The following is a 56,184-nucleotide window of genomic DNA, read 5'->3' as shown; positions in this document are numbered from 1 at the left end:
GACTCCACGCTGGACAGCATCCGGGTGCCCATCTGCACGCCTTCGGCGCCCAGCGCGAAGGCCGCAGCCATCGAGGCACCGTCGACGATTCCGCCAGCGGCGATCACTGGCACATTCACCCTGGAGCAGACCAGCGGCAGCAGCACCATCGAGGCCACGTCGCGCTGATTCTTGAACCCGCCGCCCTCGGCCCCCTCGACGATCAGCCCGTCGACCCCGGCCTCGAGCGCCTTCAGCGCGCCCTTGAGCGTGGGCACCACATGGAACACCGTCAGGCCGGCCGCCTTCAGCTCGGCGCAGTAACGCGAAGGATCGCCCGCCGACGTCGTCACGAAACGCACCCCCTGGTCGACGACGAAGCGGACGATGCCGGGGTCGCGGACATAGGCGAGAGCGATGTTCACGCCGAAGGGCTTGTCGGTGAGCTCCCGCATCCGGGCGATCTCGCCCCGGATGACGTCGAGCTCCCCGGATCCGGTCTCGATGATGCCCATGCCGCCCGCGTTGGAAACGGCGCTGGCCAACTGCGCGCGGGCGATCCAGCCCATCGGGGCCTGCACGATCGGATGCTCGACGCCGAGCAGATCGGTGACGCGATTGCTGATGCTCATGCCAGTGTATTCGCCTGTGGAGATGGAAGAGGGAGATGAAGCGGGGATTGAGCGGGGACGGACCTGCTCAGCGCTCCGCGAGGAAATAAGCGGTAGTGATCGGCGTGCCGGGGCGCTGGAACGCGCGCACCGCGTCCTCGATGTCGCGATCGACCAGCGTGGTTCGCATCAGCTGGCGCTGGTACTCGACCCAGGATTCAACGATGAAACGCTCGGTGAAGCGATGCTCGTCGGCCAGGTCCCGGTAGAGCCGCCAGAAGGTCGCCCCGGTGCGCCGGCGCACGTCGCCGAGCCTCGTGGCCGCCTCGATGAAGGCCTCGCGCGAAGCCGGTTCGATCGCATAGCGCAGCTCGACCGCCACCGGCCCGGCCTCCATCGCCGGATGCGTGAACGCCGCCGGCTGCTCCGCCGGACCGGAGTGCGTGACCTCGCGCTCCTCGCCATACCTGAGCACATAGCGGCGACTGGCAAAGCGCGTCAGCAGCAGCGCCGCCGCAGACACCAGCAGCGTCGTCTGCAGGCCCTGCCAGGCCGCAAGCGCCCCCCACAGCAGCGCACCGAAGGCCATGCCGGCCTGGGTGACGAGGATGTAGAGCGCGATCATCCTGGAACTCACCCAGGATGGAACCGTGGTGACCAGGCCCGCATGGATCTTCGACATCGTCGCGGTCCACGCCGCGCCGCCCGCCATCAGCACCGGATAGACGATCCAGGCACTGCGAACCGTGGCGACCACCACCAGGGTGAGCGCGAACACGACCGACGCGACCGCGAGCACCCGCTCGATCGTGTAGCGCGCCCGGATCAGCGGCATCAGCACGCCGACCGCGATCGCGCCGATTCCCAGGCAGGCGATCAGCGTGCCGAAGCCGGCGGCGGACGCGCCAAGACGCTGCTGCGCGACCGCAGGCAGCAGCGCCCAGAGCGCGCTGCCGCACGCCGAAAAGAGCAGCGTGCGCACCAGGAAGGCCTTGACCGGCGCCGAGTGAACGAAGAAGCGCAGCCCGGCGCGCATCCCGCCGAGCAGCCGCTCCGGAGGCAAGGGGCTGGTCCGGGGAATCATGCGCCAGCGCCAGACCACTGCGGTGACGTAGAGCAGCACCACGGTATTGAGCGCGAACACCCCCGAAGAGCCACTGAGCACGATGACGAAGCCGGCGATCGCAGGGCCGATCGAACGGGCGATGTTGAACGCGATCCCGATCAGCGTAATCGCCTGAGTCACGTCCTCGCGCGGGACCGACTCGGCCAACGCCGACTGCCAGGCAGGCGCGTTCAGGGCGAGGCCGGTACCGAGCATGAAGGTCAGAAAGAGCAGGCCCCCTTCGCCCATCCACTGCCCGGACGCGAGCACCGCCATCAGGCCGGACGCGAACAGCATCAGCACCTGGGTGACCAGCAGCAGCCGGCGGCGGTCGACCAGATCGGCCAGCACCCCGGCGGGGAGCGACCAGAAAAAACCCGGCAGGCTGACGGCGGTCTGCATCATCGCCACCCAGAAGGGCGATGGCGTCAGCGAGGTCATGTACCAGGCGCCGCCCACGCTCTGCATCCAGACCACGAGATAGGTCGCGAGCGCGGCCAGCCAGGCGGTACGGAAGGTGCGGTTGCGCAGCGGGCGCCAGGGCGACAGCGTCGGCTCGCTCGCCGCGCCGCTCACGGACCGGCTCCCGCGGGCGCAACGGCAGCAGGGTGCGCACTGGCCGGTCCGGGCGGCGGCGGCCGGGAGCGGCAGTGAGCGCCGCGGATCGCCGGCCGCGCTGCGCTGCGCTCGCCCACCCTGCTGCAACAGCCTTCGTACCGGTGATCCATGGCTCGCCTTTGTCGGGCATTCATTGAACAGGGCCGCGCCCGGCAGCGCAACCGGCGCCCGGAGCGGGGATGCCGAATTCGCCGCGCACCGCACCGCGGCCCTGGGATTGTCGCCGGCGCCGGACACCACCAACCGTACGTCGCACCGAAGCCCCCGATTCGCCGCGCCCTCGGCACGCGGCGCCATGGATCGCGTCGAATGGCGCGATCGGTCAGCCAATTTGCACGCCATATGCCAAGCAATCAGACGCAGCCGCACCATCCCCGCAGCCGCTCGCGCCGACGCCAGTCCGGCGTCACTGCGATCGAGTACGCGCTGCTTGCGGGCCTCGTCGCGCTCGGCGTCGCCGCGGGCGCATCGTCGCTCGGCGACGGATTGTCGGCGGGCTTCGGGAAGATTTCGTCCGCGCTCCAGGCTTTGCCTGGCGGACCTGGAGACGGCGGCTCAGGCTCAGGCGGCGCCGGGAACGGGAACGGGAACGGGAACGGGAACGGGAACGGGAACGGGAACGGGAACGGCAACGGCAACGGCAACGGCAACGGCAACGGCAACGGCAACGGCAACGGCAACGGCAAAGGGAACTCGGGCAACCCGGGGAAGGGCAACAACGGCAATGCCTACGGCCGCTGAAACTCCCCGGGACGACCCGCAGGGCTGAAGCTCGCGGCGCCCACGCGGCGGCATACTGCGGCATCGACTACCGCAGGACGGCCGCCTTGACTTTCGACCAAACCCTTCTCGCCGCCATCCTGGCGGCCACGGTGGCGATGTTCCTGCGCGGCAACTGGCGCCACGACATGGTGGCGATGGCCAGCCTGCTCGCCTGCGTCGTCGCCGGCTTCGTCCCTCCGTCGCAGGCCTTTGCGGGTTTCGGCCACCCCGCGGTGATCACGGTCGCCTGCGTCCTGGTCCTCAGCCAGGCGCTCCAGACCACCGGGGCAATCGACAGCCTGGTGCAGAGAGTGCTTCCGTCATCGTCCGGCCCTACCGCCACCATCGCAGCGCTCACCGGACTGGCCGCGCTGCTGTCGGGCTTCATGAACAACGTCGGGGCGCTGGCGCTGCTGATGCCGGTGGCGCTCCAGGTGGCAAGCCGCCAGCAGCTGCCCCCCGCCCGCGTGCTGATGCCGCTGGCCTTCGGTTCGATCCTCGGGGGAATGACCACGCTGATCGGCACGCCACCGAACCTGATCGTCTCTGGCTTCCGCCAGCAGCAGGGAGGCGAAGGTTTCGACATGTTCGACTTCACGCCAGTCGGCCTCGTGGTCGCGGTGAGCGGCGTCCTCTTCATCGCGGTCATCGGCTGGCGACTCGTCCCGGCGAGGGAGCGCGCCAGCAAGGAAGGGTTCGAGACCGAGGCTTACATGACCGAAGCCCGCGTGAGCGAATCGAGCAAGGTGGCCGGCCTGCGCCTGCGCGAGGTGGAGGCCTTGCTCGGGGATATCGATGCGCAGGTGATCGGCATCGTCCGCAACGACCTGCGGGTGACTGCGCCAAACCCCGGCCGCATCGTCCGCGCCTCGGACATCCTGGTCATCGAAGCGGAAGCCGAGGCGCTCGCCGGGGCCCTTTCCAAGCTCGGCCTCAAGCTCGAGGAGGCGGTCCGCCCGCCGCCGCCCGCAGACGCCGCAGACGCGGCAGACGCGGCCGACGCGGGCGCGGATGGCGGGTCGGCAGACGGGGGCAAGGCCTCCGAAAGCGGTTCCGTGCAGGAAGCGGGCGAGGAAAAGCGGCGCGGCAAGCCCTCCTCCAGCGACGAGATCGCACTGGTCGAGATCGCGATCCTGCCCCGCTCGGAACTCGTCGGCCGCTCCGCGAGCGACCTGCTCCTGCGCACCCGTTACAGCATCAACCTGCTGGCGGTCTCCCGCCAGGGGCGGCGCTCGATGGCGCGGCTGCGTGCACTGGTGTTCGCCGCCGGCGATGTGCTGCTGATGCAGGGACCGCCCGAGGCGATCGCCGAGTTCGCCGGACAGAACGGCTGCGTGCCGCTGGCAGAGCGTGCGCTGAACATCCCGAACCGCCGCAAGGCGATCTCCGCGGCGGTCATCCTGGCCGCAGCGGTTGCGGTGGCCGCGCTTGGCATCCTGCCGGCCGCGGTCGCCTTCGCAGCGGGCGTGCTGGCCTCGATGGCGATGCGCACGGTCTCGCTGCGCGCGGTCTACGACAGCGTGGACTGGCCTGTGGTGGTGCTGCTGGCGGCATTGATCCCGGTGGCCTCGGCAATCGAGTCCACCGGTACCGCGGACCTCATCGCCCGGCTGCTGCTGGATTCGATCGCCCAGGGACATGCGGTGGTCGCGCTCGCGCTGGTGCTCGTGGTCACGATGACCCTGTCGGACGTGATGAACAACGCCGCAACCGCAGCAGTGATGTGCCCGATCGCGCTCGGCACCGCGAGGCAGCTCGGCGTCGACGGCGACGCCTTCCTGATGGCGGTGGCGATCGGCGCATCCTGCGCCTTCCTCACGCCGATCGGGCACCAGAACAACACGCTGATCCTGGGCCCCGGCGGCCTGCGATTCGGCGACTACTGGCGCCTGGGCCTGCCGCTGGAAGTGCTGGTCGTCGCCATCAGCCTGCCGCTGCTTCTGGTCGTCTGGCCGCTCTGATCAGGCGCCGCGCTCGCCATGGCGCTCCGATGCTCCGAGACGCGCCTTGTGGCGGTACATCCGCGCGTCGGCCTTCGCGAGGAGCTCGGCCGGGGTGGCCCCGTCGCAGGGGTAGACGGCAATTCCGATGCTCGCGCCAATCGTCACGCGAACGCCGTCGATCCAGACGGGCATCTCCAGCCGCTCGCGAATCTTGCGCGTGACCCGGCCCACCGAACGCCCGTCGTCCACGCGCGGCAGCATCACGACGAACTCGTCGCCGCCGTAGCGCGCCACCGTGTCCGACTGGCGCACGGTGGCCGACAGCCTGCGCGCAACCTCGACCAGCAGCCGGTCGCCGGCCGCATGGCCCAGGCCATCGTTGACTTCCTTGAACCGGTCGAGATCGAGAAGAAGCACCGCGACCCGAAGAGAATCGCGCGATGCCAGCGCGACTGCGCGGTTCAGGCGGTCCGTCATCAGCGCGCGGTTCGGCAGGCCGGTGAGATCGTCGTGGTAGGCGAGTTCCTCGACCTGCGCGACGGCCGCCCCGAGCCGGGCCAGCTCCGCCCGCAGCCGTGCGTTGTCGCGGGCCAGCGCGCGGATGCGCTGGCGCGCTGCCTGGATGTCCGGTGACGCGGCCTCCGCGACAGGGGGCTCGACGGCGACACGCCGCAGACCTGCAGGGCGCACTACGCGCAGCACCCTGGCCCGTCGCCTCACGGCGGAATCGGCAACGCGGGAGCTTGCAGGCCTTTCCATGGGAGCCTCCGTCTCGAGGGCGGACTGCCGCGCAGACAAACGGCAACCGCCGATAACGAACGTACGCAGGACCGTCACTGCCGGCCGACCTGCGGGCCGCTCCGGCGGACAAGCGCACGGGAAATCGTGCGAAATGTCACGTTACACCTGTCTGGCGATCCTTGCACGCGGCGCCGGAAGTCCGCCGGCTCCGCAGCCGCAGGCGCGTCCCGGAGGCGCCCCGCCGCAGGCGGCTGGCGCTCCGGGCAAGGCGGCGTAGGCTGTAAAATGGAGGGTTAGTCCGGACCCGCCCGGCTCCGGCGCTCCCCTGGGCCCAGCCAACATGCAAGAGACCAACGAAGCGACCGTCGCGAAATACGACGCGGGCATCCTCGAGCCCGCCGCCCAGCAGCACTGGGCCGCGATCGACGCCTACCGCGCCCGCGAGCACGACCCGCGCTTCCCCAAGGGCAAGTACTACGCCTGCTCGATGCTGCCCTACCCCTCGGGCAAGCTGCACATGGGCCACGTGCGCAACTACACGATCAACGACGTTATGTACCGCCATCTGCGGATGAACGGCTACAACGTGCTGATGCCCATGGGCTGGGACGCCTTCGGACTGCCCGCCGAGAACGCCGCGATGAAGAACGGCGTGGCGCCGGCGAAGTGGACCTACGAGAACATCGCCTACATGAAGAAGCAGATGCAGGCGATGGGGCTGGCGATCGACTGGTCGCGCGAGATCGCTGCCTGCGACCCGAAGTACTACAAGTGGAACCAGTGGCTGTTCCTGAAGATGCTCGAGACGGGCATCGCGTACCGCAAGACGCAGATGGTCAACTGGGATCCGGTCGACCAGACGGTGCTGGCCAACGAGCAGGTGATCGACGGGCGCGGCTGGCGCACCGGCGCGCTGGTGGAGAAGCGCGAGATCCCCGGCTACTACCTGAAGATCACCGACTACGCCGAGGAGCTGGTCGAGCAGGTCGAGAACCACCTGGACGGCTGGCCGGAGCGCGTGCGCACGATGCAGTCCAACTGGATCGGCCGCTCCACCGGCGTGCGCTTCGCCTTCCCGCACGAGGTGCACGACGCGGGCGGAACGCTGGTCGGCGAGGGCCGCCTCCACGTGTTCACCACGCGCGCCGACACCATCATGGGCGTGACCTTCGTCGCGGTGGCGCCCGAGCACCCGCTGGCCACCGTGGCCGCCGCGCGCGACCCGCAGGTCGCAGCCTTCGTCGACGAGGCCAGGCGCGGCTCGGTGATGGAGGCCGACATCGCCACGATGGAGAAGAACGGGGTGCGCACCGGGCTCAGCGTGACGCATCCGCTGACCGGCGCGCAGGTCGAGGTCTGGGTCGGCAACTACGTGCTGATGAGCTACGGCGACGGCGCGGTGATGGGCGTGCCGGCGCACGACGAGCGCGACTTCGCCTTCGCGAAGAAATACGGCCTGCCGATCCGCCAGGTCATCGACGTCGACGGCCAGGCCTTCTCCACCGAGGCCTGGCAGCCCTGGTACGAGGAGAAGGGCCGCGGCGCCTGCGTGAACTCCGGCCGCTACGACGGCCTGGGCTTCGAGGCGGCGATCGACGCGATCGCCGCCGACCTCGCCGCGCAGGACCTGGGCGGAAAGAAGACCCAATGGCGCCTGCGCGACTGGGGCATCTCGCGCCAGCGCTACTGGGGCACGCCGATCCCCATGATCCACTGCGGCGACTGCGGCCCGGTGCCGGTGCCTTACGACCAGCTGCCGGTGAAACTGCCGGAAGACCTGATCCCGGACGGCAGCGGCAACCCGCTTGCCAAGGACGAGCGCTTCCTTAAGTGCCAGTGCCCGAAGTGCGGCAAGCCGGCGCGCCGCGAGACCGACACGATGGACACGTTCATCGACTCGGCCTGGTACTACATGCGCTACTGCTCGCCGGACAACGACGAGGCGATGGTCGACGCGCGCAACGACTACTGGATGCCGATGGACCAGTACATCGGCGGCATCGAGCACGCGGTGCTGCACCTGCTGTACGCGCGCTTCTGGACCAAGGTGATGCGCGACGTCCGCGGCGGCTTCCCGGGCGACGACACGCGCGGTCTGGTCAAGTTCGACGAGCCCTTCACCCGCCTGCTGTGCCAGGGCATGGTGCTCAACCACATCTACTCGCGGCGCAACGAGCGCGGCGGTGTCGAGTACTTCTGGCCCGACGAGGTCGAGAACGTGTTCGACGGCGGCGGGCGCATCTGCGGCGCCAAGCTCAAGGCGGACGGATCGCCGGTCGACTACGGCGGCGTGGGCACGATGTCCAAGAGCAAGAACAACGGCGTCGACCCCCAGGAGATCATCGACCGGTACGGCGCGGACACCGCCCGACTGTTCGTGATGTTCGCCAGCCCCCCCGAGCAGACGCTCGAGTGGTCCGGCACCGGCGTCGACGGCGCGCACCGCTTCCTGCGCCGGCTCTGGTCCTTCGGGCAGGCCCAGTCGGCGCGCTTCGCGGCGCCCGCGGCGCCGCTGGACGCCTCACGGCTGGGCGCGGCCCACAAGGCCCTGCGCTTCGAGATCCACACGGTGCTGCGGCAGGCCGACTACGACTACCAGCGCCTGCAGTACAACACCGTGGTCTCGGCCGGCATGAAGATGCTCAACGCACTGGAAGGCGCCCGGCTTCCCGAAGGCCCCGAGGCCACCGAGGTGCTGCGCGAGTGCTTCTCCATCCTGGTGCGCGTGCTGTACCCGGTGGCGCCGCACATCGCGCACGGGCTGTGGACCGAGCTCGGCTACGCCACGATCCACGGCGACATCCTCGACGCTCCGTGGCCCCAGGTCGACGAGGGCGCGCTGGTGCGCGACGAGATCGAGCTGGTGCTGCAGATCAACGGCAAGGTGCGCGGCGCGGTGACGGTGCCCGCCGACGCCGACGCGAAGGCGATCGAGACGGCTGCGGTCGCCACCGAGGCCTTCGCCCGCCTGGCAGAAGGCCGCGCCCCGAAGAAGGTGATCGTGGTGCCCGGCCGGCTGGTCAACGTCGTCGTCTGAGGAGCCGCACCATGCGCCCCGCTCCCATCATCCCTCGACGAAGCGTGCTGGCCGCACTGGCGGCCACGCTGCTTGCAGCGGGCTGCGGCTTCCAGCTGCGTGGCTCCGCCGAGATGCCGTTCCGTACCCTCTACGCGGGCTTCCCGCCGGGCTCCGAAACGGGGCTCGAGTTCGCCCGCATGATGCGCGGCAACGACACGCGGCTGGTGGCTCGCCCGCAGGACGCGCAGGCCCGCCTGGAAGTGCTCAGCGAGGGGCGCGAGAAGGAGATCGTCGGCTTCTCGAGCACCGGCCGGCCGCGCGAGCACCAGTTGCGCCTGCTGTTCAGCTTCAGGCTGGTGGACGCTGGCGAGGAGGAGCTGATCCCGCCGACGCGGCTGGTCCTCCACCGCGACATCACCACCACCGACACCCAATACGTCGCCAAGGAACAGGAAGAGGCGCTGCTCTACCGCGACATGCAGCGCGACCTGGTCCAGCAGCTGCTGCGGCGCCTGTCCGCGGCGCGGCGCTGAGTCCGGATCCGCCGCCGTGGCTCAGGTCCGTCCGGAAGCCCTGTCCGCCACGCTCGCGCGGCGGATCCCTGCGCTCGTCTGGATCCATGGCGACGAGCCGCTGCTCGTCATCGAATCGACCGATCTGGCCCGGCGCGCGATGCGCGAGGCGGGCTTCCAGGAGCGCCAGGTGTTCGACGTCGACCGCAGCTTCCGCGTCGAGGCGCTGGTCGCCGAGACCCGCTCGCTGTCGCTGTTCGCCTCCAGCCGCATCATCGAACTGCGCCTGAGCGGCAAGCCGGGCAAGGAGCTCGGCCAGGCGCTCGCCGAGGCGGCCGCCGACGCCGACGAAGGCACCCGGCTGCTGGTCTCCGGCCCCCGGCTCGACCGCACCGCCACCAGCGCCGCCTGGTTCACCGAGCTGGACCGTGCCGCCTGCGTGGTGCCGATCTTTCCGGTGGAGCGCGCGCAGCTGCCGAAGTGGATCGCCCACCGGCTCGCCGCGGCAAGGCAGCGCGCCGACGAGGCAACGCTGGCCTTCCTGGCCGAGCGCGTCGAGGGCAACCTGCTCGCCGCGCACCAGGAACTGCGCAAGCTCGCGCTGCTGTTCCCGGAAGGCCTGCTGCCGGCCGAGGAAGTGCGCCAGGCCGTGCTCAACGTGGCGCGCTACGACGCGTTCTCGCTCGCCGATGCAATGCTCGCGGGCGACGCGGCGCGCACCCTGCGCAGCGTCGACGGCCTGCGCGCAGAGGGCGAGGCCGCGCCGCTGGCGCTCTGGGCCATCTCCGACCCGATCCGCAACCTCGCCCGGCTCGCCGATGGCAGCGGCCAGGGCCGGCCGCTGACGCAGCGCATGCGCGAGCTGCGCATCTTCGGGCCGCGCGAGCGCCTCTACGAGCGCGCGCTGGGCAGGCTGGACGCCCGCGCGCTGGCAGTCGCGCTGCAGGAGGCTGCCAGGATCGATAGAATCATCAAGGGACTGGTCGCCGACGACGCCTGGGCCGCAATGGCGCGCTTGGCCGCCTCCATCGCCGGCGCGCCTGCGCTCGCGCGCCCGCCCGATCCCCTCCTCAGCTGAACCGAACCCAGGACGGAAACCGCCGTGGACATCCGCACTCCCGACATTGCCGCCTACGTCGCCGACGTGGGCCGGCGCGCGCGCGCCGCCAGCCGCGAGATGGCGCGCGCCGCCACCGACGCCAAGGACCGCGCGCTGCTCGCCACCGCCGCCGCCATCCGCCGTGAGCGCGCCGCGCTCGTCGCAGCCAACGCGAAGGACCTGGACGCCGCACGCGCGGCCGGCGAGGATCCCGCCTTCGTCGACCGCCTCGCGCTGACCGACACGGTGATCGAATCGATGGCCGCCGGCCTCGAGCAGATCGCCTCGCTGCCCGACCCGATCGGCGAGATCACCGACCTGCGCTTCCGGCCCAGCGGCATCCAGGTGGGGCGCATGCGGGTGCCGCTGGGCGTGATCGGGATCATCTACGAGTCGCGCCCCAACGTGACCATCGATGCCGCCGGCCTGTGCATCAAGTCGGGCAACGCCACCATCCTGCGCGGCGGATCCGAGGCCATCCACAGCAACCAGGCGCTGGCGGAGCTGATCCGCGAGGGCCTGGAGAGCGCGGGCCTGCCCGCGGACGCCGTCCAGGTCATCGAGACCACCGACCGGGCAGCGGTCGGCGAGCTGATCTCGCACCCGGAGTATGTCGACGTCATCGTCCCGCGTGGCGGCAAGTCGCTGATCGAGCGGATCGCGCGCGACTCGAAGGTGCCGACCATCAAGCACCTCGACGGCATCTGCCACGTCTACATCGACGATGCCGCCGACCTCGACAAGGCGGTGCGCATCGCGGACAACGCCAAGACGCAGCGCTACTCGCCCTGCAACACCATGGAGACGCTGCTGGTCGCCCAGGGCATCGCTGCGCGCGTGCTGCCGCCGGTGGGCCGCATCTACGTGGACAAGGGCGTCGAGCTGCGCGGCTGCCCGCGCACCCGCGAGATCCTCGCCGGCGCAGGCATCGCGTGCGCCGAAGCCACCGAAGAGGACTGGCGCACCGAGTACCTCGCCCCCATCCTCGCCATCCGCGTGCTTGCCGACCTGGACGAAGCCATCGCGCACATCGCCACCTGGGGCTCGGGCCACACAGACGCAATCGTCACCGAGGACTACTCGAAGGCGATGCGCTTCCTGCGCGAGGTCGACTCCGCGTCGGTGATGGTGAACGCGTCCACCCGCTTCGCCGACGGCTTCGAGTACGGTCTGGGCGCCGAGATCGGCATCTCGACCGACAAGCTGCATGCGCGCGGACCGGTGGGCCTCGACGGGCTCACGTCGCTGAAATACGTGGTCCTGGGCTCCGGCCAGGTCCGCAGCTGAACGGAGCGCCGATGCTCTGGGTCAAGACGCTGCACATCATGTTCGTGACCAGCTGGTTCGCCGGGCTGTTCTACCTGCCGCGCATCTTCGTCAACCTTGCGATGGTGCCGGACGGCTCCACCGCCGAGCGCGACCGGCTGCTGCTGATGGGCCGCAAGCTGTACCGCTTCATGGCGCCGCTGATGGTGCTCACGCTGGTCTTCGGGCTCTGGCTCTGGATGGGCTACGGGATCGGCAGCGGTTCGGGCTGGATGCACGCCAAGCTCGCCATCGTCATCGTGCTGCTCGGCTACCACCACGCCTGCGGCAGGCTGCTGCGCCGCTTCGAGGCCCACGGCAATACCCGTTCGCACCGCTGGTACCGCTGGTTCAACGAGATCCCCACCATCGCGCTGCTGCTCACGCTGATCCTGGTCGTGGTCAAGCCCTTCTGAAAGGTCCCGGATGGAACGCGTCGTCGACTACTACATGACCCCCCTGTCGCCCTGGACCTTCCTCGGTCACGGGCGCCTGCGCGAAATCTGCGCGCTGCACAATGCGACGATCCGCATCAAGCCGATCGACCTGGGCGCGCGGGTGCTGCCCGCAGGCGGCGGCGTGCCGCTGGCGCAGCGCTCGGAGCAGCGCAAGGCCTACCGGCTGGTGGAGCTGCGCCGCTGGAGCGCGCGCCGCGAGGTGCCGCTGAACCTGCATCCGAAGCACTTCCCGGTGCCCGCCGACGAGGCCTGCCGGCTGATCATCGCCGCGATGCTCGAAGCCGGCGAGGACGCAGCGTTCACGCTCGCCGGCGCACTGATGAAGGGAGTGTGGCAGCAGGACCGCGACGTCTCCGACGCGCACACGTTGCGGGCGATCGCGCACGAGGCGGGGCTGGACGCGGATGCGCTGATGGGCCGCATCCCCGACGCCCACCAGGTCTACGAGGCCAACACCATCGAGGCGCTCGAACGGCAGGTGTTCGGCGCGCCCTGGTACGTCTTCCGCGACGAGCCCTTCTGGGGCCAGGACCGGCTCGAAATGCTTGAACTTTCGCTGGCCCGCCCTTGACTGCGCTGCGCTACTTCGCCCCCTGCCCGCGCGGCCTCGAGCAGTCGCTGGCGGCCGAGCTCACCGCGCTCGGCGCCACCGTCGAGGCCGCGGTCGGCGGCGGTGTCGCCTTCGGCGGCGACCATGCCACCGGTTATCTCGCCAACCTGCACTCTCGATTCGCCAGCAGGGTGCTGCTGCGGGTCGCTGAAGGCAGCTATCGCGACGACGACGACCTCTACCGCCTTGCGAACCGCTGCGAGTGGGAACGCTGGTTCGACGTGCGCCGCACGCTGCGGGTGGACGTTGCAGCGATGCGCTCGCCGCTGCGCAGCCTCAACTTCGCCACGCTGCGCATCAAGGACGGCGCGGTCGATCGCTTCCGCACCCGCACCGGCGCACGGCCATCGATCGACACCGAGCAGCCCGACGTGCGCATCTTCGGCTTCCTCGACGAGCGCACCGCGGTGCTCTACCTCGACCTGTCGGGAGAGCCGCTGTTCAAGCGGGGCTGGCGCACCGAGCGCGACGACAAGGGCGAGGCGCCGCTCAAGGAGAACCTCGCTGCTGGCCTGCTGGCACTGGCCGGCTGGACGCCGGAGCAGCCGCTCTACGACCCCTTCTGCGGTTCGGGCACCATCGTGATCGAAGCGGCGCAGCAGGCGCTGGGCATCGCGCCGGGACTGTCGCGTCGATTCGGCTTTCAGAACCTGCTCGACTTCGACTCCTCGCTATGGGCGCAGCTGCACTCCGACGCGGTGCGCAAGGTCCAGGCGGGCGCAGGCGCGCAGCAGCTGCGGATCGCTGCGAGCGACATCGACGGCCGCGCGCTGGAGCAGGTTTCGCGCAACGCGCAGCGCGCGGGACTGCCCCCGGACGCGCTGCGCGTCGAGCGTTGCAACGTCCTCGACGCCCGCCCGCCCTTCGATGCGCCGGGAATGATCGTCACCAACCCGCCCTACGGCGAGCGGCTCGAGCTGCGCGCAGCGTCCGGCGCGCCGGACGGCCCCGAGGCATGGAACGGCGTGGGCCGCGCGTTCAAGGAGCGCTTCAACGGCTGGCGGCTCTGGATCCTCACCAGCGACCCGGCGCTGCCCAGGCAGCTCGGCATGAAGGCGCGCCGGCGCACGCCGCTCTTCAACGGCTCGATCGAATGCCGGCTGTTCGGCTTCGAGATCTTCGCCCCGGGCCAGGCGCCGCGCCGTCCCGGCACCTGAAGCCGGCGCCTGATCGCGGCGTCTGATCGCGGCGTCTGATCGCGGCGTCTGATCGCGGCGTCTGATCGCGGCGTCTGATCGCGGCGTCTGATCGCGGCATCCGATCCCCGCGCCCGTCACTGCGCGCGGCCGCGAACACACCCCGTGGAGGCACTGCGCCTCCACGGATCGCTCACACCACCCCGAGATGCTCGATCCCGCGGCTCAGGTCGCGGTCGGAGTGCCGGCTGTTGAGCTTGATGTTCAGGCGCAGGTCGTTGATCGAGTCCGCGTTGCGAAGCGCGTCCTCGTAATCGATCATGCCCTCCTCGTACAGGTCGAACAGCGCCTGGTCGAAGGTCTGCATGCCGAGCTCCCGGCTCTTCTTCATGATGTCCTTGATCGTGCCGACCTCGCCCTTGAAGATCAGGTCGGCGATCAGCGGCGAGTTGAGCATGATCTCCACCGCCGGCACGCGCCCGATGCCGCCGGCCAGCGGGATCAGCCGCTGCGAGACGATGCCGCGCAGGTTCAGCGACAGGTCCATCAGCAGCTGCGCGCGCCGCTCCTCCGGGAAGAAGTTGATGATCCGGTCGAGCGCCTGGTTGGAACTGTTGGCGTGCAGCGTCGCCACGCACAGGTGGCCAGTCTCGGCGAAGGCAACCGCGTGCTCCATCGTTTCGCGGTCGCGGATCTCGCCGATCATGATCACGTCGGGCGCCTGGCGCAGCGTGTTCTTCAGCGCCACCTCCCAGCTCTCGGTGTCCACCCCGACCTCGCGGTGGGTCACGATGCACTGCCTGTGCGGGTGCACGAACTCCACCGGGTCCTCGATGGTGACGATATGGCCCTGGCTGTTCTCGTTGCGGTAGCCGATCATCGCCGCCAGGGTGTTCGACTTGCCCGAGCCGGTGGCGCCGACCACGATCAGCAGCCCGCGCTTGGTCATCGCCAGATCGCTCAGGATCGGCGGCAGCGACAGCTGCTCGATCGTCGGGATCTCCGACTTGATCGTCCGCAGCACGATCCCCACCCGCCCCTGCTGCATGAAGGTGTTGACCCGGAAGCGGCCGATGCCGCCCGGGCTGATCGCGAAGTTGACCTCCTTCTTCGCCTCGAACTCCGCGGCCTGCCGGTCGTTCATCAGCGCGCGGGCCAGCTCGATCGTGTGCTGCGGCGTGAGCGCCACGCTCGACACCGGCGTGATCCGGCCGTCGACCTTGAAGGCCGGCGGGAACTCCGCGGTGAGGAAGAGGTCCGAGCCATTGCGGCTGATCATCAGCCGCAGCAGGTCATGCAGAAATTTCGATGCCTGTTCGCGTTCCATCGCTGTCCTTCCGTTTCCGCGTCGCAGCGGGTTCCGGGCCGCCGGGTCAGGCGGGGAAATTTTCCTTGACGGTCGCGGCGCTGCGCGCCTCCGCCATCGAGATCATGCTCTTGCGCACCAGGTCGGCGAGACACTGGTCGAGGGTCTGCATGCCGAGCTGCGCGCCGGTCTGGATCGCCGCGTTCATCTGCGCCACCTTCGCCTCGCGGATCAGGTTGCGGATCGCGGGGGTCGCGATCATGATTTCGTGCGCCGCGACCCGGCCGCTGCCGTCCTTGGTCTTGAGCAGCGACTGGGAGATCACCGCCCGCAGCGACTCCGACAGCATCGCGCGCACCATCTCCTTCTCCGCTGCCGGGAACACGTCGATGATCCGGTCGATGGTCTTGGCAGCGGACGAGGTGTGCAGCGTGCCGAACACCAGGTGGCCGGTCTCGGCGGCGGTCATCGCCAGCCGGATCGTCTCCAGGTCGCGCAGCTCGCCGACCAGGATCACGTCCGGGTCCTCGCGCAGCGCCGAGCGCAGCGCGTTGCTGAAGGACAGCGTCTGCGGCCCCACCTCGCGCTGGTTGATCAGGCAGCGCTTGGACTCGTGCACGAACTCGATCGGATCCTCCACGGTCAGGATGTGGCCGTAGTTGTTCTCGTTGATGTGGTTGATCATCGCCGCCAGCGTGGTCGACTTGCCCGAGCCGGTGGGGCCGGTGACCAGCACCAGCCCGCGCGGCTGCGAGGAGATGTCGATGAAGGTCTTGGGCGCCTTCAGGTCGTCCAGCGTCAGGATCTTCGACGGAATGGTCCGCATCACCGCGCCCGCGCCGCGCTGCTGCACGAAGGCGTTGACCCGGAAACGCGCCAGGCCGGGAATCGCGAAGGAGAAGTCGCACTCGAGGTTCTCCTCGTACTCCTTGCGCTGATTGTCATTCATGATGTCGTAGATCATGCCGTGGACGTCGCGATGCTCCATCGGCGGCAGATTGATCCTGCGCACGTCGCCATGCACGCGGATCATCGGCGGCAGCCCCGCCGACAGATGCAGGTCCGACGCCTTGTTCTTGACCGCGAAGGCCAGCAGTTCTGCGATGTCCATGTCCACTCCACGATGACCGGCGCACCGATGCTGCCCCAGGCGGCGGCGCGCGGCAGCCGCCGACCGGCGGACAGTAGAATCGAGCGATGAACGGCGAATCCACGTTGCCCGAACGCTACGAGCGGCTGCGTCTGCGGGTGCGCGAAGCCTGCGAAGCGGCAGGGCGTCCGGCCGACGCGGTGTCCATCCTCGCGGTCAGCAAGACCTTCCCCGCCGCCCAGGTGCTCGAGCTCGCCGCGCTCGGCCAGCGCGCCTTCGGTGAGAGCTATCTACAGGAGGCGCTGGCCAAGATCGATGCCTGCGACGCCGGGCGGCGGCAGGCGCTCGCCGGGCGGCCGGACGCGGCGGCGCCCGACGCCCTCGAGTGGCATTTCGTCGGCCCCATCCAGTCGAACAAGACCCGGCCGCTGGCCGAGCGCTTCGACTGGGTGCATTCGATCGACCGGGAGCGGATCGCCCACCGCCTGTCCGAGCAGCGGCCGGCGGGCATGGCGGCGCTGAACGTCTGCGTCCAGGTCAATGTCAGCGGCGAGGCGTCCAAGAGCGGCTGCGCGTCCGGGGAGTGCCCGGAACTTGCGCGGCAGGTGGCGGTGCTGCCGGGACTCAGGCTTCGCGGGCTGATGGCGATTCCCGCGCCCAGCGACGATCCTGCCTTTCAGCGGGCACAGTTCGCGCGGCTGCGCGAACTCTTCGAACAGCTCCGCGGCGAGGGGCTGGCGATGGACACCCTGTCAATGGGCATGTCCGACGACCTGGAGGCGGCCGTCGCTGAAGGCTCCACCCTGGTGCGGGTGGGCAGCGCGCTGTTCGGAAGCCGCGCGCGGAAATGACAAGGGCGCCGCAATGCGGCGCCTGGCCGGGGAAACGTCGGAACGCCCTCCCCCAGCGCCCCTGGCGGCCGGCACGGCCCGGGGCATGTCAAGGCACCTGAGCCGCGCAGCACGCGGCCCGGGCGCCGGCAAATCAGGCCATCGACTTCAGCGCTGCGGCCAGGCGGCTCTTGTGACGGGCCGCGGCGTTCTTGTGGATGATCTTCTTGTCGGCGATGCGGTCGATCACGCTGGTGGACGCGACGTAGACGCTGGTGGCAGCGGCCTTGTCGCCAGCGGCGATGGCCTTGCGCACCGACTTGATGGCGGTACGCAGGCGCGAGCGCAGGCTCGAGTTGTGGGCGTTGCGCTGGACGTCCTGACGGGCACGCTTGCGGGCTGAGGCAATGTTGGCCATGCGAGAATCCTGACTCTATCGGGTTCGCGACCGCCGCGGACCGGGCTCGGAGGCTGGCACGCTGGCCAGCCGCTTCGCAACTTGCAGCAGCCGTCGGCATCTTGCCGCAACCTGCTGCCCGCCGGATACCGTCGGTCTGAAATCGGAAAGCCTTGAATTATATACGCTTTGACCTGGCCGGTACAAGCCGCCCGGAAACGACCGCACTGGCGCGCCTACGATGAACCTGTTGCGCGCCGTCGCCACCGTCAGCGGCATCACCCTCCTGTCCCGCATCACCGGCCTGGTCCGGGAGAACCTCACCGCCTCGATCTTCGGGGCCTCGGCCTTCACCGACGCGTTCTTCGTCGCGTTCCGGTTGCCCAACCTGCTGCGGCGGATGTTCGCCGAAGGCGCTTTCTCGCAGGCCTTCGTGCCGCTGCTCGCACAGGCGCGCGCCGAGGGTGACGAGGCCGGCATGCGCCTGATGGTCGACCGCATCGCCACCGCGCTTTTCTGGGTGCTGGTGGCGGTCTCGCTGGCCGGCGTGGCTGCCGCGCCGGCGCTGGTCTGGCTGATGGCCTCCGGCCTGTCGCGCGATCCGGCCGCGTACGACGCCGCGGTGGTGATGACCCGCTGGATGTTCCCCTACATCCTGTTCATCTCGATGGTTGCGCTGTCCGCCGGCATCCTGAACACCTGGAAGCGCTTCGCGGTGCCCGCCTTCTCGCCGGTGCTGCTGAACCTGTGCTTCATCGGCGCCGCGCTGGGACTGTCTCGCCACTTCGACCCGCCGGTCTATGCGCTGGCCGTGGGCGTGATCGCCGGAGGGATCGCCCAGCTCGCCATCCAGGTGCCCGCGCTGCGGCGCATCGGCATGCTTCCGCGCATTGGCCTGGGCGTGGCCGGCGCCTTCCGCGACCCCCACACGCGGCGTCTGCTCACGCTGATGGCGCCGGCAGTGCTGGCGGTGTCGGTGGCGCAGATCAGCCTGGTGATCAACACCCACATCGCGTCCCGGCTGGCGCCGGGCAGCGTGTCCTGGGTGTCGTACGCGGACCGTCTGATGGAGTTCCCGATCGCGCTGCTCGGCGTTGCGCTGGGCACAGTGCTGCTGCCCAGCCTGTCGCGCGCCAGCGCCAGCGGGGAGGTCGACGAGTACAGCGGGTTGCTCGACTGGGGCCTGCGGCTGGTGTTCGTGCTCTCGCTGCCCTGCATGGCAGGACTCGCCCTGATGGCCGAGCCCCTGACTGCGCTGCTCTTCCACTACGGCCGATTCGGCGCGCACGACGTGGCGATGACGCGGATGGCGGTGATCGGCTATGCGGCGGGCCTGCTGGGGCTGATCGCGATCAAGGTGCTTGCGCCCGGGTTCTACGCGAAGCAGGACGTGCGCACCCCGGTCAAGATCGGGCTGCTGGTGCTGGTGGTGACGCAGCTGCTCAACCTGGTGCTGGTGCCCGTGATCGCGCATGCCGGGCTCGCGCTGTCGATCTCGCTGGGCGCCTGGGCCAACGCCGGCCTGCTGCTGGCCGGGCTGCGCCGCCGCGGACTCTATCGGCCGCGCGCCGGCTGGCTGCGGCTCTCGGTCCAGGTGGGCGCCGCCACGCTGGCGATGGCGGCGATGCTCGCGGCGACGGTGCCGCGCTTCGACTGGATCGCAATGCACGCGACGCCGCTGCTGAGGATCGGCGCCGCGCTGGGCCTGGTGGCCTTGGGCGCGGCGCTGTACCTGGCGGTGCTGCTGCTCGCCGGCATCCGGCCGAGACAGTTCCGGCGTCGCAGCCGCGACGATTGAAACGGCCCCGGAAGCGGCGACAATCGAATCTTTGAACAGGAAGACGGACAGCGATGCGAATCACCTTCATCGGCGGCGGCAACATGGCGCAGGCTCTGATCGGCGGGCTGCTGGCCGACGGCACCGACCCTGCGGAACTGCGCGTGGTCGAACCCGTGGCGGCGCAGCGGGAGCTGCTGCAGGAGCGATACGGGGTCGAGAGCGGCGCGCAGGCGGGCCCGCTGGTCGCGGGCAGCGAGGTCGTGGTCCTCGCGGTCAAGCCTCAGCAGATGCGGGAGGTCTGCACCGGGCTGGCCGCCGTGCTGTCCGGGCAGCTGGTGGTCAGCATCGCCGCGGGCATCCGCGCGTCCGACCTGTCACGCTGGCTCGGCGGGCACGCCCGCATCGTGCGCTGCATGCCGAACACGCCCGCGCTGATCGGTGCGGGGCTCACCGGGCTGTGCGCAATGCCCGGACTGGACGGCGCAGACCGCGAGACCGCGGACGCCCTGCTGTCCGCCGTCGGGCAGACGCTCTGGGTCGACGAGGAGTCGATGCTCGACGCGGTGACCGCGATCAGTGGCAGCGGCCCTGCCTACGTCTTCTATTTCATGGAGGCGATGCACACCGCCGCGCTGGGCATGGGCTTCGACGATGAGCAGGCGCGCGCGCTGACCCTGGCCACCTTCACCGGCGCCGCGCGGCTCGCAGCCGATTCGCCCGAGCCAGCATCGGTGCTGCGCGAGCGGGTCACCTCCAAGGGGGGAACCACCGCGGCCGCACTTGGAGCGATGGCCGGACGCGGCGTGGATCGGCACATCGTTGAGGCTCTGGCGGCGGCCCGTGCCCGCTCCGAGGAACTCGGCGAAGAGCTCGGCCGCGACTGACGCGACTGACGCGACTGACGCGACTGACGCGACTGACGCGACTGACGCGACTGACGCGACTGACGCGAAGGGCGCGAAGGGCGCGAGCCCTTCGCGGGCCCTCAGGGCACCAGGTATTCGAGCAAGATGCCGGCGAACACCGCCGCGCCGAACCAGGTGTTGTGGTTGAACGCACGAAAGCAGCCCTCGCGACTGCGGTCGCGGATCAGCGTGTAGTGGTAGGTCGCGACCAGCGCCGCCGCGGCGAGCCCCAGCGTGTAGAAGACGCCGAAGCCCTCGAGCCAGCCCGCCAGCGCCAGCAGCCCGAGCGCGGCGCCATAGCAGACCATCACGGCAGCCACGTCGAAGCGGCCGAAGGTGATCGCCGCGGTGCGGATGCCGATGCGCAGGTCGTCGTCGCGATCGACCATCGCGTACTCGGTGTCGTAGGCCAGCGCCCAGAAGACGTTGGCCGCCAGCATCGCCCACGCGGTGGACGGCACCTCGCCGAGCACCGCGGCAAAGGCCATCGGAATGCCGAAGCCGAAGGCGATTCCCAGGTAGGCCTGAGGTAGCGCGAGAAAACGCTTGGTGAAGGGGTAGCTGGCCGCCAGGAAGGCCGCCACCAGCGCGAGCAGCCAGGTGAGCCCGTTGAAGGGGATCACCAGCAGCGCGGCAACAACGGCCAGCACCGAGAAGACGGCCAGCGCCTCCCAGGGCTCGATCAGCCCGCAGGTCAGCGGACGGTCCCGCGTGCGTTCCACGTGCAGGTCGATGTGGCGGTCGGCGTAGTCGTTGATCGCGCAACCGGCGGCGCGCATCAGCACCGTGCCCGCGACGAAGGCGAACAGCGTATAGCCGTCGGGCGCCCCCCCAGAGGCCACCAGCAGCGCCCAGAGGGTCGGCCAGAGCAGCAGCAGGATGCCGATCGGCCGGTGCATTCGAACCAGCCTCCAGTAGAGCTCGAGGCGCGACGGGGATGCTGCGGTGCTCACGGCGATCCGGGATTCCGACGGGGGGTTGAAGGAGGGGGCAGTCTAGCGCAGCGGCACAGGCGTCAGCGCAAAGCGGTCAACGGCGCGTTCGACTGCGCTGCCGTGCGCGCTGCCGTGCGCGCTGCCGTACGCGCTGCCGTACGCGCTGCCGTGCGCGGGGCCGCCGGCGGCGCAGGCGGCGACGCCCGGGGTGACGACCCGAACGACGCAGCCGGCAGGCGGCCGTTGCCCACGATGAGCTCGACGTTGGCGGGGACGCAGCCAGCGCCCGGTGACGCGGCCGCGCCCTGCCCGGCTGCTGCGGCGCCGGAGGCGCCGGGTCCGCCGGATGCCCCGACCCCGACTGCGACTCCAGTCCCCACCGTGAGCCCGGCCGCGGCCATCTTCTTCGCGTTGGCCTCGCCCACGCCGCGCACCCGCTCGCGCAGGTCGTCCAGGTCGCGGAACGGCCCGCCCTCGCGCCGCGCGGCGACGACGCGCCCGGCGATCGCCGGGCCGATGCCGGAGATGCCCATCAGGGCGATCTCGTCTGCCCGGTTGGCGTCGACGGCGGCGCCGGCCCAGCCGGAGAGCGAGAGGAGTGCAGCGAACAGGAGCGCGGCAGGCTTCATGCGGGGGCCTCTGACGGGGGGCTCGCGGACCGGCGGTCGGACGCGCCAGCCGGAACCATAGAGAGCCGGCAGCGCAGGATCCATGCTGCCACGGCACGCCCGCCGCGCCGCCCCTCGGACGGCCTAGGTCCGGTGGGTCAGGCGCGCGCCGCCAGCCATTCGACGTAGCGTTCCACGCCCTGCTGCACCGTCGCGAATGGCGCGCCATAGCCGACTGCGCGCAGCCGCCCGATGTCCGCCTGCGTGAAGCTCTGGTACTTGCCCTTGAGCGCATCCGGGAACGGGATGTATTCGATCAGTCCTTCGGCGACCAGCCCGGCCAGCGGCAGGGGCGGATGCCCCTGAGCGCGACGCAGCGTATTGACCACCGTGACCGCGATGTCGTTGAAGGGCTGGGCACGCCCGGTGCCGAGGTTGAAGATGCCGCTCGAGCCCGGGTTGTCGAGGAAGTGCAGGTTGACCGCGACGACGTCATCGACGTGAATGAAGTCGCGGCTCTGCCCGCCGGCATCCCAGCCGTCCCAGCCGTCGAACAGGCGCACCCCGCCCTCGGCGCGGAACTGGTTGAAGTTGTGGAAGGCCACCGAGGCCATCCGCCCCTTGTGGGCCTCGCGCGGACCGTAGACGTTGAAGTAGCGCAGCCCGACCACCTGGCTGCGCATCGAGGGCATGCGCCGGCGCACCACCTGGTCGAAGAGGAATTTCGAGTAGCCGTAGACATTCAGCGGCTGCTCGCAGTCGCGCTCCTCGACGAAGCGCTGGGAGCCGCCGTAGACCGCCGCCGAGGACGCGTAGACGAAAGGAATCCGCCGCTCCGCGCAGAACTCGAGCAGCGCCTGCGAGTAGCGGAAGTTGTTCTCCATCATGTAGCGGCCGTCCGACTCCATCGTGTCGGAGCAGGCCCCCTGGTGCAGCACCGCGCGCACGGTGCCGAGCCGCGGCAGGCGGGCCAGCAGCTCCTGCTTGTCGAGGTAGTCGGAGATCTCGCAGTCGACGAGGTTGTGGAACTTCTCGGCGCGCGACAGGTTGTCGACCGCGAGGACGTCTGTGTCGCCGCGGCGGTTGAGCGCATGCACGAGGTTGCTGCCGATGAAGCCGGCAGCGCCGGTGACGATGATCACGAAGCTTCCTTTCGAGGGTGCGCGGAGCCGGCCGGCCCGCGGGGACCGGCGTTTCAGGCCCCGAACAGTTCCTGCAGCGAGACCGCCGCCGTACCCAGCTTGCCGACCACGATGCCGCCCGCGCGATTGGCCAGCCGCATCGCTTCGTCCGCCGGGTGGCCCGCGGCGAGCATCACCGCCAGCACGGCGACCACGGTATCGCCCGCGCCCGAGACATCATAGACCTCCCTCGCCTGGGCCGGCACGCTCACCTCGCCCTCGTCGGAGAACAGGGTCATGCCCTCCTCCGAGCGGGTGAGCAGCAGGTAGCGGATCTCCAGCGAACGGCGCAGCCGCTGGGCGCGCTCGGCCAGGTCGGCCTCGTCGCGCCAGGCGCCGACCACCTCGCGCAGCTCGGCGCGGTTCGGGGTGAGCACGGTGACGCCCCGGTAGCGGCTGTAGTCGTCGCCCTTGGGGTCGACGATCACCAGCTTGCCGGCCTCGCGCGCGTCGCGCACGATCTCCTCGATCTGCGCCAGGCTGCCCTTGCCGTAGTCGGACAGCACCAGCACCTGCGTGCGCGGCAGGAGTTCGCGCACGGCGTCGAGCTTCCGGGCGAGCGTGGAGTCGCCGGGCGCCTGCTCGAAATCGATCCTGAGCAGCTGCTGCTGGCGGCCGATCACGCGCAGCTTGATCGTGGTGGGCAGCGCGGCGTCGCGGGCGAGCCGGCAGGCGATCCCGGCCTCGCCGGCCAGCGCCTCGATCCGGCGCCCCGGCTCGTCGTCGCCCACCACGCCGACCAGCGCGACCTTCGCGCCCAGCGCCGCGGCGTTGCGCGCCACGTTCGCCGCGCCGCCAAGGCGCTCGTCGCTGCGAGTGACGCGCACCACCGGCACCGGCGCTTCCGGGGAAATGCGCTGCACGTCGCCGAACCAGTAGCGGTCCAGCATGACATCCCCGACCACGAGGATCGAGGCGTTCGAGAAATCGATTCCGGTGGCAGGGCCTGCGTTCATCCGCGCTCGATCTCCTCGGTTCGCTTCGGCGCGTAGGTGTCCCAGCGGCTGCAGCCCGGGCATTGCCAGTAGAACTGGCGCGCCTTGAAGCCGCAGTGCCGGCACACATAGCGCGCCAGCCGTCGGGCCTGCGGCTGCACCACGCGCTGCATGAGTTCGATGTCGCCGCGCCGCGCCTCGTCGGCCAGCGGCGCGTGCAGCGCCAGCAGGCGCTCCAGCGCAAGCAGCGAGGGCTGGCGCTCCAGCCCGGCGCGCGCCCAGGCCAGCGCCTCCTCCTGGCCGCGCTCCCGCGCCAGCGCATCGGCGATCGCGGCGAAGGTATCTACTGCAGGATGCTCCGCCTGCACGCGCTCGAGCGCCGCGAGTCCGGCATCGAAACGGCCGACGGCCGCGTGCGCGGCAAGCCAGTCGCCGGCCGCGAGCGCAAGGAAAGATGGCGACTCGCGCACCAGCGGCTCCCAGGCGGCGATCGCGCCAGCCGGGTCGTCCTCCGCCAGGGCCAGTTCGCCAGCCAGCAGCGGCGGACGCGGATGCGCCGGATCGGCAGCCGACGCTGCGGCGATCTCGCGCCGCGCGGCCGCGCGCCCCTCGGGCGTGCCCTGCGCAAGGGCCGCCGCCGCCATCTCGCAGCGGTAATGGGCGATGTCGCGGCCGTGGCGCTCGCCGCAGTCGCGCTCCAGGCGCTCCGCGTGGCCGATCGCCAGCGGCCAGTCGCGCACCATCTGCGCGAGCTCCAGCCGATGATGCAGCGCGGCGGCCGCGTAGCGGCTGCCCTCGAGCCGGTTGAAGGCGTCCTCGGCACGATCGAGCAGGCCCGCCTTCAGGTAATCCTGGCCCAGCTCGAAGAGCGCATGCTCGCGCTGCTGAGCGTCGAGATCGCGGCGCTCCACCAGGTTCAGATGCACGCGGATCGCACGGTCGGTCTCGCCGCGCCGGCGGAACAGGTTGCCGAGCGCGAAGTGCAGTTCCACGGTCTCTGGATCGAGCCGGACCACGTCGACGAAGGCGTCGATCGCCTTGTCGGGCTGCTCGTTGAGCAGGAAGTTCAGGCCCCGGAAGTAGGCCTCGGGCAGTTGTCCGCGGGGACGTGCGCCGCCGCTACGCAGGTCGAGCCGGGCGGCGAACCAGCCGAGGCCGAAGAAGAGCGGGATGGCGAGCAGCCACCAGGATTCGATCTCCATCCGCAGCCAGGGTCACTGCAGGTCGGAGCGCGCAGTCGCGCCGACCGTCACGACCGGAACATCCGGCGAAGGCGGCTGCGCCGAAGCGCCGCCCGCGGGCGCGGGGCGCGCGGTCGCGCGGACTTCGCGGCGAAGCCGGCCGATCTCGCGGCGCTGCCGGTACAGCGTCGGCACCACGGCGAGCAGCCCGAGGGCCGCGCCAGCAGCGAAGAAGGCCAGCAGGAAAATGACGAGAGGGGCGCGCCAGACGAGGTCGACGCCGAAGAAGCGCAGCTCGGTGACGGCGGTGTTGGACAGCGCGAAACCGAGCGCCGCGAGGAACAGTACTGCCCGGATGATCCAGGAGACGACGCGCATCGATCAGGAACCCCGCTGCAGCAGGGGGGCGGCGGCCAAAGCTCAGGCCTCGCCCCGGAGGGCGGCATCGACGCGCTCGCGCAATTCCTTGCCCGGCTTGAAGTGCGGCACCCGCTTCTGGGGCACCAGCACGCGCTCGCCGGACTTGGGATTGCGGCCGATGCGCGGCGGCCGGTGAGAGAGTGCAAAGCTGCCGAAGCCGCGGATCTCGATGCGGTGGCCCTCGGACAGGGTCCGGGCCATCGCATCGAGGATCGTCTTCACCGCGAACTCGGCGTCCTTGACGACCAGCTGAGGATACCGCTCCGCGAGTCGGGCAATGAGCTCCGACTTGGTCATCGTCGCCGGGGAAGGATGGTCTCTGTCCACGGTAGGATGCGCGAAGCGGCAGCCCGCTTACTGGTCTTTGGCGCCGTCGAGCTTGGCCCGCAGCAGCGCACCGAGGTTGGTGGTGCCGGTTGCGGCGCTGCTCTCGGCGGCCAGGCGCTGCAGGGTCTCGGCAGTCTCGACCGAGTCCTTGGCCTTGATCGACAGGCTGATCGAGCGGTTCTTGCGATCCACGTTGATCACCATCGCCTCGACCTCGTCGCCTTCCTTCAGCAGATTGCGGGCATCTTCGACGCGGTCGCGCGCGAGCTCGGAAGCACGCAGGTAACCCTCGATGTCGCCGCCGAGGTCGATCACCGCACCGCGGGGCTCGACGCTCTTGACGATGCCCCTGATGACGGCGCCCTTCTCGTGGCTGCCGGCGTAGTTGGTGAACGGATCGCCGTCGAGCTGCTTGATGCCCAGCGAGATGCGCTCGCGCTCGGTGTCGATCGCCAGCACCACGGCCTCGACCTCGTCGCCCTTCTTGAAGTTGCGCACCGCCTCTTCGCCCGTGGCATTCCACGAGAGATCGGACAGATGCACCAGGCCGTCGATGCCGCCGGGCAGGCCGATGAACACGCCGAAATCGGTGATCGACTTGATCGTGCCGCTGACCTTGTCGCCCTTGCGGTGGTTGTCGGCGAACTCTTCCCACGGGTTGGCGCGGCACTGCTTCATGCCGAGCGAGATGCGGCGGCGGTCCTCGTCGATCTCGAGCACCATCACCTCGACCTCGTCGTTGAGCTGCACGACCTTGCCGGGGTTGACGTTCTTGTTGGTCCAGTCCATCTCGGACACGTGGACCAGGCCCTCGATGCCCGGCTCGATCTCGACGAACGAACCGTAGTCGGTGATGTTCGTGACCTTGCCGAACATGCGGGTGCCCTGCGGGTAGCGGCGGCCGATGCCGACCCACGGGTCGTCGCCCAGCTGCTTGACGCCCAGCGAAACGCGGTTGCGTTCCTGGTCGAATTTGAGAACCTTGGCGGTGACTTCCTGACCGACCGAGAGCACCTCGGACGGGTGACGCACGCGGCGCCAGGCCATGTCGGTGATGTGCAGCAGGCCGTCGATGCCGCCGAGATCGATGAACGCGCCGTAATCGGTGATGTTCTTGACCACGCCGTTGACGATGGCGCCCTCGTGCAGGGTCTCGAGCAGCTTGGCGCGCTCTTCACCCTGGGTGAGTTCGATGACTGCGCGGCGCGACATCACGACGTTGTTGCGCTTGCGGTCGAGCTTGATGACCTTGAAGTCGAAGGTCTTGCCTTCGAACGGCGTGGTGTCCTTGACCGGACGCATGTCGATCAGCGAACCCGGCAGGAACGCGCGGATGCCGTTGCACATCACGGTCAGGCCGCCCTTGACCTTGCCGGTGATCGTGCCCGAAACCACGTCGCCGGACTCCAGGGCCTTCTCCAGGCTGATCCAGGCCGCCAGACGCTTGGCGCGGTCACGCGACAGGCGCGTCTCGCCGTAGCCATTCTCCAGCGCGTCGATCGCGACGGAGACGAAATCGCCTTCCTTGACCTCGAGTTCGCCGCGGTCGTTCTGGAATTCCTCGATGTCGATGTAGCTCTCGGATTTCAGACCGGCGTTGACGACAACGAAGTTGTGGTCGATGCGCACCACCTCGGCGGTGATGACTTCGCCTGCGCGCATCTCCTGCTTGGAGAGCGACTCCTCGAAGAGTTGGGCGAAGCTTTCGATGGCAGCGGGGGCGGCCGTTTCAGTGGAAGTGTTCAAGTGTGTGATTCCGGATTGTTTGACACGCCGGACGGTCGTCGCCGACGGCCGCTGATGCGGCCGAACCCGGCGCGAAAGGTCCAGCGGAGTTCTCGCCATGCCCGGGCCGTGGAAGCTGCCTCCCGCCTGCCCGAACCCCTCGGGGCGCCACCGCACCGCCGCAAAAGGCGATTCAGTCAGCGACCCTGCGCCGGTAGGCCCCGAGCACCGCGTCGACCGTCTCGTCGATCGATAGATGGGTGGAATCGAGAACCAGCGCGCCTTCCGCGGGTTTGAGCGGAGCTTCGGCGCGCTGCATGTCGCGCGCGTCGCGTTCCGCGAGATCCTTGGAAAGGTCGGCGATCGTAGCAGAAAACCCCTTCTCCATCAACTGCTTATGACGCCGCGCCGCGCGCGACTCGACGCTCGCGGTGAGGTAGACCTTGAGGATCGCGTCGGGGAAGACCACGGTCCCCATGTCGCGGCCGTCGGCCACCAGGCCCGGCGCGGCGCGCGCGCGCCGCTGCAGCGCCAGCAGCGCCGCGCGCAGCAGCGGCTGGGTGGCCAGCCGCGAGGCTGCGATGCCGACCTCCTCCGCACGGATCGCTTCGGTGACGTCCTCGCCGCCGACCAGGATGCGCCGGCCCTCGAAGCGCGGCGCGAGCCCCTGCGCCAGCGCGGCGAGCGCCGGCCCGTCGGCGGTGTCGATGCCCGCGCGCAGCGCTTCGAGCGCGACGATCCGGTACAGCGCGCCGGAGTCCAGGTAGCGCCAGCCCAGCGACGCGGCGACGCGCTCGGCGATCGTGCCCTTGCCGGAGGCCGTGGGCCCGTCGACCGCGATGACCGGCGCCTCAGGCATCGATCTCGGCGATCGAGATGCCGGCGCGTGCCGCCAGTGCCGGGAAGCCCGGGAACGAGGTGCCGACGTTGGCGGTGTCGCGGATCAGCAGCGGGCCGCCAGCGCGCAGGGCAGCGATGGTGAACGACATCGCGATCCGGTGGTCGGCATGCGAGGTCACCTCGCCGGCGGCGAAGACCGGGCCCGCGCCCCGTCCCTCGATGACCATGCCGTCCGGGGTGGGAGTGGCGTCGACGCCCAGCGCCCGGAGCCCGTCGGCCATCACAGCGATGCGATCCGACTCCTTGACCCTGAGCTCCTCGGCGCCGGTGACCACGGTGCGGCCCTCCGCGCAGGCAGCCGCCACGAACACCGCCGGGAACTCGTCGATCGCCAGCGGCACCAGCCGCTCGGGAACCTCGATGCCGCGCAGCCGCGCCGAGCGCACGCGCAGATCGGCGACCGGCTCGCCGCCCACCTCGCGCGGATTCAGCGCCTCGATGTCGGCGCCCATCAGCCGCAGGATGTCGACGATGCCGGTGCGGGTGGGGTTCATGCCGACGTGCTCGAGCACCAGGTCCGATCCTTCGGCGATGGATGCGCCGACGAGGAAGAACGCGGCCGACGAAATGTCGGCGGGCACGTCGATGGACGTCGCCGTCAGGCGCTGCCCGCCGACCAGCCGGACCCGCGCCCCTTCGCGGCCCAGCTTCACGCCGAAGCCCTCGAGCATGCGCTCGGTGTGGTCCCGCGTCGGCGCCGGCTCGGTGATCACGGTCTCGCCCTCGGCGTAGAGGCCGGCCAGCAGCACCGCGGACTTCACCTGGGCACTGGCCATCGGCATCTGGTAGTCGATGCCGGTGAGCCGCTCGGCGGGGAGGATGCGCACCGGCGGCCTGCCATCGGCGGTCTCGATGCGCGCACCCATGCGCTCGAGCGGCTCGGCAACGCGCCGCATCGGCCGGCGCGTGAGGCTTTCGTCGCCCACCAGCGTGGACGCGAAGCGCTGGCCGGCCAGCAGGCCCATCAGCAGGCGCATCGCGGTGCCCGCGTTGCCGCAGTCCAGCGGCCGGTCGGGGCCGCGGAGCCCGTCGACCCCGACACCGTGGACGGTCACGCAACCGTCCTGCGGACCGTCGATGCGCACGCCGAGGGCGCGGAACACGTTCATCGTGGAGATCGCGTCGGCGCCCTCCAGGAAACCGGTCACCCGGGTCTTGCCGTCGGCGAGCGCGCCGAGCATGATCGAACGGTGGGAGATGGACTTGTCCCCGGGGACGCGGATGCGGCCGGTGAGTCGTCCGCCGGGGAGCACCCGGAAGGCATTGGGCATGAACTTGTTCCTGTACCGAGAGAATGCGGCCGTCGACACTTGCGCCGGCCGGGACGCAGCGACGCCCGCACAACTCCCGAATTCTACCGGCTGCCCATGAGCATTCCCCGCCCGAAGGACGACCCGATAGAGGGAGCGGTCGCCGCGCTGATCCGCCGCATCGCCCGTGGCCACGGCCCGCACGACGCCAGCGCGGAATCGATGCCGGCGCGCATCCGCGGCCGCGACGAACATCGGCTGGGACCGGCGGCGATCGCCCTGCTCGAATCGCTGCCGCCGCACCTCAGGCTCATCACGCTGCGCGGCCAGTACCCCCGGCTGCTCAACCGCGTGGCAGGCGCATGGCACGACTCCACGAGCTTCGAGGAGACGATCGATTCGCTGATCATCGACCGGCGCGGCGGCCGGCAGGGCTTCCCGTTCGAGGTGCTGAGCGAGCTCACTGAACTGCGCGAATACCGCTCGGCATTGCCCCGCCGCGGGCGAGCCGGCCGCTGAGCGGCGCGCAGCGCCTGCGTCAGTCGGGCGGCTCCGCGCCGCCGCCGGGCGCAGCGAGGCTGCGGCGCCACCGCGCGGCCGCCTCGAAGCGGTCGGCCAGCGCCTGGCGGTCGCCGGCCGCCAGCGCATCGGCGATCGCCCGCAACTCGCGCTCGAAGGTCCCCGCGCACTCCAGCACCGCGTCCCGGTTGTCGATCAGGATGTCGGCCCACAGCGCGGCCGACGACGCGCCGATCCGGGTGGTGTCGCGCAGGCCGGCGCCGGCAAAGCGCTGCGCGGCCTCCGCGCGCGGCCCTGCCGCGATCGCACCGCACAGCGCGAAGGCGACCGCATGCGGCCAGTGCGACACCTCCGCGAACAGGCCGTCGTGCGCGTCGGGCTCCATGCGCGCGATCCGCGCGCCCAGCCCGGTCCAGAGGTCCTGCACTCGCTCCACTGCGGCCAGCGAGGCCTCGGCGTGCGGGCAGAGCACTGCGAGGCAACCGTCGAAAAGCCCGGCACGCGCGGCTTCCGGGCCATGCCGCTCGCCGCCGGCGATGGGGTGACCGGCGACGAAGCGCGGGAAGGCCTCGCCGAGCAGCGATCGGGCGGATTCGATGACGCTGCGCTTGGTGCTCGCGCAATCGGTGACCACCGCATCGGCGTCCAGCCGGCCGCGCAGCGCCGCGAGCAGGCCCGGCAGCGCCGGGATCGGCGCCGCCAGAACAACCAGGTCGGCGCCGGCGACGGCCTGCGCCACGTCGCCGGCCACCCGGTCGATCAGGCCGAGCTCCAGCGCGCGACCGGCATCGCCGCCCGGCGCGTAGCCGACCACCTCGGCCGCAAGGCCCCGCGCGCGGATCCCGGCGGCCACCGAGCCGCCGATCAGCCCGACGCCGAGGACCGCGGCGCGGCGCAGGCGGGGCGCGGCGCTCAAGCCCGGCCCAGCGCGGCCGGCAGCGCCGCCAGGAAGGCCTCGTTCTCCTCGGGCAGGCCGACGGACACGCGCAGCCACTCCGGCAGCCCATAGCCGGCCACCGGACGCACGATGATGCCGGCGCGCAGCAGCCGCTCGTTGACCGCCGCCGCATCGCCGACACGGACCAGCACGAAGTTCCCGAACGAAGGCACGTATTCCAGGCCCATCGCCGCGAAGGCGGACTGCAGCCGCTGCAGTCCGGCAGCGTTCACCTCGTAGCTGCGCTGCAGGAAGGCCTCGTCGAACAGCACCGCAGCGGCCGCCGCCTGGGCCATGGAGTTGACGTTGAAGGGCTGGCGGATCCGGTTGAGCAGGTCGGTAAGCTCCGGCTGGGCCAGGCCGAAGCCCACGCGCAGGCCGGCCAGCCCGTAGACCTTCGAGAAGGTGCGGCAGACCAGCAGGTTGGGGAAGCGCCGCACCCAGGCCACCGAATCGAAGCGCAGCGCGGGCGGGAGGTATTCGTTGTAGGCCTCGTCCAGCACCACCACCACGTCGGCCGGCACGCGCTCGATGAAACGCTCGATCGCCTGCGCCGGCGCGAAGGTGCCGGTGGGGTTGTTGGGGTTGGCGATGAACACCAGCCGGGTGTCGGGCCGGATCGCGGCCAGCATCGCGTCCAGGTCGTGACCATGCTCGCGCGCGGGAACGACGATCGCCTGCGCACCGACCTCCTGCGTCGCCAGCGCGTACACGGCGAACGAGTACTGCGCGTAGACGACCGACTGGCCGGGCTGCACCACCGCGTGAGCCACAAGCTCGAGGATGTCGTTGGAGCCGTTGCCGAGCGTGACCCACTCGGGCGGCACCTCGTATCGGCGGGCGATGGCGCCCTTGAGGACGAAGCCGTTGGAGTCCGGGTAGCGCGCCAGGTCTTCCAGCTCCGCGAGCATCGCGCGCTGCGCGGACTCGGGAACGCCCAGCGGATTCTCGTTGGACGCGAGCTTGACGATGCGGTCCTCCCGCAGGCCGTACTCGCGGGCGAGCTCGGAGATCGGCTTGCCGGCCTGGTAGGGCGCGATGCCGCGCACGTAGCTGGGGGCGGGGATGCTCATGGGACTCCGTCGGTGGATGTCGGGGTCCGCGGGACGGTGCCCGCGGAAAGCGTCAGCTGGCGCGCGGGTAGGAGCCGACCACCTTGCAGAAGGCCGCGTGCGTGCGGATTTCGGCCAGGCCCGCAGCGACCGCCGCATCGTCGCGGTGGCCGAGGATGTCGATGTAGAAGTAATACTCCCACTGCCCGGAGCGCGCCGGGCGCGACTCGAAGCGCTTCATCGAAACGCCGTGACGCGCCAGCGGCTCGATCAGCGCGTACACCGCACCGGCGCGATCAGGAACCGAGAGGATCAGCGAAGTCTGGTCGTTGCCCGAAGGCCCGCAATCATAGTGGCCGACCACCGCGAAACGCGTGCGGTTCAGCGGGTCGTCCTGGATGCCGCCCGCAATCGTCTCCAGCCCGTAGCGCGCCGCCGCGGCATCGCCGGCAATGGCGGCGGTGTGCTCCTCGACCGACGCCAGGCGGGCGCCTTCCGCATTGCTCGACACCGGCACACGCTCGATGCCCGGGTAGCTGCGGTCGAGCCAGCCCACGCACTGGGCGAGCGCCTGCGCATGCGCGCAGATCCGGGTCACGTCCTCCATGGATCCGCTACGGGTCAGCAGGTTGTGGCGCACCGGCAGCGAGACCTCGCCGCAGATGCGCAGCGGCGTCTGCAGGAACAGGTCCAGCGAACGGTTGACCGCCCCCTCGGTGGAGTTCTCGACCGGCACGATCCCGAAATCGGCGCTGCCGGCTTCCGCCGCACGGAACACCTCGTCGATCGACGGGCACGCGATCGGCTCTACGCCGCTGCCGAAGTGGCGGTAAAGCGCCTGTTCAGAGAAGGTGCCCGCGGGACCGAGGTAGGCCACGCGCATGCGCCGCTCGAGTTCCCTGCATGCCGAGATGATCTCGCGGTAGACCGCCTCGACGCTGGCGTTCGGCAGCGGCCCGGGGTTGATCGTCCGCAGCTTCGCGAAGATCTGGGCCTCGCGCTCCGGCCGGTACACCGGCGCGTCGATCAGCTTCTTCACCTCGCCCACCTCGCGGGCAAAGCCCGCGCGGCGGCTGATCAGTTCGACGATCTGCGCATCGACCGCGTCGATCGAGCTGCGCAGTTCGGCCAGGCGCTCGTCCACCCGCGCGGCTTCGTTCCCGGTTTGCTTGTCAGACATGCTCAGCCCTCGCCGTCCGCATCGGGAGCATCGGCCTCGGCCCCCTCCCCCGCCTCGTCGTCGCTGTCGGTCTCGACCACCCGCTGCACGCCCGAGAGCGACGTGCCCTGGTCGACCGCGATCAGGGTGACGCCCTGCGTGGCCCGGCCCATCTCGCGGATCTCCTCGACGCGCGTGCGCACCAGCACGCCGCCGGTGGTGATCAGCATGATCTCGTCGGAGGTCTCGACCAGCACCGCGGCGACGACCTTGCCGTTGCGCTCGGAGGTCTGGATCGCGATCATGCCCTTGGTGCCGCGGCCGTGGCGGGTGTACTCGCCGATCGGGGTGCGCTTGCCGAAGCCGTGCTCGGTGGCGGTGAGCACCGACTGCTTCTCGCTGCCCGCCACCAGCATCGAGATGACGCGCTGGCCGTCCTCGAGGTTCATGCCGCGCACGCCGCGGGCCGCGCGGCCCATCGGGCGCACGTCGTTCTCGTCGAAGCGCACCGCCTTGCCGGCATCGGAGAACAGCATCACGTCATGCTGGCCGTCGGTCACCGCGGCGCCGATCAGGAAGTCGCCCTCGTCGAGGTCGACCGCGATGATCCCGGCCTTGCGCGGGTTGGAGAAGTCGGTGAGCGCCGTCTTCTTCACCGTGCCCAGGCTGGTGGCCATGAACACGTAGTGCGCCTCGTCGAAGGCCTTGACCGGCAGCACCACGGTGATCTTCTCGCCGTCGGCCAGCGGGAAGAGGTTGACGATGGGCTTGCCGCGCGAGCCCCGCGTGCCCTGGGGCGCTTCCCAGACCTTCAGCCAGTAGACCCGGCCGCGATTGGAGAAGCACAGCAGGAAGTCGTGCGTGTTGGCGATGAAGAGCTGGTCGATCCAGTCCTGGTCCTTCATCGCGGTGGCCTGCTTGCCTCGGCCGCCGCGCTTCTGGGCGCGATACTCCGACAGCGGCTGGCTCTTGATGTAGCCCGCGTGCGAGAGCGTCACCACCATGTCGGTGGGCGTGATCAGGTCCTCGGTCTCGAGCTCGGTCGCGTTGAGTTCGATGCGCGAGCGGCGGGTGTCGCCCTTGCCCTCGCTGAACTCGGCCCTGATGGCAGCGAGCTCGTCGCCGATGATCTGCGTGACCCGCTCGGGCCGCGCGAGGATGTCGAGCAGGTCGGTGATCTGCCCGATGACCTCGCGGTACTCCTGGACGATCTTGTCCTGCTCCAGCCCGGTGAGGCGCTGCAGGCGCATCTGCAGGATCTCCTGCGCCTGGACCTCGGAGAGCCGGTAGGTCTCGCCGCGCAGCCCGACCTCGGGAGCCAGCCCCTCCGGCTTGTAGGCGGCGACGTCCGAGCCCGCGCGCTCGAGCATCTCGCGGGCGACGCCGGCCGTCCATTCGCGCTCCATCAGCCGCTCGCGGGCGATCGGCGGGGTCGGCGAGGCCTTGATCAGCTCGATCATCTCGTCGACGTTGGCGATCGCCACCGCGAGGCCCTCGAGCACGTGGCCGCGCTCGCGCGCCTTGCGCAGGTCGAACACGGTGCGCCGCGTGATCACCTCGCGCCGGTGCGCGAGGAAGTACTCCAGCATCTGCTTCAGGTTCAGCAGGCGGGGCTGGCCGTCGACCAGCGCCACCATGTTGATGCCGAAGGTGTCCTGGAGCTGCGTGTTCTTGTAGAGGTTGTTGAGGACGATCTCGGGGACTTCGCCGCGCTTGAGCTCGATCACGGCGCGCATGCCCGACTTGTCGGACTCGTCGCGGATGTCGGAGATGCCCTCGATCTTCTTCTCGTTGACCATTTCCGCCAGGCGCTCGAGCAGCACGCGCTTGTTCACCTGGTAGGGCAGCTCGTCGATGATGATCGCGCTGCGGTTGCCGCGGTCGATCTCCTCGAAGTGCGTCTTGGCGCGCATCACGACGCGCCCGCGGCCGGTGCGGTAGCCCTCGCGCACGCCGGACACGCCGTAGATGATGCCGGCGGTGGGGAAGTCGGGCGCGGGAACGAGTTCGATCAGCTCGTCGATGCTCGCCTGCGGATTGCGCAGCAGCAGCTGGCAGGCATCGATGATCTCGGCGAGGTTGTGCGGCGGGATGTTGGTGGCCATGCCCACCGCGATGCCGGCCGAACCGTTGACCAGCAGGTTGGGCAGCCGCGCCGGCAGGACCGTGGGCTCGAGCTCCTTGCCGTCGTAGTTGGGCTGGAAGTCGACGGTTTCCTTGTCGATGTCCCCGAGCAGCTCGCCGGCGACCTTCTCGAGCCGGCACTCGGTGTAGCGCATCGCCGCGGCGCTGTCGCCGTCGACCGAGCCGAAGTTGCCCTGCCCGTCGACCAGCGGGTAGCGCAGGGAGAAGTCCTGCGCCATCCGCACCAGCGTGTCGTAGATGGCGCTGTCGCCGTGCGGGTGGAACTTTCCCATCACCTCGCCCACGACGCGGGCGCACTTCACGTAGGGGCGGTTCCAGGTGTTGCTGGACTCGTGCATCGCGTACAGCACCCTGCGATGCACCGGCTTGAGTCCGTCGCGTACGTCGGGCAGCGCTCGGCCCACGATCACGCTCATCGCGTAGTCGAGGTAGGAGCGCCGCATTTCCTCTTCGAGGCTGATCGGCAGGGTTTCTTTGGCGAACTGGTCCATGCTTGGGGAGCGGCGAGGCGGCAACGCCTGCATCGGGGGGGACGGCCGGTGACCGGGCCACCGGCGCAAGGAGCTGACTGCTGGAGAGCGGCCGCGGCCAGGCCGCGGGGTCCGTCAAACCTTCGGATTTTAACATGGCGGCGCGGGCCGACGGCCCGGCGGGCGGCCCGGCTGCACCGGCCTGTGGTTGAATTCCGGCCATGCAGCTCATCTGCCCCGAATGGATCGCCCCCGTCGCCCCGGAGCCCCGGGTCCTCGCAGGACACGCCGTGCTCGTCGAGGGAGACCGGATCGCCGGCCTCATGCCCGCCGACCAGGCGCGCGCCCTGCACCCTTCAGCGCCCTGCACCGAGCTGCCCGGGCACCTGCTCGTGCCCGGCCTGGTCAACCTGCACACCCATGCGCCGATGAGCCTGCTGCGCGGAGTGGGCGACGACCTGCCGCTGCAGGCCTGGCTGGAGCAGCGCATCTGGCCGCTGGAGGCCCGGCTGATGTCCCCGGAATTCGTCTACGACGGTGCGCTGCTGGCCTGCGCCGAGATGGCGCTGGGCGGGGTCACCTGCTTCAACGACATGTACTTCTTCCCGGAGCAGGTCGCCGCGGCGGCATCGCTGGTCGGCATGCGCGCGGCGCTGGGGATCATCGTCATCGAGTTCCCCTCGGCCTACGGCTCCGGCGCCGCGGACTACCTGCGCAAGGGGCTGGAGCTGCGCGACCGCCTGCGCGACGATCCGCTGTTCAGCTTCTGCCTGGCGCCGCATGCCCCCTACACGGTCTCCGACGAGAGCTTCACGCGGGTCGCCAGGCTCTCGGGCGAGACCGGGATGCCGGTGCACTGCCACCTTCACGAGACCGCCGCCGAGATCGCCGAGAGCGAAGCGCGCTTCGGGCGGCGTCCGCTGCGGCGCCTCGCCGACCTCGGGCTGCTCGGCCCCGAACTGATCGCGGTGCATGCGGTGCACATGGACGACAGCGACCTGGCGCTGCTGGCCGCCCATGGAGCTTCCGTGGCGCACTGCCCGCATTCCAACCTGAAGCTCGCCAGCGGCATCGCCCGCACGGCGCGGATGCGCGAGCTCGGCATCAACGTGGGCATCGGCACCGACGGCGCGGCGAGCAACAACCGGCTCGACCTCCTGCAGGAGGGGCGCACAGCAGCGCTGCTTGCCAAGGGCGCCTCCAGGGACGCGACCGCCTGGCCCGCCCATGAAGTGCTGCACGCGATGACGCTGGGCGGGGCCCGGGCGCTCGGCCTGGCCGACCGGATCGGCTCGATCGAGGCCGGCAAGGCGGCCGACCTGGTCGCCGTCGACCTCTCGATGCTGCAGACGGCCCCGGTGTTCGACCCCGTTTCCCAGCTCGTCTACGCTGCCGGACGCGAGCAGGTGAGCGAGGTCTGGATCGCCGGACAGCCTGTTGTCCACAAGCGACAATTCGCCGAAAGCGAGGTCCGGAGCCGGGTTTCGGAGGTAGTTGGTCGTGTAAGGCTATGGCACAATCGAATCAGCGAGATTCTGCCGGTCGGCCCAGGTGCCGGCGTTTCATGATCCGGCGCAGGGTCGGCTTCGCAATCAAGAATCGTTCTACCGTGAGGAGAAACATGAACAAACCGGTCGCTTTGTCTTCCCTGGTCGCCGCGGCGCTGCTGGCAGCGTCGTCGGTGGCTTCCGCGCAGGTCGCCGATCCGAAGAACAGCGGGTATGTGATCAGCTCCGACACCCAGGCGGGTACCAACGTCGTCAAGAGCGGGTTCGGCCTGTGCTGGCGTACCGGTTACTTCGCTCCGGCCCATGCGATCAAGGGCTGCGACGACGACCTGCTGCCCAAGGCTGCCGCCGCTCCGGCGCCCGCCCGTCCGGCGCCCGCCCGTCCGGCGCCCGCTCCCGCCCCGGCCCCGGCTGCTCCGAAGCCCGCTCCGGCGCCCACGAGCGAGAAGGTCACCTTCGCCGCCGACGCGTTCTTCGACTTCGACAAGTCCGTGCTGAAGCCCGAAGGCAAGGCCAAGCTCGACGACCTGACCGGCAAGCTGAAGGACATCACCCTCGAGGTGATCATCGCCGTCGGCCACACCGACAGCATCGGTACCGACCAGTACAACCAGCGCCTGTCGGTGCGTCGTGCCGAAGCCGTCAAGAGCTACCTGGTGAGCAAGGGCGTCGAAGCCAACCGTATCTACACGGAAGGCAAAGGCGAGAAGCAGCCGGTCGCCGACAACAAGACCCGTGATGGCCGCGCGAAGAACCGCCGCGTGGAAATCGAGGTGGTCGGCACCCGCGCGAAGAAGTAATTCCTCGCTGCGCTGCCGCGAAAGCCCCGCCCGTGCGGGGTTTTCGCATTTCGGAGGCCCCGCCCAGTGCGGGGCCTTCGCATTCCTGAGGCCAGGCTCCGCTGGACTAGAATGGGGCCTACGTTCATTCCGCCCCTCCCCCGATGCCACACGCCGCCCGAGAAGCCGCAAGCTCCCGCAACGCCGACCCCGCGGAACTCGCCAAGTTCCAGGCGCTGGCCAGCCGCTGGTGGGATCCCGGCTCGGAGTTCCGCCCGCTGCACGAGATCAACCCGCTGCGCCTGGGCTGGATCGACGGCCTCGCCAGGCTCGCCGACAAGCGCGTGCTGGACGTGGGCTGCGGCGGCGGCATCCTGGCCGAATCGATGGCCCGGCTGGGCGCACGGGTGACCGGAATCGACCTCGGCGAGAAGGCGCTCAAGGTCGCCGAGCTGCACGGGCTCGAGAGCGGCGTGCACGTCGACTACGAGCACGTCGCGGTCGAGGAGCTTGCCGCGCGCGAACCCGCCGGCTTCGACGTCGTCACCTGCATGGAGATGCTCGAGCACGTCCCCGACCCGGACTCCGTCGTGCGCGCCTGCGCGCAGCTGGTGCGCCCGGGCGGCTGGGTGTTCTTCTCCACGATCAGCCGCAACCCGAAGGCCTTCCTGTTCGCGATCGTGGGCGCGGAGTACCTGCTCAAGCTGCTGCCGCGCGGCACGCACGCCTTCGAGAAGTTCATCCGGCCCTCCGAGCTGCTCGGTTTCGCTCGCCGCCACGGACTCGAATCCGCCGCAATGACCGGCATGACCTACAACCCGCTCACGAAGGCCTACCGGCTCGTGCCCGACGACGTCAGCGTCAACTACCTCGTGGCAACGCGCCGGCCCGTCTGAGCGAGGGATGAAACCGATGTTCGGATACCTTCCCGAGGCGGTGTTCTTCGACCTCGACGGAACGCTGGCCGACACGGCCGAGGACCTGGCCGCGCCGGTCAACGCACTGCGCGCCGAGCGCGGACTGCCGCCGCTGCCGCTGGCGGCGCTTCGTCCGTATGCGTCGATGGGCGCGCGCGGGCTGCTCGGGCAGGGGCTCGGCGTTGCGCCCGGCGACCCCGGCTTCGAGGAACTGCGTGACGAGTTCCTGCGGCGCTACGAGGCGGAGATCTGCGTGCGCACCCGGCTCTTCGACGGCATGTCCGAAGTCATCGAGTCCCTGGAGCGCAGGCGCATCGCCTGGGGCGTGGTGAGCAACAAGGTCGAACGCTACGTCCGGCCCATCCTGGGCGCGCTGGGGGTGCTCGAGCGGTCGGTCACCGCAATCGGCGGCGACACCACTGCGCACGCCAAGCCGCACCCCGAGCCGCTGCTGCACGCAGCCCGCCTGGCGCGGGTCGCGCCGGGCCGCTCCGTCTACGTCGGCGACGACGAACGCGACATCGAGGCCGGGCGCGCCGCGGGCATGATCACCGTCGCGGCAGCCTACGGGTTCTGCGGCGCCGCTTCGCGCCCCGAGGAGTGGGGTGCGGACTTCCTGATCGACTCGCCTGCCGCGCTGCTGGAACTGCTGCCCCGCTGAGGCTCAGCGTCGGCGCCGGGCGGCGCCACGTCGCCGGTGAGCAGCTCGACGAAGCGGCGCTCGAACCCCCTCAGGAAGGCCCCTTCGCGCATCGCAAGCCTGGCGACGTTGACCGGCAGCAGGTCGCCGAGGTCCACCTGTTCCAGTTCCCGATCGCGGTCCGGATCGTAGGCGATCCCCGCGATCAGGCCAATGCCGAAGCCCAGCGCGACGTATGTCTTGATGACATCGGAATCGATCGCCTCGAGCACGATGTCCGGGGCGATGCGACGCTCCGTGAAAGCCTGGTCGATGTTGCGCCGACCGGCGAACTCCGCCGAATAAGTGATCAGCGGCCACTCGGCGAGCTGGCCCAGCTCGGCAATGCCCGATGCGGCAAGGGGGTGACCGCGCGGCACCACCACGCAGTGGCGCCAACGGTAAGCGGCGAGCGTCTGCAGCGATGGATTGCGGTCGAGCGCCTCGGTGGCCAGCCCGAACACGGCCTCGCCGTGCGCCACCATGGTGCCCACCTGCTCCGGGTTGCCCTGGTGCAGGCGCAGCCGCACCCGCGGGTACTCCTGCCTGAACCGTGCGAGCAGCGGAGGCAGCGCGTAGCGCGCCTGCGTGTGCGTTGCCGCGATCGAGAGCGTGCCGGCGTCGCCCGACGCGTACTCGGCGCCGACCCGGCGGATGTCGTCGGCCTGCCCGAGCAGCCGCTCGGCGATCCCCAGGATGCGCCCGCCGGCCTCGGTGAGCTGCGTGTACTTCTTGCCGTGCCGGACGAACAGCGCGACGCCGAGCTCGTCCTCGAGCTCGCGGATCTGCTTCGACAGCGCCGGCTGCGAGGTGTGCAGCGCCTCGGCGGCCGCGGTCAGGCTGAGACCGCGGCGCACGGTCTCGCGCAAGGACCGGAGTTGCTGGAAATTCATCGCGCAAGTGTCGGCGCGGCGCGCTGCGCCCTCAAGCTAATGCGCACGGCGCCTGTCGATATAACGGCCGGGCGCTCATCAGCCGGCGCGCCGCCGCGCGCGCAGTTCCGCCGATATGCCCGGAGGTTCTGAGCTTCGGACGAATCGCTCGTTCCCATCGCAGAGCCCGGCCTGCACCATCGGCACTCCTCACGAAGAGCGCCACCGCGCCGCCGGCCAAGCACCCATGTATCTCTACGACCACATCGATCAGCGCCTCGTCGACGAGCGCGTGGCCCAGTTCCGGGACCAGGTCCGCAGGCATCTGGCGGGCGAGCTCGACGAGGCGCGCTTCCTGCCGCTGCGCCTGCAGAACGGGCTCTACATGCAGAAGCATGCGCACATGCTGCGCATCGCCATTCCCTACGGCCTGCTCTCCAGCGCCCAGCTGCGGCGCCTGGCGCACATCGCGCGCACCTACGACCGCGACTATGCGCACTTCACCACGCGGCAGAACGTGCAGCTCAACTGGCCGGCGCTCGAGGACGTCCCGGAGATCCTCGCGCAGCTCGCCGAAGTGCAGATGCACGCCATCCAGACCAGCGGCAACTGCATCCGCAACATCACCACCGACCAGTTCGCAGGAGTGGCCCCGGACGAGGTGGCCGACCCCTTCATTTGGGCGGAGCTGATGCGCCAGTGGTCGAGCTTCCACCCGGAGTTCGCCTTCCTGCCGCGCAAGTTCAAGATCGCGATCAGCGGCTCGCCGGCGGACCGCGCCGCGACCCTGCTGCACGACATCGGCGTCTACGCGCTGCGCGGTGATGACGGTTCCGCCGGCTTTCGCGTCGTCGTCGGCGGCGGCCTCGGGCGCACGCCGATGGTCGGGCACGTGATCCGCGAGTTCCTGCCCTGGCAGCACCTGCTCACCTACCTCGAGGCGGTCCTGCGGGTCTACAACCGCTACGGCCGGCGCGACAACAAGTACAAGGCGCGAATCAAGATCCTGGTCAAGGACCGCACTCCGGCGGGCTTTCGAGACGAAGTCGAGGCCGAGTGGGCGCAGCTCGCTGGCGGCCCGTCGACCGTGCCCGTCGAGGAGATCGACCGCATCTCCGCCCGCTTCACGCGGCCCGCGTACCGCAGCCTGGAGGCCGACGAGCGCCCGCTCGCGGCACTTGCGCCGGACGAGCCCGGCTTCGCCCGCTGGGCGCAGCGCAACGTGCATCCGCACCGGGTGCCGGGCTACGCGGCAGTCACGCTTTCGCTCAAGCCGACCGGCAAGCCGCCCGGCGACGCGAGCGCCGACCAGATGGACGCGATCGCAGCGCTCGCCGACCGCTACAGCTTCGGCGAGCTGCGCGTGTCGCACGAGCAGAACCTGGTGTTCTCGGACGTCGAGCGCAGCGCGCTGCCGCAGCTGTGGCGCGAGCTGCGCGCCCTCGGACTGGCGACGCCGAACGTGGGCCTGCTCACCAACATCGTCAGCTGCCCCGGTGGCGATTTCTGCTCGCTGGCCAACGCAGTGTCGATTCCGGTCGCGCAGGCGATCCAGGAGCGCTTCGACGACCTCGATTACCTGCACGACATCGGCGAGCTCGACCTGAACATCTCGGGCTGCATCAACGCCTGCGGCCATCACCACATCGGCCACATCGGCATCCTCGGCGTCGACAAGGCCGGAGAGGAGTGGTACCAGGTGACGATCGGGGGGCGGCAGGGTCCGCAAGCCGCGATCGGCCGGATCATCGGGCCGTCCTTCGCCCGCGACGAGATCCCGGACGTCGTGGAGCGCCTGATCGGTCACTACCTCGAAGTGCGCGAGTCGGACGCGGAGCGCTTCGTCGACACGGTGGCCAGGATCGGCCTCGAGCCCTTCAAGGAGGCAGTCTATGCCCACGCTGATTGACCGCCACGGCGTGCGCGCCGACGACTGGCGCCTGCTCGAAGGGCCCGCCGAAGAGGCATCGCCGGACGATGCGCTGCTGGTGCCGCTGCAGGACTGGCTGGCGCAGGCGGATGCGCTGCGCTCGCGCCACCACGGTCGCCTGGGAGTGCTGCTTGACCCGGCCGACGACCCGGCTGCGCTCGCCGGCGACCTCGACGCACTGGAGCTGGTGGCCGTCACCTTCCCCGCCTTCACCGACGGCCGCGGCTATTCGATCGCGCGGCTGCTGCGCGAGCGCCTCGGCTGGAAGGGGGAGCTGCGCGCGGTCGGCGATGTGCTGCGCGACCAGCTCTTCTACATGAGCCGCTGCGGCTTCGACAGCTTCGCGCTGGCCGACGGCGAGTCCGCCGAGGATGCGCTGCGACACTTCGGAACCTTCAGCGAGCCCTACCAGGCCGCGGTGGATCGCGGCCCGCTGTTCGCACGACGCATTCCCGCACCTGCCGGCCACGACGCAGCGACCGGCCAGCGCTGGCAGGGGGCGAGCCAATGACAATCGAGGACAGGATCACGGCGGCCACCGCGCTGCTTCGCGACGCGCTTGCCGCCTACCCGTCGGCGGCCTTTGCAAGCAGCTTCGGCGCAGAAGACATGGTGCTGCTCGACCTGATCGAGCGGCTCGGCCTGGAGGTGGACGCGTTCACTCTGGACACCGGCAGGCTGCACGAGGAAACCTACGCGCTGATGGCCCGGGCGCGCGAGCGCTACCCGCGCACGCCGGTGCGCGTGCTGTTCCCGGACGCTGCCCGCCTCGAAGCCTGGGTGACGGCGCATGGCATCAATGCCTTCCGCGACAGCGTCGCGCTGCGCAAGGAGTGCTGCGGCATCCGCAAGCTGGAGCCGCTGTCGCGCGCGCTGCGCGGACGCCAGCTCTGGATCACCGGGCTGCGCCGCGAGCAGTCGCCAACGCGCAGCGACGTCGCGAACCTCGAGCGCGACGAGGCCAACGGCCTGATGAAGCTCAACCCGCTGGCCGACTGGAGCGCCGCAGATGTCGCCGCCTACGTCGAGGCCCGGCAGGTGCCGGTGAACGCCCTGCACGCGCAGGGCTTCCCCAGCATCGGCTGCGCCCCCTGCACCCGCGCGGTGGCGCCCGGCGAGGACGAGCGTGCCGGACGCTGGTGGTGGGAGCAGCCGATGCAGCGCGAATGCGGGCTGCACATCGGGGCCGACGGACGACTGGCGCGAAGCGCCGGGACCAGGGACACGAACGCAGCGGCGCCGGTTTCCGCGGCGTCGATCACGACGGAATGACGATCATGGGTGCATCGGAACACGCCTTCCTCGAGCCGGCGCAACAGGCGCCGGCCGGCTGGACCCACCTCGACGCGCTCGAGGCGGAATCGATCCACATCCTGCGAGAAATCGCTGCGGAATGCCGCAGCGTGGCGCTGCTCTTCTCGGGCGGCAAGGACTCGGCCGTGGTGCTGCGCCTGGCGGAGAAGGCCTTCTTCCCGGAGCGCATCCCGTTCACGCTGCTGCACGTGGACACCGAGCACAACTTCCCCGAAGTGATCGAGTTCCGCGACCGCATCGCCCGGGAGCGCGGCCTGCGCCTGGTGGTGCGCTCGGTGGGCGACTCGATCCGCTCGGGACGGGTGCGGCTGACGCATGCGGACGAGCCGCGCAATCCGCACCAGTCGGTCACGCTGCTAGACGCGATCTCGGAGTTCGGCTTCGACGCCTGCATCGGCGGCGCCCGCCGCGACGAGGAAAAGGCGCGCGCCAAGGAGCGGGTCTTCTCCTTCCGCGACTCCTTCGGTCAGTGGGACCCGAAGAACCAGCGCCCCGAGCTCTGGTCGATCTACAACGGGCGCGTGCGACCCGGCGAAAACATCCGCGTGTTCCCGATCTCGAACTGGACCGAGCTGGACGTTTGGCAGTACATCGGCCGCGAGGGCATCGCGCTGCCGGAGATCTATTTCGCTCACGAGCGCGAAGTGGTGCGGCGCGGCGCGGCGCTGGTGCCGATCACCGGACTCACTCCGGCACGCGCGGGCGAGGCCGTCGAGCGTCTCAGCGTGCGCTTCCGGACGGTGGGCGACATCACCTGCACCGCGCCAGTGGCCTCGCACGCCGCGAGCGTCGAGGACATCGTTCGCGAGACCGAATCCACCCGCATCACCGAACGCGGCGCCACCCGCCTGGACGACCAGGCGAACGAGGCCGCGATGGAACTGCGCAAGCGCGAGGGATACTTCTGATGAGCTCCGGACTCCTGCGATTCATCACCGCCGGCAGCGTCGACGACGGCAAGTCCACGCTGATCGGGCGCCTGCTCTTCGACAGCAAGGGGCTGTTCGCCGACCAGGTGAGCGCGGTCGAAGCGGCCTCGCGCAAGCGCGGCTTCACCGAGATCGACCTGTCGCTGCTCACCGACGGGCTGCTGGCCGAGCGCGAGCAGGGCATCACCATCGACGTCGCCTACCGCTACTTCGCCACGCCGGCGCGCAAGTTCATCATCGGCGATTCGCCCGGCCACGAGCAATACACCCGCAACATGGTCACTGCCGCGAGCACCGCCGACGTCGCCGTGCTGCTGGTCGACGCACGCGAGGGGCTGCAGGCGCAAACGCATCGTCATGCCTGCCTGGCCGCCTGGCTGGGCGTTCCGCGCATCGTGCTGGCGGTCAACAAGATGGACCTGGTGGGCGGCGAGCGCGCGCGCTTCGAGGCGATCCGAGACGAGTTCGAGCGCTTCGCCGCACCGCTGGGCTTCGCCGACCTGCGCGCCATCCCGATGTCAGCGCTGCGCGGCGACATGGTGGTCGAGCGCGGCGAACTGCTCGCCTGGCACACAGGGCCGACGCTGATGGAGTACCTGGAAACCGCCCCGGCCCGCCATGACGACACAGCAGCGCGCGCCGCGGCGCTGCGCTTCCCGGTGCAGCGCGTCACCCGGGTCGCGCTCGGCAACGCCCAGCCCGGCGCGCAGCTGGCGGACGGCAGCTTCCGCGGATATCAGGGCACCGTGGCCTCGGGGCGGCTGGTGCCGGGCGCCGAAGTGCTCGCCCTGCCCTCCGGCGCGCGCGCCCGCGTCGCCGAGATCGTCACTGCCGACGGCGCGCTCGGCGAGGCCGGTCCGGACCGCGCAGTGACGCTGCGCCTGGATCGCGAGATCGACCTGTCGCGCGGCGATCTGATCGTGTCCCCGGACGCCCCGCCCCGGCTGTCGAACGAGATCGAGGCGGACCTCTGCTGGTTCGACGCCGCGCCGCTGGCCGCGGGTCGCGTCTATACGCTCAAGCGCGCAAGCACCGCGGTGCGCGCCCGTGTCGAGTCGGTGGACTGGCGGCTCGACGTGCGCACGCTGGAGCGCACGGCTGCGGACCGGCCGCTCGCGATGAACGACATCGCGCGGGTGCGGATCCGCACCCAGCAGCCGATCGCGGTCGATGCCTACGCGGACAACCGAGTGACCGGCGCCTTCATCCTGATCGACGAGACCGACAACCACACGGTCGCCGCCGGCACGGTGGCGCAGGCGGCGGACGCTGGCGCGGGCGTGCCGCACGACGGAAGGATCGCAGCATGAGCCGGGCGCCCTCCAACGGCGGCGTAGGCGTCGTCCACCTGGTCGGCGCGGGACCCGGCGCGCCGGATCTGCTGACGCTGCGCGCAGCGCGTCTGCTGGCCGAGGCCGACATCGTCTTCCACGACGCGCTGGTGCATCCGGAAGTGCTCGCGCTCGCGGTGCGCGCGCGCAAGATTGCCGTCGGCAAGCGCTGCGGGCGCCTGTCAACCGCGCAGCGCTTCATCAACCGCCAGCTGATCGACGCCGCCTTGCACCACCGCACCGTGGTCCGACTGAAAGGCGGCGACCCGATGCTGTTCGGGCGCGCACAGGAAGAGATCGACGCGCTGGAGGCGGCAGGCGTGCGCGTCGAGGTGGTGCCGGGAATCAGCGCGGCCTTCGGCGCAGCGGCGGACCTGTCGCGCTCGCTGACCCTGCGCGGTGCGAGCCGCAGCGTCACCTTCATCACTCCGGCGGTGGGCCCGGGCGAGGCGGAGCACGACTGGGCTCGTCCGGCGGCCGCGGCGGACACCGTGGCGCTGTACATGGCCAGCAGACGCGCCGCCGAGATCGCCCAAGGGCTGATCGCGCAGGGTGTTCCTGCCGACCGGCCGGTAGTGCTGGTGGAGAACGCAACCCTGCCAAATCGTCGCGTGCACGCGACGCGCCTTTCCGGACTCGCGCAGGCCGCCGCCGGTCTCGGCGACGGCCCCGCGCTGCTGCTGGTGGGCGAGGTGTACCGCGCGCTGCTCGAGGCGCCGGCCGACGCCGACCTGGAGGGCGCATCGCAGCGTCATTCCGACGTGGACAGCCTGCTCTCGCTGCCTTCACGCCTGCCGGTGCGGGCTGCGGCCTGATCGATCGACCGGCGCCATGGACCACGCCCTAGCGCTCAGCCTCACCGGCTTCGCAGTCGGCCTGATCGTCGGCATGACCGGCGTCGGCGGCGGCTCGCTGATGACGCCCGCGCTGGTAGGCATCTTCAGGATCAACCCGGCGATCGCGGTCGGCACCGACCTCGCGTTCGCCGCGCTGACCAAGGCGGTGGGAACGCGCGCCCACATGCGCCACGCAGGCGTGGACGGCGAGGTGGTCCGGCTCATGCTGATGGGCAGCCTGCCGGCCGCGCTGCTCGCGATGCTCTGGCTGAAGCTCGGCGGCGTCGACCCCGCGGCCTCCGGCCGGCTGCTGCGCATCGCAATCGCGGCCTCGCTGGCGCTCACCGTGGTGGCGCTGCTCTGGCGCGAGCGCCTGCTCGAGTGGCGGCTCAGCCTCGGCGGCGAGATGCCGCCGGCCGCCCGCAGGGCAATGACCATCGCAGCGGCGGCAGTGATCGGCGCGCTCGTCGCGCTCTCTTCGATCGGGGCTGGCGCGATCGGCTGCGTCGCCATCGCACTGATCCATCCGCGACTGAGTGCGCGCGAGGTGGCGGCCACCGATATCGCATACGCTGTGCCGCTCACCGCGCTCGCGGCAACCGGCCATGCCCTGGCGGGCAACCTCGACCCGATGCTGCTGGTGCAGCTGCTGCTCGGTTCGGTGCCCGGCATCATCCTCGGCGCGCGCCTGTCGGTGCGCCTGCCCGACCTCGTCTCGCGCCGTCTGCTGGCCGGCGCACTGGTGGTGGCCGCCGTCAAGACGGTGGCCTGAAGGGCGCCGCATCGAAGGGAGCCGCACCGGGCTCCCGGAGTGCGGGCGCAGCCGTTGCGCCCGGCCCTCGCCTCTCGCGCCTCTCGCGCCGGTCGGCCGCCAACGCTCGCCGCCCATCGGCCTCCCCCTGAGAAGAATCTCACGCGCGGCCGACACTCGGAGCGCGCCCGGGTGAAGAAGTTCCTCTGTCCCGCAGGCGCGAACGTCTAGCTTCCCATGCTCGGAAACCCCGTGCACAGGCAGGCGAGGACAGGATGAACAAGATCGACACCAGCACCGTCAACCCGAGCATGACGCAAGGCGCGCGCGCCGCCGCCATCGCATTGGCCATCGCGGCCGGCGTGCTGGCCGGCGCCCCGGTCCAGGCGGCAATCGCGCTCGACCCGCTGCTGGCCGGACAGTACGCGGCCGGCAGCGGCGCGAACGCCGTGTTCCACAGGATCGACGGCGCCTGGACCGGCACCTCGGTGCACTGGAGGGAGCCCTCCGAGTCCGGCGCGCCGGGCGCCTACTCGAACACCGGCGGCGACGGCTTCGCCCGGATCGGCGAGCGTGGCTGGGGCACGGGCCTCTGGGGTCTGGCCGACTGGCGGGCAGTGAACGCGCCCGGCTCGACGCTGCCGCTGCAGAGCTGGAGCGGCGTGCTCGCCACGATCAACCAGGGCGACGCGCTGTACGCGTCCGATCCGCATGGCGCTGCACTCTGGGGCGCAGCCGATCCGCTGCCGTTCACGGGAAGCGACGATCAGCAGAACAACTGGACCGCGCATTTCACCGGCTACCTGAGGATCTCCGATCCCGGCGCCTACAACTTCGGCGTGCTCTACGACGACGGCTTCTTCCTCAGGATCTGGGGGGCCGACGGGTCACCGCTCGAGATCTCTTCGGACTTCCTCAGCCCGCGGGAGCGGCTCGGCTTCGACCAGGACCTCCTGCTCGGCACCGGCCTGTACCGCTTCGAGCTGGGCGCCTACGACCGGATCGAGGCGGGGGTCGTCAACCTTGCCTGGAAACAGGGGGACGGCGTCTGGCAGACCGTTCCCACCGAACACCTGGTGACCGACCCGATCGCGATCTCCGCACCCGGCACGGCCGGCGTGCTGGCCGCGGGTCTGGCCGCGTTCGCCGCCTTCAGAAGCAGGAAACGAACATGACCGCTCCGCCCGCCGGCGGCACGGATCGGCAGCGTGCAAGCGCGCTGCGGAACTGGCCGCAGAGACTTCTTCACGTCGCCGCGCTGCTGGCCGGCTGGGCAATCTTCTTCTGGGGCTGGCACACGGTGCTCGACCGCCCCTGGGAGAACCGCAATCTCTGGTGGCTGATCGCCGGTTCGCTGGTGGTGCTGCCCGCCTTCACGCTTGCCTGGATCCTGCACAACAAGGGAATCCACCGGCGCAAGGGCGCGCGCCTCGGCGTTCCCCACGTCAACGAAAGCTACGCAGTCGACTGGAACGGGCGCGAAGTGCGCGCCGACTGGGTGGCGCTGTCGAGGGCCCGCCTGGTGGTGATCGACATCGCGGACGAGCGCAAGGTCTATCGCGCGGCCGGCGCCACTGCGCTGCCCTCTCAACCGGAGCCGCAGGCGGACAACGACGCCGCGGACCGCAGCGCCGACGGCCGCCCGACCGAGACCGCCGACTGGAGCGCCGCATGAACCTCACCGAACTGCTCGCCGCAATCCAGCACTCGAGCGTCTACTACGTGGCGCTGGTGTTCTTCGCCGGCTACCCGATCGCCACCAGCATCCTGTGGATCACCACTTCGCTGATGTTCCGGCTGCGCTGGGAGCGCGGCGACGCGAAGGATGAGCCCCAGGACGGCCCCCTGCCCTCGGTGACCGTGCTGGTGCCGGCGCATAACGAGGAGGCGGTGATCCCGCACTCGCTGCCGGCGATGCTGGCGATGGACTACCCGGACTTCGAGGTCATCGTCATCGACGACGGCTCCACCGACGACACCGCGGGCGCGCTTGCCCGGCTCGGGCGCAACCCGCGGCTGCGCGTGGTGCGCAAGGTGGTCAACGAAGGCAAGGCGATGGCGCTCAACGACGCGCTGCCGCTGGCGCGCGGCGAGATCGTGCTGATCCTGGATGCCGACGCCGAGCCCCAGCCCGACCTGCTGCGCCGGATGGTGCCGCACTTCGCGTCGGCGCGGGTCGCCGCCGTCACTGGCAACCCGCGGGTGCGCAACACCGACACCTTCCTCGCGCGGCTGCAGTCGATCGAGTTCTCGTCGATCGTCAGCCTGCTGCGCCGCTCGCAGCGCATCTGGGGGCGGATCGTCACCGTCTCCGGGGTGGTGGCGGCCTTCCGGCGCAGTGCGCTGTTCGACGTCGGCGGTTTCAGCCCGGAGATGCCGACCGAGGACATCGAAGTCACCTGGAAGCTGCAGAAGCGCTTCTACGACGTCCGCTACGAGCCGCGCGCGGTGTGCTGGATGACCGTGCCGGCCAGCTATCGCGGCCTGTGGACGCAGCGGCTGCGCTGGGCGCGCGGCCTGCTGCAGGTGCTGCACAAGCACAGCGACGTGATGGCGCACTGGAAGTACCGGCGCATGTGGCCGGTGTTCATCGAGTCCTCGCTGTCCACCCTCTGGGCGCTGTGCTTCGTGGTGCTCACCGCGATCTGGACGGTGTCCTGGAGCGCAGGGCTGCCGCCGGTGGGCGCGTCGCCCATCCCCAACCTCTGGGGGATGACGATCGCCACGCTGTGCCTGGCGCAGCTTGCCGTCGGCACGCTGATCGACCGGCGCTACGACCGCACGATCGTGCGCATGCTTCCGTATGCCGTCTGGTATCCGATCGTCTATTGGATGTTCCTGTCGTTGGGAACCGTGGTGTCTCTGCACTGGCTGTTCCGCAAGCCGACGCGCACCCCGGTGCGCTGGAACACGCAACGCACGGGGTCCGCCGCATGAGCGCAGGCAGGATGAGCGGGTCGCAGCCGCGGCGGCAGGCGCGTGACGCAGTGCTGGCGGCGGCGGTCGCCGCCGCGTTCGGATCGGCTGTGATCGGAGGTACGGCGATCGCGCAGACGGCGCGGACGGCGCAGGTCGCGCAGGTCGCACCGGTCGCACACGCGGCGGCCGCACCTGCGCCGACCACACTCGCGACCGCCGAGTTCGCAGCGCAGCGCGCCGCAGCGCGTGCCGCCGCCGAGCGCCGCGACTGGGCCGATGCGCTGCCGCGCTGGCAGGCCCTCGAAGCCGCAGCTCCCGCGGACACCGACCTGCTGATCGAATCCGCCCGTGTGCACGGCTTCGCTGACCGCAACGCGCAAGCCGCCGAGCGCTACCGCAAAGTGCTCGAGATCGCGCCCGGACGCAGGGGCGACGTGCTGCTCTCGCTGGCCTGGCAGACGCTGTGGGCCCGGCAGCCGGCAGCCGCCGAGCCGCTGTTCCTGGAGGTGGCAGAGCGCCCCTCCGCCTACGCGGGCGGCGGCGACGGCTTCGATGCCTGGCGCGGCCTCGCGGAAGCCCGCCGCAACGCGGGCCGGCTGGAGGCGGCGCTCGAGGCGCTGGCCCGGGCGCAGGCGCTGCGCCCGAACGACCGCGACATCGCCCGCCAGACCGCCCAGACCCACGCCTGGCTCGATCGCCACGACGAGGCGATCGCGCGCTACTCGGCGCTGGTGGCCAGCGACCCCTCGGACCGCTGGAGCCGCTACGGGCTCGCGCAAGCCCGCAACTTCCAGGGCCTGCACCGCGCCGCCGTGGCCGACTATCGCGACGCCGTCGAAGTGGATCGCGCAGCCGGCCGCACGCCTCCACCGGACGCCCTCTTCGACCGCGCCCGCGCGCTGCGCTGGGCGGGCTACGACGATCTCGCCCACGCTGCGCTGGACGGGCTTCCCCAGCAGGAAGCACGCTGGCTTCGAGGCTGGCGCACCGGCCGCGAGCAGCGCCCCTGGGCGAGCGCCGCCTTCGAGGCTGCGACCGACCGCGACGAGCTCGACACCCGGGCCACGAGCGCCTCCTTCGGCTGGCGCCCCGGCCCGGCGACCAGCGTCGAGGTCGGCGCCCGCCTGGTCGACCTGGAAGAGCCCGGCCGCGACGCGCGCGGCGAACGGCTCGGCGTCACCTTTCGCACCCGGCTCGGCCCGGACGCTGCCAGCATTGGCTCGGCCGCCGACCGCGGACCGCTCTGGCCCAGCATCAGCCTGGAGGCCAACCGCTACGGCAGCTGGCACCCGGTGACCGGCGCCGCGCGGATGCGCTGGGATCCGAAGGACACGCTGCGCCTGGACGCTGAACTGGCCCGCGAGGTCGTCGAGACGCCGCTGGCCATCTCCAACAGGGTGACGGTGGACGTGGCGGCGCTGGGCGCCCGCTGGCGCTGGCAGCCCCGCTCCTCGGTGTCGGCGACCCTTGCCGCGCTGGAGTTCGACGACGGCAACCTGCGCACCCGCCTGAACCTGGGCGCGGACCATACCCTGAGGATGAACCCGAAGGTGGTGCTTGGCGTGGAAGCGATGATCTTCCGCAGCTCCGACCCCGCCTCGGAGCTGCGCGCAGCGCGCGGCTACTGGAACCCGCGCGACTACCAGGAGGCCAGGGCGTACTTCGCATTGGAGCACGAGGTGCGCGCGTGGGCATTCGGCCTGAGGCTGGGCGTGGGCAATGCCCGCGAGAAGGACGGCTGGGGCAAGCGCAGCAGCGGCAACCCCAACCTGTGGGAACTGTCCGCAGGCTACGACCTCGCCCGCTCGCTGCGCCTGCGCGCCTGGGCCGGAGGCTCGGGCGGGTCCATGGGCGTGGGCTCGGGGGGCGAGGGCTACTGGCGGCGCTTCGCCGGCATCGGCATTACCGGGTGGTTCTGACGCAACGACGGCGTGCGGGGCTGCACGCGCGCCCGGGATTCGGTTAATCTCGCCGCGCACCGTTCCGCCGCTCCGGCGGCGGCCCATCCAGCGGACACACGTGTTGATGCCGGAACCCCGCGACGCCCGAAGTTCCCGTCAGGAGCCCATCCGATGATGGCCGCACCGGACAAGGCCCACTGGGTCGTGCGGATGAACTACCGCAACCGGACTTTTTCGGGGCTGCTGCTGTTCGCCACGCTGGGCGCCCATCTGGTCGACCGCGGCGCCGGCGCTGCCGTGTGGGCCGCACTGGCGCTGTACTTCCTGGTCTTCCCGCACGTCGTCCATGCGCTCGGCCGGCGCGCCCCGCGACCGCTCGAGTTCGAGCTGCGCACCATGCTCATCGAAGCAGTGCTGTTCGGGATCTGGGTGGCCGGGCTCGGCTTCCCCGCCTGGATCGGCTTCATCATGATCGTGGGCGTCATCCTGAACCTGGTGGTGTTCCGCGGCCTGCCGGCCTTCTTCGCAGGGGCAGGCGCCGTCTCGCTCGGCCTCCTTGCCGGCTGGGCGGCGCTGCGCACGCCGGTCGCCACCGAAACCGGCGCACTCACCACCGCGCTCAGCATGGCCACCCTGTTCCTGTACGTGATGGCGGTCGGCCGCGACTCCTACACGCGCGCAATGCGCCTGCACCGCGCCCACGACGAGGTGCGCGCCAGCGAGCAGGCGCTGGGGCAGCGCCTGGACGAGATCGAGGTGCTGCAGGCCCAGCTGAAGGACCAGGCCGAGCGCGACCCGCTGACCGGTCTGTACAACCGGCGCTACCTGTCCGATGCCATGGGCCGCGAGCTGGCACGCATGGCGCGGGAGGGCAAGCCGCTGAGCGTGATGCTGATCGACATCGACCACTTCAAGGCGATCAACGACAGCCACGGGCATCCCGCGGGCGACGCCTGCCTGGTGCGGCTGGGCGGACTGCTCAGAGAGAACATCCGCGAATCCGACATCGTCTGCCGCTGGGGCGGCGAAGAATTCCTGATCGCGCTGCCGACCATGTCCAGCCGCACCGCGGGCGAACGCGCGGAGTGGTACCGCGCGGCCTTCGAGCGCCAGGTGGCACCCTGGGGCGACGCCCTGCCGCGCCCCACCTTGTCGATCGGCATCGCCGGCTTCCCGGAGGACGGCCGCACCGCGGAAGAACTGGTCGCTGCGGCCGACGCCAGGCTCTACCGCGCCAAGACCCTGGGCCGCAACCGGGTCGAAGGCGCCGGGGATGGCGCATCGAAGCTCACTGCCGCCTGAGGGCGGCCGCCCGGTTCGAGGACCTCCTCTAGAGACGATCTCCGGATCACGACCTTGAAATTCCGGGAAGGGTCTATACTTGCTTCACAGCGCGGTGGTCGACCGCGCTGCTTGCGCAGCAACACTGCAGCACGAACCGAACACCGGGGCCGACCTGGTTTCGACGTGGGTAGCGAAGCGGCACAGGGCATGCCGAGGCGCCTTTTCCTCGTAAATCCATTGGCAAAACTTTAAACGCCAACGACCAGCGTTTCGCTCTGGCCGCTTAAGGCCTAAGCCACTGCACCGGGTTGCCGATGGCCCGGGTTCCCGCAAGGGAGCAGCAGTGTCATTCACATCGGATCGTGCTCCGGCGGGTCACTTGTCGGAGAGCTAAAAAATAGGTGACTGGGTGCGTACCGGCCTGTCGACCGGCTAAGTCCGCACTGAGACCCAAATAGATCGACTAAGCATGTAGAACTGGTCGTAGAGGACTTGCGGACGCGGGTTCGATTCCCGCCGGCTCCACCACTATTGAAGCCCCAACTGTTCTCAGTTGGGGCTTTTTCTCGTCTGTTGGCGACAGTTCCCGCGTGTTTGCGCGGGTTCATGCGGACACCTGCGGACTTCGCCGGTTGCCTGTCTGGCCCGTTCTCGGCCGCTTTTCGCTCTCTCCTGGCCATTCTTCTCCCGGGCTTCGCTCTCCGCGAATGGCCCGGAGTCCGCAAAGGCACAGTTCAGCACCCTTTCAAATCAACGGGTTACGCGCGGACGGTTCAAGCGGTTGGATCGCGGCATTGCCTACCCGGAGGGGAACTGCCGCGGCCAGGAGGCTGTCCGTTCCGACCTTACCGCCTTGGCTCGACAGCAGCGGCCCGCTGAATCTGCTCGAACAGACCCTGCGCGGCCTGCTTGGCAGCCGCATCTTGCTCGGCGCTGATAGGGGCGAGATCTATGCCGTCGCGGCCCGCTGCATAGGCGGGACCGCCGACATCATCGTCGTAGTCCGAGCCGTCCTCGTTGATCGCGTAGTAAGCGTCCTTGGACAGGTCCGTGCCGACCAGCCTGGACAGATACACCCAAGTCCAGCACCGAGCCAGATCTCCTTGATCGTGCTCCTCGATCAGGCGGAGCATGGCGTCCGTGTCCCCATTCTCGGCAGCCACGGTAAGCCAGTGCTTCGCATCAGCCACGCGCCCCAGTCGCTCGGCAATCTTGGCAATGGCCGATGGATCTGCACCAACATCGTGACGCGGCCGCTCGAAGAATGACGGGTCACCAAAGCGTTCCGCCAAGTCGAGGAGCGCATGTTGATTGCCGAGTCGACCAGCCTCGCGAAGATGGCTGGCGTACTTGTCCGCTTGAGTGAGTCGAGCCGCATGGGCCTCTGCCCACTCCTTTTCCACGCCTGTCAGCACACGACCCTGTTGTGCCTGGGAGTGCCAGTAGGAGCTTCCCGCCCCCCGGTCGGTGTCGTCATCGTCGTCGGGGGCATGGATCAGCGCCAGGGCGTAGTGAGCGAGAGCGTTGCCTTTGCTGGCCGCTGCCTCCAACCCATCGAGCATGAGCGGTGCGATAGCAGCCTCGTCACCATCTGCCCATCGGGCACCAAGCCGATCGTCTTGCTCGTCGCCGAACTGCTCGGGGTCGTCATCAGCCGGATCGTCGTCTAGGCTGGACCAATCCCCTCGCAGTTGGCTGATCAACGCCGAAATCTGCACTGCGCCAATCTGGCGCTCTGCCAGGAAGGACCCTAGCGACACCGAGACCAGATCCGCGCCTTCCGGCGGATATCCGAGCTCGATGCAGCGCCGTCTGACGAAGTCGCGGTGCGAGCCAGTTCGCTTGTCGTCCGAGCGTCGCTGTGTGAAGACGGTATCAACGCCAAGTGCCGCATAGGACTTGAAGCCGAATGAGGCTGCCAGCAGCTCGTAGATGTGGGCTCTCTTGAGGGAGCTGCCCGTGCTGGCCTGGAGATGTTGCTGCGCGGAATACGCGAGCTCTTTGATTGTCATGACGAACCTTTCCTGTGTGCCACGCCGATTTCGGGTCAGGCGCACACGTTTAAGTCCCCGACGACGAGGCTCAAAGAGAGGTTTTCAATGACAGTGAGACGAAGCCTTTTTTTACTCGTGTGCAAGTAAGGTGGGCACCTCGCCGCATTTTATCGGCGGCAGGCCGATTGGTCTACCTGAATCGCCCCGGGTTTTGAGGAGGCTCCAACCTTTGAGAGGATGGAGTCATGAAGAAGTCACCGAAGTTCTCACCTGAGGTCCGTGAGCGGGCC

At 70.1% G+C, this 56,184-nt stretch carries 51 protein-coding genes and 1 other RNA gene (1 of these 52 only partly in view); 30 read left to right on the top strand and 22 right to left on the bottom strand.

Translation table 11 applies throughout. The features are described 5' to 3' along the window. Both HNQ70_RS03690 and HNQ70_RS03685 read right to left on the bottom strand, forming a co-directional pair. Positions 1-611: the 5' portion of an NAD(P)H-dependent flavin oxidoreductase gene (locus tag HNQ70_RS03690; RefSeq protein ID WP_183964418.1), read on the bottom strand. It extends 337 nt beyond the left edge of the window; 611 of the gene's 948 nt are visible here — the first part of the coding sequence; its start codon is at positions 609-611; its stop codon lies beyond the left edge, outside the window. Positions 612-678: 67 nt separating this feature from the next. Beyond that, a complete protein-coding gene (locus HNQ70_RS03685) occupies positions 679-2,271 on the bottom strand; it encodes an MFS transporter (protein WP_183964416.1) in 1,593 nt (530 codons plus the stop codon). A 351-nt stretch (positions 2,272-2,622) separates the two neighbouring features. On the opposite strand from HNQ70_RS03685, the gene HNQ70_RS03680 reads away from it, so the two are divergent. Continuing rightward, positions 2,623-3,054, top strand: a complete 432-nt coding sequence (locus HNQ70_RS03680) for a Flp family type IVb pilin (protein ID WP_246434683.1) — start codon at positions 2,623-2,625, stop codon at positions 3,052-3,054. 86 nt (positions 3,055-3,140) lie between these two features. After that, on the top strand, positions 3,141-5,036 hold the full coding sequence (locus HNQ70_RS03675) for an SLC13 family permease (protein WP_183964414.1): 1,896 nt from the start codon (positions 3,141-3,143) through the stop codon (positions 5,034-5,036). Here HNQ70_RS03675 and HNQ70_RS03670 read toward each other — a convergent pair whose 3' ends face one another. Continuing rightward, positions 5,037-5,777, bottom strand: a complete 741-nt coding sequence (locus HNQ70_RS03670; RefSeq protein WP_183964412.1) for a GGDEF domain-containing protein — start codon at positions 5,775-5,777, stop codon at positions 5,037-5,039. Between the two features lie 322 nt (positions 5,778-6,099). On the opposite strand from HNQ70_RS03670, the gene leuS reads away from it, so the two are divergent. The 7 genes from leuS to HNQ70_RS03635 are packed head-to-tail and all read left to right on the top strand — an operon-like array spanning position 6,100 to position 13,919. After that, the gene (gene leuS / locus HNQ70_RS03665; RefSeq protein ID WP_183964410.1) at positions 6,100-8,796 is read left to right on the top strand and encodes a leucine--tRNA ligase; all 2,697 of its coding nucleotides are present in this window, start codon (positions 6,100-6,102) and stop codon (positions 8,794-8,796) included. 11 nt (positions 8,797-8,807) lie between these two features. Next, positions 8,808-9,311, top strand: coding sequence for an LPS-assembly lipoprotein LptE (locus HNQ70_RS03660; protein ID WP_183964408.1), 504 nt, complete (start codon positions 8,808-8,810; stop codon positions 9,309-9,311). A 16-nt stretch (positions 9,312-9,327) separates the two neighbouring features. Beyond that, complete coding sequence (gene holA, locus HNQ70_RS03655) at positions 9,328-10,368, top strand: DNA polymerase III subunit delta (RefSeq protein ID WP_183964407.1); 1,041 nt, start codon at positions 9,328-9,330, stop codon at positions 10,366-10,368. A 30-nt stretch (positions 10,369-10,398) separates the two neighbouring features. After that, complete coding sequence (locus HNQ70_RS03650; protein ID WP_183965434.1) at positions 10,399-11,676, top strand: glutamate-5-semialdehyde dehydrogenase; 1,278 nt, start codon at positions 10,399-10,401, stop codon at positions 11,674-11,676. 11 nt (positions 11,677-11,687) lie between these two features. After that, a complete protein-coding gene (locus HNQ70_RS03645) occupies positions 11,688-12,110 on the top strand; it encodes a CopD family protein (protein ID WP_183964406.1) in 423 nt (140 codons plus the stop codon). Positions 12,111-12,120: 10 nt separating this feature from the next. Then, complete coding sequence (locus tag HNQ70_RS03640) at positions 12,121-12,723, top strand: 2-hydroxychromene-2-carboxylate isomerase (RefSeq protein WP_183964405.1); 603 nt, start codon at positions 12,121-12,123, stop codon at positions 12,721-12,723. Further along, the gene (locus tag HNQ70_RS03635) at positions 12,720-13,919 is read left to right on the top strand and encodes a THUMP domain-containing class I SAM-dependent RNA methyltransferase (RefSeq protein ID WP_183964404.1); all 1,200 of its coding nucleotides are present in this window, start codon (positions 12,720-12,722) and stop codon (positions 13,917-13,919) included. The genes HNQ70_RS03640 and HNQ70_RS03635 overlap by 4 nt, the downstream gene beginning before the upstream one ends. A gap of 172 nt (positions 13,920-14,091) precedes the next feature. Here HNQ70_RS03635 and HNQ70_RS03630 read toward each other — a convergent pair whose 3' ends face one another. After that, positions 14,092-15,225 (bottom strand): PilT/PilU family type 4a pilus ATPase, encoded by a 1,134-nt coding sequence (locus tag HNQ70_RS03630; protein WP_183964403.1) that lies wholly within the window; start codon positions 15,223-15,225, stop codon positions 14,092-14,094. Positions 15,226-15,271: 46 nt separating this feature from the next. Next, on the bottom strand, positions 15,272-16,315 hold the full coding sequence (locus HNQ70_RS03625; protein WP_183964402.1) for a type IV pilus twitching motility protein PilT: 1,044 nt from the start codon (positions 16,313-16,315) through the stop codon (positions 15,272-15,274). An 86-nt stretch (positions 16,316-16,401) separates the two neighbouring features. Here HNQ70_RS03625 and HNQ70_RS03620 point away from each other — a divergent pair, with 86 nt between their 5' ends. Next, positions 16,402-17,145, top strand: a complete 744-nt coding sequence (locus tag HNQ70_RS03620; RefSeq protein WP_183964400.1) for a YggS family pyridoxal phosphate-dependent enzyme — start codon at positions 16,402-16,404, stop codon at positions 17,143-17,145. 133 nt (positions 17,146-17,278) lie between these two features. Here HNQ70_RS03620 and rpsT read toward each other — a convergent pair whose 3' ends face one another. Then, positions 17,279-17,542, bottom strand: coding sequence for a 30S ribosomal protein S20 (gene rpsT, locus HNQ70_RS03615; protein ID WP_183964398.1), 264 nt, complete (start codon positions 17,540-17,542; stop codon positions 17,279-17,281). A 220-nt stretch (positions 17,543-17,762) separates the two neighbouring features. Here rpsT and murJ point away from each other — a divergent pair, with 220 nt between their 5' ends. Continuing rightward, complete coding sequence (gene murJ, locus HNQ70_RS03610) at positions 17,763-19,319, top strand: murein biosynthesis integral membrane protein MurJ (protein ID WP_183964396.1); 1,557 nt, start codon at positions 17,763-17,765, stop codon at positions 19,317-19,319. A 53-nt stretch (positions 19,320-19,372) separates the two neighbouring features. Then, positions 19,373-20,185, top strand: a complete 813-nt coding sequence (gene proC, locus HNQ70_RS03605) for a pyrroline-5-carboxylate reductase (protein ID WP_183964394.1) — start codon at positions 19,373-19,375, stop codon at positions 20,183-20,185. A gap of 101 nt (positions 20,186-20,286) precedes the next feature. Here proC and ubiA read toward each other — a convergent pair whose 3' ends face one another. The 10 genes from ubiA to aroA all read right to left on the bottom strand — a co-directional run bounded on the left by ubiA (position 20,287) and on the right by aroA (position 29,689). Continuing rightward, a complete protein-coding gene (ubiA, locus tag HNQ70_RS03600) occupies positions 20,287-21,105 on the bottom strand; it encodes a 4-hydroxybenzoate octaprenyltransferase (RefSeq protein WP_183965432.1) in 819 nt (272 codons plus the stop codon). A gap of 116 nt (positions 21,106-21,221) precedes the next feature. Beyond that, on the bottom strand, positions 21,222-21,770 hold the full coding sequence (locus HNQ70_RS03595; RefSeq protein WP_183964392.1) for a ComEA family DNA-binding protein: 549 nt from the start codon (positions 21,768-21,770) through the stop codon (positions 21,222-21,224). Between the two features lie 137 nt (positions 21,771-21,907). Continuing rightward, on the bottom strand, positions 21,908-22,891 hold the full coding sequence (gene rfaD, locus HNQ70_RS03590; RefSeq protein ID WP_183964390.1) for an ADP-glyceromanno-heptose 6-epimerase: 984 nt from the start codon (positions 22,889-22,891) through the stop codon (positions 21,908-21,910). Between the two features lie 53 nt (positions 22,892-22,944). Then, positions 22,945-23,886, bottom strand: a complete 942-nt coding sequence (gene rfaE1, locus HNQ70_RS03585; RefSeq protein WP_183964388.1) for a D-glycero-beta-D-manno-heptose-7-phosphate kinase — start codon at positions 23,884-23,886, stop codon at positions 22,945-22,947. Next, a complete protein-coding gene (gene lapB, locus HNQ70_RS03580) occupies positions 23,883-25,067 on the bottom strand; it encodes a lipopolysaccharide assembly protein LapB (protein WP_183964386.1) in 1,185 nt (394 codons plus the stop codon). The genes rfaE1 and lapB overlap by 4 nt, the downstream gene beginning before the upstream one ends. A gap of 12 nt (positions 25,068-25,079) precedes the next feature. Further along, the gene (locus HNQ70_RS03575) at positions 25,080-25,424 is read right to left on the bottom strand and encodes a lipopolysaccharide assembly protein LapA domain-containing protein (protein ID WP_183964384.1); all 345 of its coding nucleotides are present in this window, start codon (positions 25,422-25,424) and stop codon (positions 25,080-25,082) included. 42 nt (positions 25,425-25,466) lie between these two features. Continuing rightward, on the bottom strand, positions 25,467-25,763 hold the full coding sequence (locus HNQ70_RS03570) for an integration host factor subunit beta (RefSeq protein WP_183964382.1): 297 nt from the start codon (positions 25,761-25,763) through the stop codon (positions 25,467-25,469). Between the two features lie 57 nt (positions 25,764-25,820). Next, positions 25,821-27,548: a 30S ribosomal protein S1 gene (gene rpsA, locus HNQ70_RS03565; RefSeq protein ID WP_343060668.1), complete on the bottom strand. Its 1,728-nt coding sequence runs from the start codon at positions 27,546-27,548 to the stop codon at positions 25,821-25,823. 163 nt (positions 27,549-27,711) lie between these two features. Next, positions 27,712-28,377: a (d)CMP kinase gene (gene cmk / locus HNQ70_RS03560; RefSeq protein WP_183964377.1), complete on the bottom strand. Its 666-nt coding sequence runs from the start codon at positions 28,375-28,377 to the stop codon at positions 27,712-27,714. After that, the gene (aroA, locus tag HNQ70_RS03555) at positions 28,370-29,689 is read right to left on the bottom strand and encodes a 3-phosphoshikimate 1-carboxyvinyltransferase (protein WP_183964375.1); all 1,320 of its coding nucleotides are present in this window, start codon (positions 29,687-29,689) and stop codon (positions 28,370-28,372) included. The genes cmk and aroA overlap by 8 nt, the downstream gene beginning before the upstream one ends. A gap of 96 nt (positions 29,690-29,785) precedes the next feature. On the opposite strand from aroA, the gene HNQ70_RS03550 reads away from it, so the two are divergent. Further along, positions 29,786-30,187: a hypothetical protein gene (locus HNQ70_RS03550; protein WP_183964373.1), complete on the top strand. Its 402-nt coding sequence runs from the start codon at positions 29,786-29,788 to the stop codon at positions 30,185-30,187. 19 nt (positions 30,188-30,206) lie between these two features. Here the strand turns inward: HNQ70_RS03550 and HNQ70_RS03545 are convergent, their stop codons facing one another. From HNQ70_RS03545 to gyrA, 4 genes are read right to left on the bottom strand one after another with little or no spacing between them, the layout of a single operon-like run. Continuing rightward, the gene (locus HNQ70_RS03545; protein WP_183964371.1) at positions 30,207-31,103 is read right to left on the bottom strand and encodes a prephenate dehydrogenase; all 897 of its coding nucleotides are present in this window, start codon (positions 31,101-31,103) and stop codon (positions 30,207-30,209) included. After that, positions 31,100-32,197, bottom strand: coding sequence for a histidinol-phosphate transaminase (gene hisC / locus HNQ70_RS03540; protein WP_183964369.1), 1,098 nt, complete (start codon positions 32,195-32,197; stop codon positions 31,100-31,102). The genes HNQ70_RS03545 and hisC overlap by 4 nt, the downstream gene beginning before the upstream one ends. A 52-nt stretch (positions 32,198-32,249) precedes the next feature. Beyond that, a complete protein-coding gene (gene pheA, locus HNQ70_RS03535; RefSeq protein ID WP_183964367.1) occupies positions 32,250-33,356 on the bottom strand; it encodes a prephenate dehydratase in 1,107 nt (368 codons plus the stop codon). A gap of 2 nt (positions 33,357-33,358) precedes the next feature. Beyond that, on the bottom strand, positions 33,359-35,971 hold the full coding sequence (gyrA, locus tag HNQ70_RS03530) for a DNA gyrase subunit A (protein ID WP_183964365.1): 2,613 nt from the start codon (positions 35,969-35,971) through the stop codon (positions 33,359-33,361). Positions 35,972-36,171: 200 nt separating this feature from the next. Here gyrA and HNQ70_RS03525 point away from each other — a divergent pair, with 200 nt between their 5' ends. The 4 genes from HNQ70_RS03525 (at position 36,172) to HNQ70_RS03510 (ending at position 39,815) form a co-directional block, all read left to right on the top strand. Further along, on the top strand, positions 36,172-37,518 hold the full coding sequence (locus HNQ70_RS03525; RefSeq protein WP_183964363.1) for a TRZ/ATZ family hydrolase: 1,347 nt from the start codon (positions 36,172-36,174) through the stop codon (positions 37,516-37,518). Between the two features lie 53 nt (positions 37,519-37,571). After that, positions 37,572-38,258 carry an outer membrane protein OmpA gene (gene ompA, locus HNQ70_RS03520; protein ID WP_183965430.1) on the top strand — a complete coding sequence of 229 codons (687 nt, stop codon included), beginning with the start codon at positions 37,572-37,574 and terminating at the stop codon, positions 38,256-38,258. Positions 38,259-38,401: 143 nt separating this feature from the next. Further along, positions 38,402-39,133 (top strand): bifunctional 2-polyprenyl-6-hydroxyphenol methylase/3-demethylubiquinol 3-O-methyltransferase UbiG, encoded by a 732-nt coding sequence (ubiG, locus tag HNQ70_RS03515; protein WP_183964361.1) that lies wholly within the window; start codon positions 38,402-38,404, stop codon positions 39,131-39,133. A 7-nt stretch (positions 39,134-39,140) separates the two neighbouring features. Then, on the top strand, positions 39,141-39,815 hold the full coding sequence (locus HNQ70_RS03510) for an HAD family hydrolase (protein ID WP_425504326.1): 675 nt from the start codon (positions 39,141-39,143) through the stop codon (positions 39,813-39,815). On the opposite strand, the gene HNQ70_RS03505 is transcribed toward HNQ70_RS03510, so the two are convergent. Continuing rightward, positions 39,719-40,726: a LysR substrate-binding domain-containing protein gene (locus HNQ70_RS03505; RefSeq protein ID WP_183964359.1), complete on the bottom strand. Its 1,008-nt coding sequence runs from the start codon at positions 40,724-40,726 to the stop codon at positions 39,719-39,721. The two genes, HNQ70_RS03510 and HNQ70_RS03505, sit on opposite strands and share 97 nt — an antisense overlap. Before the next feature lie 226 nt (positions 40,727-40,952). Between HNQ70_RS03505 and HNQ70_RS03500 the strand changes: the two genes are divergently transcribed. From HNQ70_RS03500 to ssrA, 13 genes are all read left to right on the top strand, one after another. Then, positions 40,953-42,614 carry a nitrite/sulfite reductase gene (locus tag HNQ70_RS03500; protein WP_183964357.1) on the top strand — a complete coding sequence of 554 codons (1,662 nt, stop codon included), beginning with the start codon at positions 40,953-40,955 and terminating at the stop codon, positions 42,612-42,614. After that, positions 42,598-43,146, top strand: a complete 549-nt coding sequence (locus HNQ70_RS03495; RefSeq protein WP_183964356.1) for a DUF934 domain-containing protein — start codon at positions 42,598-42,600, stop codon at positions 43,144-43,146. Before HNQ70_RS03500 ends, HNQ70_RS03495 begins: the two co-directional genes overlap by 17 nt. Continuing rightward, entirely contained in the window at positions 43,143-43,907 is a 765-nt protein-coding gene (locus tag HNQ70_RS03490) for a phosphoadenylyl-sulfate reductase (protein ID WP_183964354.1), read from the top strand. The genes HNQ70_RS03495 and HNQ70_RS03490 overlap by 4 nt, the downstream gene beginning before the upstream one ends. 5 nt (positions 43,908-43,912) lie before the next feature. Next, entirely contained in the window at positions 43,913-44,857 is a 945-nt protein-coding gene (gene cysD, locus HNQ70_RS03485; protein WP_221302635.1) for a sulfate adenylyltransferase subunit CysD, read from the top strand. Further along, positions 44,857-46,188: a sulfate adenylyltransferase subunit 1 gene (locus tag HNQ70_RS03480; protein WP_183964350.1), complete on the top strand. Its 1,332-nt coding sequence runs from the start codon at positions 44,857-44,859 to the stop codon at positions 46,186-46,188. The genes cysD and HNQ70_RS03480 overlap by 1 nt, the downstream gene beginning before the upstream one ends. Further along, on the top strand, positions 46,185-47,024 hold the full coding sequence (gene cobA, locus HNQ70_RS03475) for a uroporphyrinogen-III C-methyltransferase (protein WP_183964348.1): 840 nt from the start codon (positions 46,185-46,187) through the stop codon (positions 47,022-47,024). Before HNQ70_RS03480 ends, cobA begins: the two co-directional genes overlap by 4 nt. Before the next feature lie 16 nt (positions 47,025-47,040). Further along, complete coding sequence (locus HNQ70_RS03470; RefSeq protein ID WP_183964346.1) at positions 47,041-47,817, top strand: sulfite exporter TauE/SafE family protein; 777 nt, start codon at positions 47,041-47,043, stop codon at positions 47,815-47,817. 254 nt (positions 47,818-48,071) lie between these two features. Then, a complete protein-coding gene (locus HNQ70_RS03465) occupies positions 48,072-48,971 on the top strand; it encodes a PA14 domain-containing protein (RefSeq protein ID WP_221302634.1) in 900 nt (299 codons plus the stop codon). Then, positions 48,968-49,471, top strand: coding sequence for a hypothetical protein (locus tag HNQ70_RS03460; protein ID WP_183964344.1), 504 nt, complete (start codon positions 48,968-48,970; stop codon positions 49,469-49,471). Before HNQ70_RS03465 ends, HNQ70_RS03460 begins: the two co-directional genes overlap by 4 nt. Then, positions 49,468-50,733, top strand: a complete 1,266-nt coding sequence (locus tag HNQ70_RS03455) for a glycosyltransferase (protein ID WP_183964342.1) — start codon at positions 49,468-49,470, stop codon at positions 50,731-50,733. The genes HNQ70_RS03460 and HNQ70_RS03455 overlap by 4 nt, the downstream gene beginning before the upstream one ends. Before the next feature lie 11 nt (positions 50,734-50,744). Beyond that, positions 50,745-52,634 carry a PgaA family protein gene (locus tag HNQ70_RS03450; RefSeq protein WP_183964341.1) on the top strand — a complete coding sequence of 630 codons (1,890 nt, stop codon included), beginning with the start codon at positions 50,745-50,747 and terminating at the stop codon, positions 52,632-52,634. 153 nt (positions 52,635-52,787) lie between these two features. Beyond that, positions 52,788-53,918 carry a sensor domain-containing diguanylate cyclase gene (locus HNQ70_RS03445; RefSeq protein WP_183964339.1) on the top strand — a complete coding sequence of 377 codons (1,131 nt, stop codon included), beginning with the start codon at positions 52,788-52,790 and terminating at the stop codon, positions 53,916-53,918. A 145-nt stretch (positions 53,919-54,063) separates the two neighbouring features. After that, positions 54,064-54,428, top strand: a transfer-messenger RNA (tmRNA) gene (ssrA, locus tag HNQ70_RS03440). A 317-nt stretch (positions 54,429-54,745) separates the two neighbouring features. On the opposite strand, the gene HNQ70_RS03435 is transcribed toward ssrA, so the two are convergent. Next, positions 54,746-55,912: a hypothetical protein gene (locus HNQ70_RS03435; protein WP_183964337.1), complete on the bottom strand. Its 1,167-nt coding sequence runs from the start codon at positions 55,910-55,912 to the stop codon at positions 54,746-54,748. Positions 55,913-56,184: the final 272 nt, after the last annotated feature.

The sequence above is a fragment of the Quisquiliibacterium transsilvanicum genome (assembly GCF_014202215.1).
In the GTDB taxonomy this organism is placed as follows: domain Bacteria; phylum Pseudomonadota; class Gammaproteobacteria; order Burkholderiales; family Burkholderiaceae_E; genus Quisquiliibacterium; species Quisquiliibacterium transsilvanicum.
This window is presented reverse-complemented; position numbering and strand designations above follow the sequence as displayed.

Excerpts from the sequence above, each read along its gene's own strand:
- HNQ70_RS03680 (WP_246434683.1), top strand. The coding sequence starts at position 2,623 with ATGGCGCGATCGGTCAGCCAATTTGCACGCCATATGCCAAGCAATCAG.
- HNQ70_RS03670 (WP_183964412.1), bottom strand. The coding sequence starts at position 5,777 with ATGGAAAGGCCTGCAAGCTCCCGCGTTGCCGATTCCGCCGTGAGGCGA.
- leuS (WP_183964410.1), top strand. The coding sequence starts at position 6,100 with ATGCAAGAGACCAACGAAGCGACCGTCGCGAAATACGACGCGGGCATC.
- HNQ70_RS03660 (WP_183964408.1), top strand. The coding sequence starts at position 8,808 with ATGCGCCCCGCTCCCATCATCCCTCGACGAAGCGTGCTGGCCGCACTG.
- HNQ70_RS03645 (WP_183964406.1), top strand. The coding sequence starts at position 11,688 with ATGCTCTGGGTCAAGACGCTGCACATCATGTTCGTGACCAGCTGGTTC.
- HNQ70_RS03640 (WP_183964405.1), top strand. The coding sequence starts at position 12,121 with ATGGAACGCGTCGTCGACTACTACATGACCCCCCTGTCGCCCTGGACC.
- HNQ70_RS03630 (WP_183964403.1), bottom strand. The coding sequence starts at position 15,225 with ATGGAACGCGAACAGGCATCGAAATTTCTGCATGACCTGCTGCGGCTG.
- HNQ70_RS03625 (WP_183964402.1), bottom strand. The coding sequence starts at position 16,315 with ATGGACATCGCAGAACTGCTGGCCTTCGCGGTCAAGAACAAGGCGTCG.
- HNQ70_RS03620 (WP_183964400.1), top strand. The coding sequence starts at position 16,402 with ATGAACGGCGAATCCACGTTGCCCGAACGCTACGAGCGGCTGCGTCTG.
- rpsT (WP_183964398.1), bottom strand. The coding sequence starts at position 17,542 with ATGGCCAACATTGCCTCAGCCCGCAAGCGTGCCCGTCAGGACGTCCAG.
- murJ (WP_183964396.1), top strand. The coding sequence starts at position 17,763 with ATGAACCTGTTGCGCGCCGTCGCCACCGTCAGCGGCATCACCCTCCTG.
- proC (WP_183964394.1), top strand. The coding sequence starts at position 19,373 with ATGCGAATCACCTTCATCGGCGGCGGCAACATGGCGCAGGCTCTGATC.
- ubiA (WP_183965432.1), bottom strand. The coding sequence starts at position 21,105 with ATGCACCGGCCGATCGGCATCCTGCTGCTGCTCTGGCCGACCCTCTGG.
- HNQ70_RS03595 (WP_183964392.1), bottom strand. The coding sequence starts at position 21,770 with ATGAAGCCTGCCGCGCTCCTGTTCGCTGCACTCCTCTCGCTCTCCGGC.
- rfaE1 (WP_183964388.1), bottom strand. The coding sequence starts at position 23,886 with ATGAACGCAGGCCCTGCCACCGGAATCGATTTCTCGAACGCCTCGATC.
- lapB (WP_183964386.1), bottom strand. The coding sequence starts at position 25,067 with ATGGAGATCGAATCCTGGTGGCTGCTCGCCATCCCGCTCTTCTTCGGC.
- HNQ70_RS03575 (WP_183964384.1), bottom strand. The coding sequence starts at position 25,424 with ATGCGCGTCGTCTCCTGGATCATCCGGGCAGTACTGTTCCTCGCGGCG.
- HNQ70_RS03570 (WP_183964382.1), bottom strand. The coding sequence starts at position 25,763 with ATGACCAAGTCGGAGCTCATTGCCCGACTCGCGGAGCGGTATCCTCAG.
- cmk (WP_183964377.1), bottom strand. The coding sequence starts at position 28,377 with ATGCCTGAGGCGCCGGTCATCGCGGTCGACGGGCCCACGGCCTCCGGC.
- aroA (WP_183964375.1), bottom strand. The coding sequence starts at position 29,689 with ATGCCCAATGCCTTCCGGGTGCTCCCCGGCGGACGACTCACCGGCCGC.
- HNQ70_RS03550 (WP_183964373.1), top strand. The coding sequence starts at position 29,786 with ATGAGCATTCCCCGCCCGAAGGACGACCCGATAGAGGGAGCGGTCGCC.
- hisC (WP_183964369.1), bottom strand. The coding sequence starts at position 32,197 with ATGAGCATCCCCGCCCCCAGCTACGTGCGCGGCATCGCGCCCTACCAG.
- pheA (WP_183964367.1), bottom strand. The coding sequence starts at position 33,356 with ATGTCTGACAAGCAAACCGGGAACGAAGCCGCGCGGGTGGACGAGCGC.
- gyrA (WP_183964365.1), bottom strand. The coding sequence starts at position 35,971 with ATGGACCAGTTCGCCAAAGAAACCCTGCCGATCAGCCTCGAAGAGGAA.
- HNQ70_RS03525 (WP_183964363.1), top strand. The coding sequence starts at position 36,172 with ATGCAGCTCATCTGCCCCGAATGGATCGCCCCCGTCGCCCCGGAGCCC.
- ompA (WP_183965430.1), top strand. The coding sequence starts at position 37,572 with ATGAACAAACCGGTCGCTTTGTCTTCCCTGGTCGCCGCGGCGCTGCTG.
- ubiG (WP_183964361.1), top strand. The coding sequence starts at position 38,402 with ATGCCACACGCCGCCCGAGAAGCCGCAAGCTCCCGCAACGCCGACCCC.
- HNQ70_RS03510 (WP_425504326.1), top strand. The coding sequence starts at position 39,141 with ATGAAACCGATGTTCGGATACCTTCCCGAGGCGGTGTTCTTCGACCTC.
- HNQ70_RS03505 (WP_183964359.1), bottom strand. The coding sequence starts at position 40,726 with ATGAATTTCCAGCAACTCCGGTCCTTGCGCGAGACCGTGCGCCGCGGT.
- HNQ70_RS03500 (WP_183964357.1), top strand. The coding sequence starts at position 40,953 with ATGTATCTCTACGACCACATCGATCAGCGCCTCGTCGACGAGCGCGTG.
- HNQ70_RS03495 (WP_183964356.1), top strand. The coding sequence starts at position 42,598 with ATGCCCACGCTGATTGACCGCCACGGCGTGCGCGCCGACGACTGGCGC.
- HNQ70_RS03490 (WP_183964354.1), top strand. The coding sequence starts at position 43,143 with ATGACAATCGAGGACAGGATCACGGCGGCCACCGCGCTGCTTCGCGAC.
- cysD (WP_221302635.1), top strand. The coding sequence starts at position 43,913 with ATGGGTGCATCGGAACACGCCTTCCTCGAGCCGGCGCAACAGGCGCCG.
- HNQ70_RS03480 (WP_183964350.1), top strand. The coding sequence starts at position 44,857 with ATGAGCTCCGGACTCCTGCGATTCATCACCGCCGGCAGCGTCGACGAC.
- cobA (WP_183964348.1), top strand. The coding sequence starts at position 46,185 with ATGAGCCGGGCGCCCTCCAACGGCGGCGTAGGCGTCGTCCACCTGGTC.
- HNQ70_RS03470 (WP_183964346.1), top strand. The coding sequence starts at position 47,041 with ATGGACCACGCCCTAGCGCTCAGCCTCACCGGCTTCGCAGTCGGCCTG.
- HNQ70_RS03465 (WP_221302634.1), top strand. The coding sequence starts at position 48,072 with ATGAACAAGATCGACACCAGCACCGTCAACCCGAGCATGACGCAAGGC.
- HNQ70_RS03460 (WP_183964344.1), top strand. The coding sequence starts at position 48,968 with ATGACCGCTCCGCCCGCCGGCGGCACGGATCGGCAGCGTGCAAGCGCG.
- HNQ70_RS03455 (WP_183964342.1), top strand. The coding sequence starts at position 49,468 with ATGAACCTCACCGAACTGCTCGCCGCAATCCAGCACTCGAGCGTCTAC.
- HNQ70_RS03450 (WP_183964341.1), top strand. The coding sequence starts at position 50,745 with ATGAGCGGGTCGCAGCCGCGGCGGCAGGCGCGTGACGCAGTGCTGGCG.
- HNQ70_RS03445 (WP_183964339.1), top strand. The coding sequence starts at position 52,788 with ATGATGGCCGCACCGGACAAGGCCCACTGGGTCGTGCGGATGAACTAC.
- HNQ70_RS03435 (WP_183964337.1), bottom strand. The coding sequence starts at position 55,912 with ATGACAATCAAAGAGCTCGCGTATTCCGCGCAGCAACATCTCCAGGCC.